Below are 56,482 nucleotides of genomic sequence, written 5' to 3'. Positions count from 1 at the left end.
CTTGGGCTCCGGCGTCGGCGAGTTGGAGATGACGGTCCAGCCCGAGGGCGCCTTCACGGTGAACTGGAAGGTGGCCTTCAGGTCGGGCTGCTCGAAGGAGGCGAACACGCGCCGCGCGTCCGGGACCTCGAACTGGGTGTACAGGTAGGCCTGCTCGTCGACCGGGTCGACGAACCGGTGCAGACCCTCGCCGGTGTTGGTGTACGCGCAGTCGGCGACCACGCGGAGCACGTTGCGGCCCTCCAGCAGGTTCGGCAGCGCGATCCGCGAGTCGGCGAAGACCTCGGCCGGGTCGAGCGCGTCCCCGTTCAGGGTGACCTCGTGGACGGTCGGGGCCACCAGGTCGATGAAGGACTCCGCGCCGGTGTCGGCGGAGTCGAAGCGCACCGTGGTCACGGACCTGTAGGTGCCGCCCTCCTGCGCGCCGGAGAGGTCGAGATCGACCTCGTACGAGTCAACGGTGAGCAGCTTCGCGCGCTGCTGCGCCTCTTCGCGGGTCAGGTTTGTGCCAGGCACGCGGTCATCTCCTCGTTATGTGTGGGTTGCGCCATCCTTCCACGGGACCTGCACCGAATGCGATGTCCGTTTCCCGCCGGTGCGGGCCCCCGGCGGGCGGGAGCCTGGACACATGACGACGTACACCGCACAAGCCGTTCCGCCGGCCGTCCTGAAGGAGCTCCGCGACACCGACGACGCGGGCCGCCGCCGTGTCCCCCTCGTGGACGACGAGGGGGGTGCCCCGCTGCGCTGCTGTCTGCGCCGCAGCGAGCCGGGGGAGCGGATCGTGCTCGTCTCCTACGCGCCGCTGCGTCGGTGGGCCGCCGCGGTGGGGGCCGATCCGGGGGCGTACGACGAGCTGGGGCCGGTCTTCGTGCACGCCGAGGAGTGCGCGGGGCCGGACGGCGGCCTGCCGTTCACGAACGCCCACCGCACGGTGCGCCGCTACTCCGCGGACGGCCGCATCCTCGGCGGGCGGCTCGTGACGTCCCCCGAGGAGTTCGAGGACGCCTTCGCCGAGGCCTTCGCCGACCCCGAGGTGGCCCTCGTCCATGTGCGGGCCGTGGAGTACGGCTGCTTCCTCTACGAGGTGCGCCGCCCCTGAAACCACGGGGTGCGCCGCCCCCGACGGCACACAGCCCCCGGGGCGGGACCGGTCAGGTCCCGCCCCGGGGGCCGTGGGCGGCGTCCCGGAAGGTCAGCCGCGCAGCTCGGCGGCGACCAGCTCCGCGATCTGGACCGCGTTCAGCGCGGCACCCTTGCGGAGGTTGTCGTTCGAGATGAAGAGGGCGATGCCGTGCTCGACGGTCTCGTCCGAGCGGATCCGGCCCACGTACGAGGCGTCCTTGCCGGCGGCCTGGAGCGGGGTCGGGATGTCGGAGAGGGTCACGCCGGGGGCGCCGGCGAGCAGCTCCGTGGCGCGCTCGGCGCTCAGCGGACGCGCGAAGCGGGCGTTCACCTGGAGGGAGTGGCCGGAGAAGACCGGGACCCGGACGCAGGTGCCGGAGACCTTCAGGGCCGGGATCTCCAGGATCTTGCGGGACTCGTTGCGGAGCTTCTGCTCCTCGTCGGTCTCGTTCAGCCCGTCGTCGACGACGGAACCGGCAAGCGGGAGCACGTTGAACGCGATGGGGCGCTTGTAGACCTGCGGCTCGGGGAAGTCGACCGCCTCGCCGTCGTGGGTCAGCCTGTCGGCGTCGGCGACGACCTTCATGGCCTGGCCGTGCAGCTCGGCGACGCCCGCGAGGCCGGAGCCGGAGACCGCCTGGTAGGTGGCGACGACCAGCGCCTCCAGGCCCGCCTCCTCGTGCAGCGGCTTCAGTACGGGCATGGCGGCCATCGTCGTGCAGTTCGGGTTGGCGATGATGCCCTTGGGGCGGTCCGCGATCGCGTGCGGGTTCACCTCGGACACCACCAGGGGCACCTCGGGGTCCTTGCGCCAGGCGGAGGAGTTGTCGATCACGACGGCACCCTGCGAGGCGACCTTCTCGGCCAGCGCGCGCGAGGTCGCGCCGCCCGCCGAGAACAGCACGATGTCCAGGCCCGAGTAGTCCGCCGTGGAAGCGTCCTCCACCGTCACACCGTCGATCTCCGTCCCGGCCGAGCGGGCCGAGGCGAACAGGCGCAGCTCGTCGACCGGGAACTCCCGCTCGACCAGGATCCTGCGCATGACCGTGCCGACCTGACCGGTGGCTCCGACGATTCCGACCTTCACGGCGACTCCCTTTGCGTGCGTTTCACGTGGTCCAGCCTTTCCATGATGCGTCTCACCAGTCCCCGCGTGTCCAATCCTTTCGTCGTGGTGACCGAGGAGTGGGACGCCCGGAACGGGTGGACCCGCCCCGATCGTCCGGTGCCGGCCGCCCCCGGTCCGAAGAAAACCGCCCGCCGCCCGCCCCGGACCGCAAGCCGTACGGCGCGGCCGCCGCCCCCCGGCGCCGGGCGGTGTGACGTACGACTCCGGGCCGGGGAGGGGTGCGCGCGGCGGTGTCAGCCGCGCGCCTCGATGGTCCACTTGCCGCCGCCGCTGGTCCTGACCTGGACGAGGCCCTGCGGTATGTGCTGGAGACCGGTGGCCATGCTGATCCGGCGGATCGGTTCGAGGCGTTCGTCGAGCTCCCACAGAGCGATGAGGTCGAGCAGACCGCGCACCTCGTAGCGGACCATCATCTCGGCCGCCGGGCCGGTGTGACGGACGACCGCGTAGCCCTGCCCCGACACCTTGTCGGTGAACGCGGGCACGGTGTCGAGGGAGGCCGGCTCGATCTGCCAGCCGGTCGTGTGACGGGCGGTGACCAGGAGGTAGCAGTACCCGGCCGCCGAGACCGACAGGGGGCCGACGACGGGCCGGCGCCGCCCCGCCGTGCTCGCGCTCATGCTCTTCCTGCCGTCCGCCTGGACGACGGAGGTCTCCAGCGGATCCTCGTCCCGGGTGAGGCGGCGCAGGGTCTGCACCGCGGGCGGACCGGTGTGGCGGAACACCGTGCTGCCCTTGCCCTCCGTCTTCCCGGTCAGCGGTGTCGCGGCCTCGACGGGCAGCAGGCGCAGACTCCACGCGCCCACGCGCTCCAGCCGCAGCCGGACCTCGCTCTCGCCCGAGCCGAACACGAGGGTGCGGCCCTCCACCCCGTGCGTGCTCGATTCCATGAACTTGTCGGCGTCGTCGTACTCGTCCAGCCGCTCGACCCGGTAGCCGCCGTACCCGTTCTCGTCCTTGATCGAGTATTCGAGGATCGCGGGCTTCCCCGGTTCCGGGTTGACCAGCGTGACCGTCTTCGCGCCGCGGCCCGAGTGCTCGTCCTTGGCGCGGCCGAAGCGCCCGAGGAGGCCCTTCGCGCGGGTCGCGTCCTTGGCCGCGCCGTCGCCCGCGTCCGGGTACGGCTGGGCGGGCGGTGCCGCGGGGACGGCGGCGGGAGGCGCCGGGGGGACGGCGGCGGGAGGCGCAGGCGGCACGGTGGCGGCCGGCGGATCGAACGTCGTGGCCGGGCCGGGGTCGAGGGCGGGCAGCGGCCGGGCGGTCAGCTGCCAGGGGCCGTCGGCCTCGACGAGCAGCAGCAGCGGGCCCGCCGGGACGGGCGCGGTCTGCCGGAGCCGCCCGACGTCGTTGAAGATCAGGTCCTGGGAGCCCTGGAGGTTGTGCGCGTCCACGCTCCACACGACGAACGAGCCGTCGCCGTCGCTGTCGCCGGCGAACTCCGCGTCGACGTCGGCCTCCGTGCCCGTGTAGGCGAGCACCTCGGGACCGATGCCCTGCACGGTGCCTTCGAGATGGCGCACCGCCGACAGCGGCTGGAGGGACACCGTCCAGTCGTTGTCACCGGTGACCCGCAGCCGCAGGCGCCGGTCGTCCCCCTGGAAGACGAGCGCCCGCCCGTGGAAGTCGGTGATGGTGTTGTTGAAGACGAGCTTGTCGTCCTTGTTCCGCTTGGTGAGCGTGTACGCGTAGATGTAGCCCTCGCCCTGGTGCCAGGCCTCGACGAGCACGGGGCCGGGAGGGACGGACCCGCCCACGCTGACGACTCCCTGGCCGCGGCCGCGCTGCACGACGGGCGCGAAGCCGGGCCCGAACGGGAACGGGGCGCCTCCCTGCGGGACCGGCGGCACGGCGCCCATCGGCGCCGGCCCCGGCGGCGGCGCGGGCACCGCGGCCGCCGGCATCGGTGTCGGTGTCGGTACCGGTCCCGGTCCCGTCGTCTTCGAGGGCACGGTGTCCAGCGGGACCGGCCCCGACGGCGGCGGGGGCACCGCGTCGGACGGCTCGGGCCCGGCCGGCTCCTCCGCCACCGCGATGCCGAAGTCCGTGGCCAGGCCCGCGAGCCCCGACGCATACCCCTGGCCGACCGCCCGGAACTTCCACTCCCCGTTGCGCCGGTAGAACTCGCCGAGCACGAAGGCCGTCTCGCTCGACGCGTCCGTGACCTCGTAGTGCGCCACGACCGCACCCTCACCGGTCAGTGCCTGCACGGCGAGGCCGGGCACCTCGCCGAAGACCCCGCCGTCGCAGGAACCGGCGATCAGCACCCGTTGCACCTGCGGCTCGACGCGCGGCAGGTCCAGCTCCAGCCATTCGGCGAGCTGCCCGTCGCCCTTCGCGTTGCCGGCGTGCCGCACGGCCCCCGAAGGATGCGCCGGCTGGTTGTAGAAGACGAGGTCGGCGTCCCCGCGCACCTTGCCGACCGCGTCGAGCAGCAGGGCCGAGGCGTCCACCGGCGGCGTCCCGGGGACGTCGCGACGACAGACGGCGACCCGCAACAGAGCTGCGGGGACAGGGGTGTTGGCTCCTTTGGTGATGTGCGTCATGAGCCACATGCTGACAGTGAGGATCATGTGAAGTCGAGGGGTGGGAGATGTGGAGGGTGGCGGTCCGGAAAACTGCGCCGAACAGGGCCGAACGTTTCGGCCCGCACCCGCGTCGTAGAGGAAACGCGGGAAGGGGAGGGGTGGCTGTGCTGCGCAGAAAGGCCCGCGCCGCCCAGGGGGTGGACGACCCCCTGGACGCGGCCCAGGAACGCCGGGTGCGCGCGGTGCTCGCGCTCGGCGGTGTACCGCAGGCGGACCTGCCGGACGGGGTGCAGCAGGTCCGCCTGCGGTTGCTGGAGCGCGCGGCGAAGGGGGACGAGGCACCGCGCGACGTGTCGGCGTGGGCGGCGGTCGTCGCCTCGAACCTGGCGATGGACTGGCACCGGGCCAAGCGCCGCCAGGAGCGGCTCGGTGAACGTCTCGCCTCGCTGAGGCAGCTGGAGCACCCCTCGGGCGAGGACTCCAGCGTGCTCTCGCTGGCGGTCGCCCAGGGCCTGGACGAACTGCCCGACGCCCAGCGTCAGGTCCTCGTCCTGCGCTTCTACGCCGACCTGTCCGTGCGCGGGATCGCCGAGGAGCTCGGCGTCCCGGAGGGCACGGTCAAGAGCCGGCTGCACGCCGCGGTGCGCGCCCTGCGCGCCCGCCTGCACGAGGACGAGGTGGTGTGACGTGGCCGAGTACGAAGGTGTGGACGCGCTGCTGGCCGCGATCACGGACGAGCCGTTGCCCGAAGGTGCACGTGACGACGCGGAGTTCATGGCCGAACACCGCTCGGCGGCGGCGGACCTGACGCTGCTGCGGGAGCAGCTGGGACTCATCGGGGACGCCCTGGCGGACGCCGGGAAGGTGTCGGAGACGGGCGGGGCGCGTGCCCCGGGGAAGGCGGCACGGGCCAGGAGGCCACGGCGGACCGGGAAGCGGGGGCCGGCGGGCGGACCGGGGAAGCGCTCCCGGCATCCGAGGGCGCTCGCCGTGTCGCTCGGCACGCTCGCCGTCGCCGCGGTGGCCACGGTGGTCGTCGGCATGAGCTGGCTGCTGGCGCAGGGCGGGGGATCCGGGCTCGGGGGAGGCTCGGCGGACTCCGCGAAGTCGGACCAGCGCGGGAGCGGCGAGGACACCTCGCTCAGCGCTCCGGGCTACCTCGCGTGCGCGCGTTTCGTCGTCGAGGGCACGGTCACAGCGGTCGAGCGGGTGCCGGGCGGCCGGCAGGACCGGGTGACCCTGGACGTGGAGCGCTCCTACAAGCCGGCGAAGGGCGACGACCGGGTGACGTTCCTGATGGCCGAGGACTCCGTTCCGCGGCTCCACGAGGGCGAGCACGCCCTCGTCGCCGTACGGCGCCACCAGGCGACCGCCGACCAGTGGACGACGGGCGAGAAGGCCATCGCCGAGCAACGGGCCTGGATCCTCGACGCGCTGCCCGCCTCCCGCGGCCTGACCTGCGAGGAGTGAGCCGACCGCATCCGCGGGCGCGTCCGGCGGGGGCGAAGGGCACGCCCGGTGCCCGGAGGTGCCCGGAGCGGAGGGCGCGCCTCACCGAAGGGGCCGGAACGCCATTGCTGGAGCAGGGGGATCACCGGCGCGGGCCGGGGACGTGCCCCGTACCCACCGCCGGAGCGCACGTCCCGCCGGGGCAGCAGGGGCGCGCGGCCGGGGTGGCGGGACACGCCCGGCGGGGCCGAAGGGCCCGGCGACCGGCCGGGAGGGTGCCGCGGCCGCGGGCCCGGGAACGCGGTGGCCGGGCCGGGTACGGCGAAGGGCGGGTGCCCGGTCCCGGACACCCGCCCCGTGCCGTCCGGACGGGCGCCCGTTTCCGGGCCCCCGCCCCACGGCGGGACGCGCGCGTCGGCGCACGCCCCGCACGCGCTACGGCGTGACCTTGTCGATCTTCACGCTGCCGATGCCCGCGACCGTGCCGCGCGCGTTCACCAGCTGGACCTGGCCGAAGAACTCGCGTCCCTCGGGCGCCGGGGCCGCCGCGGTGACCGAGCCGGACACCGCCGCCGAGTCGCCCGTGCCGAGCTTGACCGGCGCGGACTCGTCGACCGTGACCGTGCCGAGCGCGGACGAGAAGAACACGTCCTGGTAGTCGTAGGCGGTCGAGCCCGACGGGACCGAGTAGCCGACGACCTCGATGGTGTACGTCCCGGCGGCGGGGGAGGCGATGGACACCGCTTCCTCGGAGTCGCCGTCCGCGGACTGCGCGACCTGCGCGCCCTTGGAGTCGTAGACCGTCAGGTCGAGGTCGGCGGCGTTGTCCGAGACGTTGCCGATGGCGACGTCGAGGGACTTGGCGCCCGCGGGCACCTCCACGGTGGTGGTCTGCGTGGCGCCCTCACCGATGGTCGGCCGCGCGTTCTTCGAGGAACCGAGCGGGCCGCCCTTGAGGGTGCCGTCGAGCGCGGCGTACTTGTTCGTCACCTTCCAGGAGGCGGCGGCCGGGGTGCCGACCTTGGCCTCGGGGACGGTCACGACGGCGGGGTCGAAGTCCGCGCCGAGCACGGAGACGCCGAGCTTGTACGGGTTGTCGAGCAGCGGCGACGTGCGGCGCGACTCGACCTCGATCTCCCAGACGCCGGCCTGCGGGTCCGCGTACGAACGCACGTCGGGCTTGCAGCCGTTGCCGTCGAGGTAGTTGTTGTAGCAGAACGGCGTCGAGGTGTTGTCGACCGGAACGCCGTACGGGTGGATCGAGATGAACCGGGTCTGGCTCTTGTCCTTGAGCCCGCCGATCGCGACCTCCAGCGACCTGGCGCCCTCGGGCACGGTCACGAAGTACGACTGCGTGCTGTTGCGCTGCACCGAACCCGACGCAGAGTAGGTGTACTTGACGGGCGCGGAGACCACGACCGTCGTCATGACCTGCTTGTCGACGCCCTCGGTCCCCGGGTCGTCGACCTCCAGGATCGCGCTCTTGAGGCCCGCGGACCGCGGGTTCGCCTGCACCTTGACGGTGACCGGCTGGTTCAGTCCCAGCTTCACCTCGTCGGAGCCGACGATCCGGAAGGTGTCACCGGCGTTGTTCTCGAAGTGCAGCTCGTGGCGGATCGCCCGGTCGGCGCCCGACGTACGGGTCAGCGTGATGTCGTACGTCTTCTTGTCACCGGCCTTGAGGCCGCCCTCGCGGTCGTACAGGCCCGTGCCGAAGCCCGGCGTCTTCAGCGCGAAGTCGATCGCGGTGTCGACCGGAGCCTTCACGGTGTAGTCGTGCGCGGTGGCGCCGTCCTTGACGGAGTCCCAGGCGTCCTCGATGTTGATGAGGCCCGCGCCCTCCTCGTACGCCTGCACACCCTTGATGTGGTCGGCGGTCGAGGTCAGCGCCGTGCGCAGGGTGGCGGGCTTCAGCTCGATGCCCTTCTGCTTCGCGGCGCTCAGCAGCAGCGCGGACGCGCCCGCGGCCTGCGGCGACGCCATCGACGTGCCCTGGAGCATCGAGTAGCCGGCCGGCAGCGAGTAGCCCGCCTCGGCGACCGGGGAGCCCGGCAGCCAGGTCTGCGTGGAGTTGATGGAGGCGCCGGGCGCGCTGAGCGTCGGCGTGAAGCCGCCGTCCTCGCGCGGGCCCCGCGAGGAGAAGGGCATCATCGCGTACGACTTCTCCACCTGCGAGCCGTAGTTGGCCGCCCAGGTCTGCTTGGAGATGGTCGCGCCGACCGAGATGACCTTGTCGGCCAGGCCCGGGTCGCCGATGGTGTTCGCGCCGGGGCCGGAGTTGCCCGCGGAGATCACCAACTGCACGCCGTAGGTGTCGATGAGACGCGTGTAGAGCTCGGCGCGCGCGTTGTTGCCGTCGTTGAGCGCGGGCAGACCGCCGATGGACATGTTGACGATGTCCACGCCGCGGTCGGCCACGAGGTCGATCATGCCCTCGGTGAGCGCCACGTTGGTGCAGCCGCCGGTCCAGGTGCAGGCCCGGGAGGAGACGATCTTCGCGCCGGGCGCGGCGCCGTTCATCTTCCCGCCGAACAGGCCGTTGGCGGAGGTGATGCCGGCGACGTGGGTGCCGTGCTCGGACTCGATGACACCGATGTTGACGAAGTCGGCCTTCTTGCCGACCCAGTCGCCCCCGAAGGGGTCCATCGGGACGTCCTTGCGGATCTCGACGACGAACGGCTGCCGCTCGACGACGTCGGTCGTCGGGTTGTCGGTGCCGAAGTAGCCGATCTGGTAGCCGTCCTTGTACGGCTTCATCGGCTTGTCGTCGGTGAAGTCGCCGTTGTTGTTCAGGTCGACGGTGACCGTGCCCGCCGCCGGGTCGTACAGGACGCCCCACGCGTCGGTGGTGTCACCGTCGCGGTTCGCGTCGCCCTGTGCGTCGCCGCCCGCGGTCACCGACTCGCGGAAGGTGCTGATCTCGTACGAACCGGCCGGTGCGGTCCAGGTCCTGCCGCTGTAGGTGAAGGTGGGCCCGGTCACCGCGGTGACCATCGGGCGCCAGGTGGCGTCGCCGTCCACGATCGGGTCGGTCGCGGTGACCCAGTCGACGATCTTGCGCTCGCCGGTTGTCGTCTTCTGCAGCGCTGGGTGGCCGAGGTCGACACCGGAGTCGAGGATGCCGATGGTGATGCCCCGGCCGTCCGCCTTCGGGTGATCCTTCACGAAGTCGACGGCGCCCGTCTCGAAGGACGGGTTGTACGGGTTCTCGGCGGGGGTGTTCTTGGACGGGCCGGAGTACGTGGCCGTCGAAGTGGCCTGTTCCCGGGCGCCCTTGGCGGTGTCGGCGCTCGGCGTCGGGTCGTCCAGCGCGATCTCCTGGCGCAGGTCGATCCCGTGCACCGAGGACAGCTTCGCGGCGGCGGCGATGGCCGCGTCGGCCCGGCCAGTGGGGACGGTGGCCCGGACGTACCCGAGCTTGTCGTAGGTGCGGCCCACGGAGCCGCCCTTGACCGCGTCCAGCTCCTTTGCGACCTGCTCGGTCTGACCGGGAGCGGTGGCGATCATCATGGTGACGTTCTTGTCGCCGTCGGCCTTGGCCTCGGTGAGGAGTTCGGCGTCGGCGGAACCGAGCTTGGCGGCGGCCGACTTGGTGCCGGGGTCGGCTGCCGGTGCGCCGGAGTCGGCGGAGAAGGCCATGGGTATCGGCCCGGCCGTGGAGAGCGCGGCCACCAGGCCGGCCGCCACGGCGATGCGGGCCGCGCGTCTCGCGCCGGATATCGGAGCGCGCTGAGGGTCGGAGGTCATCTGCATCCCTTGTAGGTAAAGGAACGAGCGCGGAGCGACCGGCCCGAGGGTCCTTCGGGGTCCGATCGCATCAGTCCGGTATGTGGACCCGGATGACCGCTCAGCTTTGCCTAAGGGGCAGTTGTTTGGGGAGTGTTGACCGAGGCGGGATGGAGCCATGGCGTACTTCCGCCATGCGTCACGCCGGTTATGACGGTGTATCGCCGGACATGCAGGGCGTCTCAGCTCTCCTTCGTGCGCGCGTAGTGGCGGGACGCCTTCGCGCGGTTACCGCACGCGGCCATCGAACACCAGCGGCGGGTGCCGTTCCGTGAGGTGTCGAAGAAGTGCAGGATGCACGCCTCGTGGGCGCAGCCGCGGATGCGGTCGGGGGCGGTGTCCAGCAGTGCGAGGTAGTCGCGGGCCGCCAGCCAGGCCGGTCCCCAGGAGGGATCGTCGAACTCGGCGTTCTCGGCGGGCCCCTGCTCGGTCAGGGTCAGGCGGACCCGCCCGTGCGCGAGGACCGCGTCGATGCGCGCGACGGCCTGCGGGGAGATGCCGTCGACGGCCGAGCGGAGGGCGTCGCGCGCCTGGAGCGTGTGTCGCAGGACGGCATCCTCGGCCGGGAAGTCGAGTCCGTTCGCCGCCAGCCACACGGCCAGCCCCTCGGTGTCCGTCAGCAGGTCCTGTGTCTCGCCGTCGCGGTTCCAGCGGGTGTTGAGCAGATCGAGCGAGACCGGCTCCCCGGTGAGCGGGCGCGGGTCGGGGCGGGTGGGCATGGCGGGGCTCCCTTCGCCGCCGGTCGCCGCGGCGGCACTCACTGCTAACCAGTCAAGGGTAGGTCACCGGTTGCACCTCCTGGCTCTAACCTTTAAAGTTGATGACAGAGGTTAGCTCTGGACGGGCTGCCATCGACAGAGGGGACCGCCATGACCTTGCGCACCGGCCACATCGGCCTGAACGTCACCGACCTCGACCGCTCGCTCGCCTTCTACCGCGACGTCCTCGGCTTCGGGGTGCTCGGCGAGGGCAAGGAGGAGGAGCGGCGGTACGCCTTCCTCGGCTCGCTGAGCGGTGACGGCCGCCCGGTCGTCACGCTCTGGCAGCAGGCGGGCACGCCGTACGACACGGGCCGCGCGGGCCTGCACCACCTGGCCCTCGAAGTGGACACGATCGAGCAGGTCAGGGAGTACGAGGCCGCGCTGCGCGGCTACGGCGTCGACTTCGCCTACGACGGCGTCGTCGCCCACCGCGAGGGCTCGGCCTCCGGCGGCATCTTCTTCCACGACCCGGACGGCACACGGCTGGAGATCTACGCGCCCAGCGGGGCCGAGGAGGCCACGGCGCCGGTCACCGCCGCCCCCACCTGCGGATTCTTCTGACCGGCCGACGGCTTCCCGAGGAGACGCCATGACCTACCACTCCGGGTCGCGCGCCGTGCAGGACCGCGTCGGCGTCCGTGACCTCGCCGACCATGTGGGCCGGTCCATCGGGCAGGGCATCCGGCCGGTGGCCGCCGCCTTCCTGGAGCAGCAGCCGATGCTGGTCCTCGGCGCCGCCGACCCCGGCACCGGCGAGGTCTGGGCCTCGCTGCTCACCGGCAGGCCCGGCTTCGTCCGGGCCACGGGCGTCCGGCAGATCTCGGTCACCGGCGGGCTCCGGCCCGACGATCCGCTCGCGCCCGCGCTCCGCACCCCCGGGACACCCGTCGGCACCATCGCACTCGACCCGCGCACCCGCCGCCGCATGCGTGTCGACGGCCGTGCCAGACCTACCCCCCGCGGTCTCGCGGTCGAGGCCGACCAGGTCTTCTCCAACTGCCCCAAGTACCTGCAGAGAAGGGAGACGTACGAGACGACCGGGCGCGTCCCGGGCGCCCCCCGCCGCGGCAGCCGGCTCTCGTCCGCCCAGGCGCAGTCCGTGGCGGCGGCCGACACCTTCTTCCTCGCCACGGTGCACACGCACGGCGCCGACGCCAGTCATCGGGGCGGCAACCCCGGCTTCGTCCGCGTCACCGCGCCCGGCGAACTGCGGTGGCCCGACTACCCCGGGAACTCCATGTTCCTGTCCCTCGGGAACCTGGCGGCCGACCCGCGGGCCGGGCTGCTCTTCGTGGACTGGACCACGGGGACCACGCTCCAGCTCACCGGCACGGCCCGCACGGAGTTCGCGTCCGACGGGGAGCGGAGCGTGCGCTTCACCGTCACCGGCGTCGTCGAGACACCGGCGGCCAGCCCCCTGCGCTGGTCGGCGCCCGAGTACTCACCCGCCAACCCGTGAGCCGTCGCGCCGCCCCGTGAGACCCCGCCGCCGGCCCGCGAGACCCCTGACCCTCGCGGGCCGGCCGGCGGGGGCCGGGCCTCGGGTCCGGACCGCCGACGGGGCCCGGAACCAGGTTCCGTACCCGGAAAGATGAACACGGAGTGACCGTCCCCGGGCCGTTCGAAGAGGGCTCCATGGCCGCGCAGGGTGGTCCAAGATCCACGTACGGTGATCTGCGCCGGTCGTTGCGGCCCAGTTAACGCGCAGGTCACCCCCGGTGCCAACGATCCAGTGTGAGCGGGGAGTTCGCACGGCGGACGCCCCGCGACCACTGCCGACGCGTTCGCACTCGGGGAGACCGCGCCATGTCGCGCATACGCTCTGTCGCCGCCGTACCCGCCCTCAACCGCCGCAGCCTGCTGGCCGCCACCGGAGCCGTGTCTCTGTCCGCGGGGGTCGGATTCGCCCTGCGCCCGGACGCCCCGGCGCACGCCGCCACGACGAGCCAGGAGCCCGTCGCCGACTCCCTCGCGCACACCGGAGCGAGGTCCACCGCGGTGCGCCCGCCGGCCCCCGCCGCGCTGGTCCCGTACACGCGCGGCACCACCCTGCAGTCCGTCGCCGCCCCGCGCTCCGGCTCCAGCGGATACCGGCGGCTCGGCGACGGCCGCGGCTGGACGCGGGTCCTGCGCGACGAGCTGGCCGCCGCCAAGTCCGGCCGCGCCGAACGGCGCACCACGCTCGCCGCGTTCGTGCAGCTCACCGACCTGCACCTGATCGACGCGCAGCACCCGTTGCGCCTGGAGTACCTGCGCGCCCAGAACAAGAGCGCCTGGCGCCCCCAGGAGACCCTGACCGTCGCCGGTGCCGTCTCGCTCGTCGAACGGGTCAACTCGCTGCGCGGAGCCCCCGTCACCGGCTCCCCGCTGCACTTCGTGATGACCACCGGGGACAACACGGACAACAACTCCAAGACCGAACTGGACTGGTTCCTGAAGGTCATGAGCGGCGGCCGCATCACCCCCAACAGCGGCGACCCGCGCCACTACGAGGGGGTCCAGGCCAGCGGCCTCAAGACGTACTGGCAGCCCGACGCGGCGCTGCGCGACGCCGACAAGCAGCTCGGCTTCCCGCGTCTCCCGGGCTTCCTGGAGGCGGCGATCCGCGAGGTCCGCAGTCCCGGCCTCAAGCTGCCCTGGTACTCCACCGTCGGCAACCACGACGCGCTGCCGCTCGGCTGCTACGGCTCCCGCGGCGACTCCTACCTCACCGACTTCGCCGTCGGCGGGAAGAAGCTGATGTCGCTGCCCGACGCCGAGTGCACCGCCCTGGCCAAGAGCATCAAGGACGGCAGCAGCCCCAAGGGCACCGCGTTCCGGGACCTGCTCAAGTCGCACGCCCGGCAGATGCGCTCGGTCACGCCCGACGAGAACCGCGCCCCCTTCACGCCCGCCGAGTATCTGCGCGCGCACCTCGACCCGGCGCACACCGGCCCCGGCCCGATCGGGCACGGCTACTCCTCGGCGAACCTGGCCGCGGGCACCCAGTACTACACGTTCCGCATCGCCGAGGACGTCATCGGCGTCAGCCTCGACACCACCGACCCCGGCGGCCACTACGAGGGCTCCATCGGCACGGCGCAGCTGCGCTGGCTGGAGAAGACCCTGCGCGAGAACAAGGACTCCTACGTCGTCGTCTTCAGCCACCACACCAGCAAGACGATGCGCAACCGCCACGCCGACCCGGCCCACCCCGCCGAGAAGCGCCACGGCGGCGACGAGGTCGTCGCGCTCCTCGCGAGCTTCGCCAACGTCCTGGCCTGGGTGAACGGTCACACCCACAAGAACGAGATCATCCCGCACGCCGCGCCCGGCAACCGCTCCTTCTGGGAGATCTCCACCGCCTCCCACGTCGACTTCCCCCAACTCGCCCGCGTCATCGAGCTGGTGGACAACAAGGACGGCACGCTCTCGCTCTTCACCACGCTCGTCGAGTCCGCGGCCCCGCACGCCACGGACTTCTCCGACCTCAGCCAGACCGGGCTGGCGGCGCTCTACCGGGAGCTCTCCTTCAATGCGCCCGGAGCCCGCACCGACCTGTCCGGCGCCTCCCGCGACCGCAACACGGAGCTCGTCCTCAAGAAGGGCTGACCCGCGAGGCCGCGCCCGGATCCGAACCCGGATCCGGGCGCGGGCCGACCCGCCCGGCCGTACCCGGAGCGTCCGGACACGTGGCGCTCCGGTCGCACGGCGGTCAGGCGGTGCTCCGGTCACGCGGTGCTCCGGTCAGGCGGCGCCGGCCGGTGCGAAGCTCACCTCCGCCGTGACGACGGTGTCGCCCCGGCGGCCGGGCGCCTTCTGCTCCGCCCAGTAGAGGTTGGTGTGGGCGATCACCAGGGCGGGGCCCGGTGCGCCGTACGCGGTGAGGTCCTCCGTCGTGTGGGCGTCGGCGACCAGCGTCACGTCGTATCCCCGGACGAAGCCGCCGTGCAGGGTCGAGCGGATGCACACGTCGGTCTGGGCGCCCGTGACGACGAGACGGCCCACGCCCAGTCCGGCGAGCAGCTCCTCCAGCTCGGTGGCCTCGAAGGAGTCGGCGTAGAGCTTGTGGACGAGGGGCTCGGTGTCGTGGCGGACCAGCTCCGGCACGTACTGCCAGCTCTCGCCGCCCTTCTTGAGCTGGTCGTCGGAGTGCTGGACCCAGATCACCGGCGCGCCCTCGGCGCGGGCCCTGGCGGCCAGGGCGCCGATGTTGGCGATCACGCCGTCGCGGTCGTGGCAGCCTTCCACCACGCCGTTCTGGACGTCGATGACGAGCAGTGCGGTGTTCGGGCGGCCGGGAAGGGTCGTCACGGGCCTCTCCTGTCTCTTCCGTCTTTTCCGGGGTGTGCCTGTTCTCGCGTGAGCACCACCGTAGAGGCGGCCACTGACAACGCGGGCGGGTCCGGGCGGGCCGGTGGAACCGGCCATGTTCCGCGGGTGGAATTTCGCCAATTCCACTTCCGCTTCACCGCTTCCACGCAGCCGGATTTCTGTATTCCGGCCCGAATGCCTGCGGCGGGCCCATTCCGCTTACGCACCCGCCCGTCCGTCGCGGGTCGCGGGCGCCAACTGTGAGCCCTGTTTCGGATGTTCCCGGTGTGGTTAGAGTGGACAGGTGTTCGGCGGCCCTGACCAGGCCATGACCAGCCGGACTCCATGACGGGGGTGTGCCGTGCCTTCTCTCTCCCTTTTCTCTTCCGTACCCGTGCCTTCGGTACGTCCTTCTTCCGTGTCCCTTCGTTCCGTAGCTCCGCCTCTCCCCCTTCTCTCTTCCCGCGCAGGCCGGCACCCCCGCACCTGACGAAAAGAAAAGAGCTGAGAGGAACCCGTGAGAAATCCACGCCTGTTGATCCCGTCGCTCGCCGCCGCGCTGCTCGCGATCCCGGTGGCCTCGGCCTCCCCGGCCTCCGCCGACGTCACCCCGGCCGCGCCGACGCACCGCTGCTACGACCGCATGGCCTGCTTCTACTACAACAGCAACCAGCAGGGAGCCCTCGCGACGATCGGGAACGGCGGCTACAACCTGGACAGCCAGGTGTTCAAGCCTGGCACGGGCCCCGGAGCGGGCACGCAGCTGGAGGACCACGCCGCCTCCTGGGACAGCCGTACCCGCAACACCGCCTTCTGCGTCCACCGCGACCGCTGGTGGAAGGGCCCCTACAACTCGCTCAAGCCGCAGGGCCGCAAGAACCTCACCTCGGCGCTGAAGAACAAGAACTCCTCCACGAACTGGTACCCGCGCCACGAGGACGGCTCCGGCCACTGAGGCCACCGCAAGCCACTGACCAGGAAAGGAACCCCCCACCCATGCGTGCAAGAACAGCTTCCCTGGCGGCCGCGGCCTCGATGGCGGCACTCGCCCTGACCGCCTGCGCGGGACACGGCGCCGACGGTGCCGGCTCCGGCCCGGACGGCGCCGCGGACCGGCGGACGACGGTGCAGGCCTCGGCGGTCCGCGCCGTCGCCCGCATGACCCTGCCCCTGGACGCCTACCAGCTCTCGCCCGAGGAGTACGAACGGAGCCGGCAGGCCACCTGGGCGCTCGTGCGGCCGTGCATGGTCGACCTCGGCTTCAAGGACTTCACCTTCCGGCCCGCGCCCGTCGCCGACGGCCTCGAAGCGCACGAGGACCTCCGCTACGGCACCTACAACGTCACCGAGGCCGGCAAGTACGGCTACCGGCCCGCCTTCGCGCAGACCACGTCCCTCGCCCGCGGCGGCGAAGTGGGCGGCGAGGAACCCGAGTTCAGCCCCGAGGAGGAGGCCGCGCTCGACGGCTACCAGGCCGGTCGCAGCGCCGCCCCGAAGCGGGTGACCAGGACCGCGGCGGGGGAGACGATCCCCAAGGACGGCTGCTACGGACAGGCCCTCGCCGAGGTCACCGGCGGGCAGGCCGACACGTACCTCGACGACACCCTCGTGGAGGAGCTGGACGGCCAGTCCTACGAGAAGTCCCTCACCGACCCGAAGACCCGGGCGGCCTTCGCGTCCTGGTCGGCGTGCATGAAGGGCAAGGGCTTCGCGTACGCGTCGCCGATCGACGCGAACAACGACCCGCGGTGGACCGGCGACAAGCCGTCCCGGGCGGAGATCGAGACGGCCACCGCCGACACCCTGTGCAAGGAGGAGACCGGCCTGCTCGGTGTCTGGCACGGCGCCGAGACCGCCATCCAGAAGGACCTCATCTCCTCGCACACGCAGGAACTGGCGGCCGTGCGCGACATGAAGACCGCCACCGTCGCCAACAGCGAGAAGTCCCGCTAGGGGGTGTCGTTTGGATCAGCTCGGGTCCGCGACGCCTGGCACGGCACCTCGCCGCGTTGTCGCCTCACCCGAGTACGCCCAGTACGCGGGTGAGGCTCCGCCTTGCGATGCACCGCACCATGCGCCGCGGCCTGATCCGACCTGATCCAAACGAAACCCCCTACGGGGACACCCGCGCACGAGGAGGGGCCGCCGGCAGCCCGGCGGCCCCTCCACTCCCCTCCGGACACCGAATCCGGTCCCTCACTACCGGGGCAGCACCACGACATAGGCCGCCGGTTCGCGGTCGTTCGACGCCATCAGAGCGGTGCGCACCACCGTGGCCTGCTGCTCCGGCGAGTCGCGGAGCTTCCTCGGCGTGATGTGGACGACGGTGATGCCCAGGCGCTCCAGATGCTCGCGCTTGCGGGCGTACTCGGACCACAGCGCGTCCTCGTCCTGGCGGGGCGCGCGGGTGTCCAGCTCCAGCGCGACCGCCTGCTCCGGCCAGTAGGCGTCCAGACCGCCCAGATGGGGACCGCCCGGCAGCCGCAGATCCACGTTCCAGACCGGGTCGGGCAGACCGTGCTCGTGGACCATCCGGTACAGGCGCTGCTCGGCGATGGCACGGCCCTCGGCGAGCAGCGCGTCCACGGCGTCCACCACGTGCGGGCGGCTCAGCAGCCGTGCCTGCGTCAACTCCCGCACCACGGCGGCCGGATCGCAGTGGCCGCCGCGCACCGCCTCCGTCAGCAGGCGGCGCACGGCGCCCGCGTCGGGCAGTTCGGCGACCGCGTCGGCGAGGGCGCGGGGGACGGGAGCGACCGGGACACCGGTGATCCAGGATGCGCCGGGCAGGGACGGCGTGCGGACGATGCGGGCGCAGCCCGTGGAGCGCAGCCGGCGCAGGCGGGGGACGAGGACGTCGATCCGGTCGAGGGACGGCAGGGGCGGAGCCGACGAGAAGCCGTGCAGGGTGAGTGCCGCCAGTCCGGTGATCAGCGCGTCCGCGTAGGGCTGGGGGGCGTGCGGCTCCTCCGCGCCGGGCTGTGCGGGGATGGTCTGCGCCGTGCCGGGTGCGGGGGAGCGGGCGGCGTACAGCAGGACCGCGTGCAGGCACTCCTCGGAGGTGGGCGGGCCGGGGTGCAGCAGGAAGACGCCGGGGAGGATCTGCTGCCAGGGGCCGCCGGGGCGGCACTGTCCGTTGGCCTCGGCGGCGGTCACGCCGTGGCTGCGCAGCTGCGCGGAGGTCAGGACCCGCCGCTGTACGTCGGACAGGTGGTGCAGGGGGCGAGGGGAGAGCGGGGTGTTGTGGTTCATGCCCCGGGGTTTCCCGCCCCGGAGCCGCCCTCTAACCGCTGTTACACGCCCGTCGACAAATGCGGACAAGGCCGCCCTAAAGTACGGACGTTCGACTGCCGAAAGGCGCTGGTCCGGACGGGAAGTAATACGGGTTACGGCTCTGAATACCTGTATTTCGTAACCACCTGGTGTCGCCCATCGGACAAGCGGAAGGACCGACTCGCACGGCGTTGCGCGGAACGCCCGTGCGACGACCGGGGCACCGGTGCGATCGGAGGCACCGGTGCGGCCCGAGGCCGGCACGACCGAGGGCACCGGCCGGAGCCGGTGCCCTCACGATGCCGTGCCGTGCGGCGGGGGCAGGTGACGGGCCCGCCGGATCACCCCCGCCGGATCGCCCTCGTCGGAGCTGACCCGCCCGAGCCGATCCGCCCGAGCCGATCCGCCCGAGATGTCCGCCGGGCTCAGCCCGCCGCGGCGATGTCGCACGCCTGACCGCGCAGCGCCCGCGCCAGGTCGTCCCGCGCCTCCAGGACCAGCCGCCGCAGCGCCGGCGCCGCGTCCTCGTGCGCCGCCAGCCACGCGTCCGTCGCGTCCAGCGTGTCCTGCGAGTCCCGGAGCGCGGGGAACAGGCCCTTCACGACGTCCATGCCGATCTGGATGGACCGCTCGGCCCAGACACGCTCGATCGACGCGAAGTACTTCGCCGCGTACGGGGCGAGCGTCGAGCGCTGGGACGGCTGCATGAAGCCCGCGATCGTCGCCTCGACGAGCGCGTTGGACAGCGAGTCGGACTCGACCACCGCCGCCCAGGCCTGCGCCTTGACCGCCGCCGAGGGGCGGGCCGCCAGGCAGCGGACCTGGTGGCGCTTGCCGGACGCGGTGTCGTCACGGGCGAGTTCGGCGGCCAGCACCGACTCGTCCGCGGCGCCGTGCGCGGCCAGCGGCTCCAGGAACGCCCAGCGCAGCTCCTGGTCGACGTCCAGTCCGTCGATCTTCTCCGTACCCTCCAGCAGGCCCTGCAGCAGCTGGAGATCGGCCTCGCCGGACGCGACGCTCGCGAAGAAGCGGGCCCAGGTGAGCTGGTGCTGGCTGCCCGGCTCGGCGAGCCGCAGTTCCCTCAGCGCGCCCTCGGTGAGCAGCCGCCCGCCCTCCGCGCGCCAGTCCGGCGCCGCGTAGTGGGTGAGCGCGGAGTTCGCCCAGGCGTGCAGCATCTGCAGCACGCCGATGTCGGACTCGCGGCCCGCGAACCGCAGGACCAGGTCGATGAAGTCGCGGGCCGGCATCAGCGCGTCGCGCGTCAGGTTCCACAGCGCCGACCAGCACAGGGCGCGCGCCAACGGGTCCGTGATCTCGCCGAGCCCGTCCCGCAGGGTCGCCAGCGAACCCTCGTCGAACCGGATCTTGCAGTACGTGAGGTCCTCGTCGTTGACGAGGACGAGCTCGGGCGCCTCGGCGCCGGCCAGTTCGCCGACGACCGTGCGCGGCCCGTCGACGTCGACCTCGGCACGCGCGTACCGCACGAGCGGGCCGTCGCCGTCCTCGCGCCGGTACAGGCCCACCGCCACCCGGTGCGGGCGCAGTTCGGGGTGCGACTCGGGGGCCTCCTGGACGATCGCCAGCTCGGCGACGCGCCCCTCGGAGTCCAGGATCACCTGCGGGGTCAGGGAGTTGACGCCCGCGGTCTGCAGCCAGGAGCGCGCCCAGCCGGCCATGTCCCGTCCGCTCGTCTCCTCCAGGGCCGTCAGCAGGTCGCCCAGGCGGGTGTTGCCGTAGGCGTGGCGCTTGAAGTAGCGGCGGGCGCCGTCGAGGAAGGCGTCCTGGCCCACGTACGCCACCAGCTGCTTGAGCACGGAGGCGCCCTTGGCGTACGTGATGCCGTCGAAGTTGAGCTTGGCGTCCTGGAGGTCGCGGATGTCGGCCGTGATCGGGTGGGTGGACGGCAGCTGGTCCGCGCGGTACGCCCACGCCTTGCGGCGGTTGGCGAAGGTGATCCAGGCGTCCGTGAAGCGGGTCGCGCCGACGTTGGCGAACGTGCCCATGAAGTCGGCGAAGGACTCCTTCAGCCACAGGTCGTCCCACCACACCATGGTGACGAGGTCGCCGAACCACATGTGCGCCATCTCGTGCAGGACGACGTTCGCCCGGCCCTCGTAGGAGGCCTGTGTCACCTTGCCGCGGAAGATGTACTCCTCGCGGAAGGTGACGAGACCCGGGTTCTCCATGGCGCCGAGGTTGTACTCGGGCACGAACGCCTGGTCGTACTTGCCGAACGGGTACGGGTAGTCGAAGTGGTCGTGGAAGAAGTCCAGGCCCTGCTTCGTCACCAGGAACACGTCGTCGGCGTCGAAGTAGGGGGCGAGGCCCTTGCGGCACATGGCGCCGAGGGGGATCTCCAGCGTGGTGCCGTCGTCGAAGGTCCGCGTGTAGCGGTCGGTCACGTAGTGGTACGGACCGGCGACGACCGCGGTGATGTACGTCGAGATCGGCTTGGTCTCCGCGAACTTCCAGACACCGTCCGTGAGTTCACCGGCGCCGTTGCTCCAGACCGTCCACCCCTCGGGGGCCCGCACCTCGAAGCGGAACGGAGCCTTGAGGTCCGGCTGCTCGAAGTTCGCGAAGACTCGGCGCGAGTCCGCGGGCTCGTACTGCGTGTACAGGTACACCTCGCCGTCCTCGGGGTCGACGAAGCGGTGCATGCCCTCACCGGTGCGCGAGTACGCGCACTGGGCGTCGACCACCAGCTCGTTCTCCGCGGCCAGGTCCTCCAGCTGGATCCGGGAGCCGTCGAAGACCTCGCCCGGGTCGAGGTCCTTCCCGTTGAGTGAGACCGACGTCACACTCGGCGCGATCAGGTCGGCGAAGGAGGCGGCGCCCGGATCGGCGCACCGGAAACGGACGGTGGTGACCGAGCGGAACGTGCGCGGCACCCCCTCGGCCCCCGCCTCCCCGACGGCCGAGCGCAGGTCGAGGGAGACCTCGTAGCTGTCGACGGACAGCAGCGCCGCCCGCTCCTGGGCCTCGTCGCGGGACAGGTTCTCACCGGGCACGGGCTGCACTCCTTCGGACGTCTCGGTGCGCTTCGGACATGGCGCAACAGCACCGATCCTGCCATGTGCCCCTGACCGTCGACACCCGGGAATGAGGCGGCGCGGCTCCCTGTTGCAGGTTCGGAGAAACCCCTTCCTGAGGAGAACCATGTCCGAGACCGCGACCACGTCCGCGAAGACCCCCGTCGACTTCTGGTTCGACCCGCTCTGCCCCTGGGCCTGGATGACCTCGCGATGGGTGCTGGAAGTGGAGAAGGTCCGCGACATAGAGGTGCGCTGGCACATCATGAGCCTGGCGGTGCTCAACGAGAACCGGCTCGACGAGCTGCCCGAGGAGTACCGGGAGATGCTCGCGACCAAGGCGTGGAAGCCGATCCGCGTGGTCACCGCTGCCTGGCAGAAGCACGGCGACGACATCCTCGGCCCGCTGTACACCGCGCTCGGCACCCGCATCCACAACGACGGCGAGGGCCCGACCGTCGAGGCGATCGCCGGCGCCCTGGCGGAGGTGGGCCTGCCCGCCGACCTCATCGACTACGCCGACCAGGAGGACTTCGAGTTCGACTCCGAGCTGCGCGCCTCCCACAAGGAGGGCATCGAGAAGGTCGGCCAGGACGTCGGCACCCCGGTCATCGCCGTCCCCGGCGCCGACGGCGAGCAGATCGCCTTCTTCGGCCCGGTCGTCACGCCCGCCCCCAAGGGCGAGGAGGCCGCCAAGCTCTGGGACGGCACCCTCCTCGTCGCCTCGGTCCCGGGCTTCTACGAGATCAAGCGGACGCGCACGGCCGGTCCGGACTTCAGCAACCTCTGAGCCTCACTCGGGCGCGGCGGCCTCCTCCCGGAACTCCTCGGGCAGGAGGCCGCGGTCGCTCTTCTTGTCGTAGCGCTGGTAGGTCCGGCAGCCGGGGGCGGTGCAGCGCCAGTAGTCGTCGACGTACTGGATCCCCTTGTCCTTGCGCACCGCTTCCTTCTCGGCGTCGTCGAGACGACGGAAGTCCTGCATCGTGCCGCAGGTCGGACAGGACTTGCTCTTCGTCATGAGCCCCTCCTCGCGATCACCGCCAGGTCCGGGAAGTCGGTCACCACCGCGTCGACCCCCAGCCCGTAGTACAGCGCGTACTCCGCGAAGGCGTCCCCGAAATCATTGGCTCCGGTACCGCGCCGGAAGTCGGCCGGCAGGAACTGGTTCTCCGCCCGGTAGGTGTACGGACCGATCCGCAGGCCGGCCGCGTGGGCGTCCGCCACCAGCGAGGTGGGTGTGCCGAGACGGCCGTCCGGGCCCACCGGGACGAGCGACGTCTTGTCGGGACCGATCCAGTCGGCGTACTCCGCGATCCTCGCCAGACCGGCCGGCGTCATCATGTCCTTGTACGTCGTCGGGTCCCCGGCGGACACCAGGTCGTACGGTCCGCCCGTGGTTCCCAGCGCCTGCCAGAGCGGCACGCCGAGCCGCTGGTCCGCGACGCGCTTCAGGCTGGTCGGCTCGAAGGACTGCACGACGCACTCGCGCGGGCCCAGCCGGTTGCGGCGCACCAGCGCCGCCAGCTTCGGCTCCAGCTCCAGGCCGATGGAGCGGAAGTACGTCGGGTGCTTCGTCTCCGGGAAGACCGCGATGGTCCGGCCGTACCGCTTCGACAGGGCGCGGGCCAGGTCCACCACCTCCTGGAAGGTGAGGACCTCGTACCGGCCGTCCAGGACGGTGTTGCGGTTGCGGACCAGCGGGAGGCGCTCGACGGCCCGCAGCGTCTTCAGCTCCGCCAGGGTGAAGTCCTCCGTGAACCAGCCCGACACGGCCCTGCCGTCCACCGTCTTCGTGGTGCGGCGGGCCGCGAACTCCGGGTGCGAGGCGACGTCCGTGGTCTGCGAGATCTCGTTCTCGTGCCGGACCACCAGGACGTGGTCCCTGGTCGCCACCAGGTCCGGCTCGATCCAGTCGGCGCCCGTCTGCACGCCGTACGTGTACGCCGCCGCCGTGTGCTCGGGGCGCCAGCCGGCCGCGCCGCGGTGCCCTATGACGAGCGGGCCGCGGGGACGGTGGGGTGGTCCGGCCGCCGCGGCGGGTACGGCTGCGGCCGCCGGGGTGGCGGCGGCCGCGAGCAGCACGGAGCGGCGTCTCGGGTGCGAGGCCTTCATACACGTCCCCTTTTCTCTGTCGCTTGCCTGACGAACACCTCTCGCCCCGCCGCCCGGGGGCTCCGCCCCCAGACCCCCGATCGGCCTGGACGGCCTCGTCCTCAAGCGCCGGACGGGCTGAAATCAGCCCCTCCGGCGCTTGAGGAGCGGGGGTGCGGGGCGGAGCCCCGACGGGACGGGCAGGGGCGGCGGGGGCGAGAACGACCTCAACGGCGAGCCCGGGTGCGGGCGGAGTGCAGGTGGGCCAGATGGTCCTCGTACGCCTTGGCGTAGTGGGCCGCCCGCCCGGCGTCGGCCCGCACGATGCGCGCGGGCCGGGTCCACGCCGCCGCGTCGAGGGAAACCCCGTGCCGTCCGGCCGCGGCGAGCACCGCCCCCCGCGCCCCCACCTCCCCCTCGATCACCCGCAGTGGACGGCCCAGCACGTCGGCGAGCAGCTGCATCCACGCGGGGCTGCGGGTGCCGCCCCCGCAGACCGCCAGCGATCCCGTCAGGCCCGCGGCCTCCAGGCAGTGCCGGGCCGCGAACCCGATGCCCTCGCAGGTCGCGCGGACGAGGTCCGCCTTCGTCGACTCCAGGGAGACGCCGGTGAGTTCGGCGCGCAGCCGGGGCTCGACGAAGGGGGCGCGTTCGCCCGAGGGGGCGAAGTAGGGCAGGACGCGCACGCCGTGCGCGCCGGGCGGGGTCTCGGCCAGCAGGCCGTCCACCTCGTCGTGGTGGACGCCGGTCGTGGACAGCACCCAGTCCAGCGCCGCCGTGCCGACCATCGCGGGCATGGCGCGCAGCCAGTACCCGGCCCGGTCGGTGGAGATGTACAGGCCGGCCGGCTCGCCGGACAGGTCGAGGTCGGTCGTCCCGACCAGGCTGGCGAGGCAGGTCCCGACGATCAGGAGGCCGTCGCCCGGGGCGGTGACGCCCGCGCCGAGCGCGCAGGCGGGCAGGTCGTAGGGGCCGTTGGCGAGCGGGGTGCCCGACGGCAGGCCCTCGCCGCGGGCGCGCCCGACGGCCAGCGGGTCGCTGACCGGTGCGAGGAGTCCGCGCCGGTGGGTCAGGCCGAGGAGCTCGACCACCCGGTTGTCGTAGCGGCGGGTGCGCGGGTCGAGGAACGGCATCGAGGCGTCGGAGACATCGGTGGCGCGGATCCCGGTCAGCCGCTGGAAGACCATGTCCTTGCAGTACAGGGCGGTGGCCGCGGCGTCGAGCGCGGCCGGCTCGTACCGGTCGAGCCAGGCGAGCAGCGGTCCGGGGCAGCCGGGGAACATGGCGCTGCCGGTGCGCCGGAAGACCGTCTCGAACGTGCCGTCCGCGAGCCACTGGTCGACCAGCTCGTGCGCCCGGCCGTCCATCCAGGACGCGGCGGCGCGCACCGGGCGGCCCTCGTCGTCGACGAGCCATACGCCGTCGCCCTGCCCGGTGAGCCCCGCGAGCTCGACCGGTCCCGGTACGGCGGTGGTCAGCGCGGACAGCACGCCGACCACGGCCGTGTACACCTCCTCCATGTCCTGCTCGACGAAGCCGTCGTGCAGCGAGAGGCGTACGGGCCGGGTCTCCACGGCCAGTTCGCGGCCCGATTCGTCGAAGGCGGCGGCCTTCACCATGGACGTGCCCACATCGATACCGACGTACATGCCCCTCGGCCTCCCTCGGCCCCGCTCGCGCTGCAACCGTCAACTTCCGTGCCATGGGCCTCAGTCGAGGCAGTGTGCCAGCGGCTCCCCGCGTGTCCAGCGGCCCACCTCGGCAGCCGCGATCCGTGCGGCCTTTTCGGCCACGGCGCGGCTCGCGCCGCCCAGGTGCGGTGTCATCACCAGCCGTTCGGTCCCGGCGAGGTCGAGCAGCGGGGAGCCGGGCGGCACCGGCTCCTGCTCGAAGGTGTCCAGGGCCGCCGCCGACAGCCGGCCGTTCTTGAGGGCCTCGCACAGCGCCTGTTCGTCGACGAGCGGGCCGCGCGCCACGTTCACCAGCACGGCGCCCGGCGGCAGCAGCGCCAGTTCGCGGGCGCCGATCAGACCGCGCGTCTCGGGAGTGAGCCGGGCGTGCAGGCTGATCACCCGGGAACGGCCGAGGAGTTCGTCGAGCGAGCCGACCCTGAGCCCGTGCACCTCGCCGCGCACGTACGGGTCGTGCACCAGCACCCGCGCCCCGAACGCGCCGAGCACCCGGGCGACGCGGCTGCCGACCGCGCCGTAACCGACGAGCCCGACGGGCAGGTCCTCCAGCTCCAGCCCGCTGTTCTCGTACGTGTAGTAGGCCGCTCCGCCCCAGCTGCCCTGCCGGGCCAGCAGGTCGTGGGCCTGGGGGATGCGGCGCAGCGCGGCGAGCAGCAGACCGACGGTGAACTCCGCGGTCGCGGCGGCGTTGCGACCGGGCGCGAAGCACACCCGTACGCCGTGCGCGCGGGCCGCCCGCAGGTTCACGTTCACCGGGCCGCCCCGGCAGACCACCACGAGCCGCAGCCGGGGTGCGGCGGCCAGCACCCGCTCGGTCACCGGGCCCATCTGGGTGACCAGCACGTCGGCGTCGGCGAGTGCCTCGGCGAGCTCCTCCTCGGCGTCGCTGGCCTCCTCGACCTCGGCGACCCGGCCGAAGGGTTCGAGCGGCCAGCCGAGCGTCAGCTCACGGACGGAGAAGGGGCGGTCGCGGAGTTCTTCGCGGACGGCGGAGGTGATGAGGGCGGGGAGGACGAAGTGGTCCCCGGCGGCCACCACCCGCACGGGCGCCGGCGCGGCGGAGGCCGGCTCGGGGGCCGTCGCGGGCGTCGTGGTGGAGGGCGCCTTCGACGCCGTCCCGGGTGTCGTCGTGGTGGAGGCCGTGCCGGGTGTCGTCGCGGGGGTCGCGGGCGTCATCGCAGGGAGTCTCCCGTCTCGGCGTCGAAGACATGGGTGAGGGCGGGATCGGCGGTCACCCGGACCTGTTCGTCCCGGGCGAGCCGCGCCTCGGGTCCGGTGAGGACGACGAGCGGCCGTGCGACGCCCTCCAGGGAGAGGGTGGCGATGCCCGACTCCAGAAGCGGCTCGTGGGCGGTCACCCGGGCGGGGACCCCGCTCTCGCCGGACAGGTCCAGGTCCTCGGGCCGGATGCCGATCACCACCTCGCGTCCTTCCGCCACCTTCAGCGGCAGCGCGAAGGCGACCGTGCCGGAGAGCCGCACGTGGCCGTCGCCCGTGGCGGTCCCGTGCAGCAGATTGACCGCGGGCTCCCCGACGAAGTCGGCGACGAACACGTTGGCCGGGCTGTCGTAGATCTCGTACGGCGTGCCCAGCTGCTGGATCACGCCGTCCTTCATCACGGCGATCCGGTCGGCGAGGGAGAGGGCCTCCTCCTGGTCGTGCGTGACCAGGATCGTGGTGTGCCCCAGGTCCCGCTGGATGCGCTTGAGTTCGCGGCGGGTGGTGTCGCGCTGGGCCGCGTCGAGGTGCGACAGCGGTTCGTCGAGGAGCAGGACGTCGGGTTCGCGGATGAGGGCGCGGGCGAGGGCCACGCGCTGCTTCTGGCCGCTGGACAGTCCGGCCGGACGGGCCTGGAGGATGTCCGCGAGGTCGACGCGTTCGGCGATCTCGGTGACTCTGCGGGCGATGTCGTCGCGGGAGCCGCGTGTTCTCCGTCCGCGTGCCCGCAGCCCGAACGACAGGTTCTCGGCGACGCTCAGCGGCGGGTACAGCGCGTAGTTCTCGAAGGCGACGCCGATGTTGCGGTCCTGCGCGGGCCGCCCCACCACCGAGGCACCGCCCACCAGGATGTCACCGCCGGTGACCGTCTCCAGGCCGGCGATCATGCGCAGCGTGGTGGACTTGCCGCACCCGGACGGGCCGAGCAGGCCGAGCAGTTCGCCCGGGCGCAGCTCCAGGTCGATGCCGCGCACCGCGTCCACGGCGGGGCGGCCCCGCGACCGGTACGTCTTGCGCAGCTCCCGAAGCTCCAGTGCCGTCATCGCTGCCCTCCGTGGCCATGGGGTCAGGTGCCGCCGCCGACGGCGCACACTTCGTAGGGGACCTTGTGCTCGTCCAGGTCGCGCAGCGCCTCCGCCGACGCCCCGTCGTCGACGAGGACCAGGTCGAAGCGGGACAGCGGGGCGACCCGGTGCAGGGCGACCCTGCCGAGCTTGGTGTGGTCGAGCAGCAGGATGTTGCGGGCGGCCGAGTCGAGCATGGCGCGCTTCACGGACACGATGTGCTGCTCCTGGTGGTACGCGTACCCGCCGAAGACCGCGGACGTCGACGCGAAGCACACGTCGACGCGCAGCGACTGCACCGCCTCCACGCACGACACGCCGAGGAAGGAGGAGTGCAGCGGGTCGTAGTCGCCGCCCAGCGCCATCAGATGGATGCCGCGCCGGTCGGAGAGCAGGTTGATCGCCTCCAGGAAGTTGGTGACGACCGTGAGGGGGGTGATGTCACCGGCCCTGAGCCCGCGGGCTATCTCCAGCGCGGACGTCGAGTCGTCCAGGAGGACGGCCATGCCGGGCTCGACGAGGCTCAGCGCGTGCTCCGCGACGGCCGCCTTCTGCGGGCGCATCGACTTCAGCCGGTACTGCACGTTCGACTCGAACACCCCCGACGGCTGCGCGGTCACCCCGCCCCTGAACTTCCGTACGATTCCCTGCCGTTCGAGCTCGTCGAGGTCCCTGTGTATCGTCATCAGGCTCACCCCGAAGCGTTCGGCCAGCTCGGCGGCGGTCGCCGATCCGTCGGCCAGTACCTGCTCGGCCATGGCGGCCTGGCGGACCGCGGGGCCCTGGGGTGCGCCACCGGTGTTGCTGCTGCTCATTGCCCGATCCTTCGTCCTGGACGCTCCGGCCGGTCGGCCTCGAACAGCAGCAGGTTCTCAGGCCGGACGGTCAGCCGTACCGGATCGTCGGGACGCAGGTGTGTCGCGTCGGCCCGGGGCACGACCAGCGACACGTGCTGCGCGCCGAGCCGCACGGTGACCTCGACGGCCCGGCCGAGCACCTCGGTGACGTAGACGGTGCCGGTGAGTTCGTGGCCCTCGCCGCCGAGCGCCAGGTCGCGCGGGCGCACCCCGGCCAGTACCTCGGTCCCCGCGGCGGTCCGTGCGGCGACGGGCAGGTCGAAGGCTCCGTCCGCGGCGCGGAAGCGGCCGTCGTCGGTGATCGTCCCCGGCAGCAGATTGATCCGCGGCCGGCCGAAGGCCCGCGCGACCTCGGTGTCGCGGGGCCGGTACCAGATCTCCTCGCGCGTCCCGGTCTGCACGATGCGGCCGTCCCGGATGACGCCGATCCGGTCGCCGAGCGCCAGTGCCTCCACGGAGTCGTGGGTGACGTACAGCGTGGTGGTGCGGCGCACGGCGCCGATCGCCTTGAGTTCGGCGCGCATCGACTGGCGGAGCTTGGCGTCCAGGTGGGAGAGCGGCTCGTCGAGGAGGAAGGCGCGGGCGGGCCGCACCAGCACCCGGCCGAGCGCGATCCGCTGCCGCTGCCCGTTCGACAGCGCGCCCACCGGCCGGTCCAGCAGTGCGCTGATGCCGAGGAGTTCGGCGATCGCACCGACGCGTTCGCGGGCCTCGTTCGCGGGCAGCCGGTGCCGGGGCGAGCGCAGCGGGGAGGCGAGGTTGTCGTACGCCGAGCGGTGCGGGTAGAGCGCGTAGCTCTCGAAGCACATGGCGACGCCGCGGTCGTAGGGTTCGACGCCGGCCATGTCCGTGCCGTCGAGTTCGACCGTGCCGGAGTCGGGCTGTTCGAGTCCGGCCACCGTCTTCAGCGTCGTCGTCTTGCCCGCTCCCGAGGGTCCGAGCAGACAGAAGAACTCGCCTTCCGCCACGTCCAGTTCGAGCCCGTCGAGGGCCGTCCTGCGCCCGTACGCCTTGTGGACCCCGCGCAGCGCGATCGCCGCGGGCCGCGCGGACGCGTTCAGCACGTCGGAGACGCTCACGACTTCACCGCCCCGAAGGACAGTCCTCGTACCAGATAGCGCTGGATGGTCAGTGCGAGCAGCAGCGGCGGCACGACGGACACGAGCGCGGCGGCGGCCGTCAGGTTGTACTTGGGCCGGTCCCCGCCGAGGAAGGAGAGCGCGCCCACGGTCACGGTCTGCGCCTGCGACGAGGTGAGGATGAGGGGGAAGACGAAGTTGTTCCAGGCGAAGATGAACGCCAGCAGCGACACGGCCGCGATCCCGGGCTTGACCAGGGGCAGGGCGACCCTGAAGAACGCCTGCTTGCGGGTGTAGCCGTCGAGGAGCGCGGCCTGCTCCAGCTCCGGGGTCAGATCGGCGAAGTACGACCGCATGATCCACACGATCAGCGGGAGGGTGATCAGCTGCAGCACCCACACCATGCCGACGTAGGTGTCGAACAGGCCGAGCTTCTGGTAGAGCACGAACAGCGGGATGATCACGGTGAGTTCGGGGGCGAAGCGGAACGACAGCAGCGTGAACATCAGGTTCTCGGAGCCCTTGAAGCGCCACCGTGCCGACGCGTACGCCGCCGGGAGGCCGACGACGAGGGAGAGCGCCACCGCGCCGACCGACACGACCAGGCTGTTGACGAAGAACCGCACGAACGGGATGCCCTCGCTGTCCCCGAGCACGGTCCGGTACGCGTCGAGGGTCGGAGTGAACGAGAAGTAGGTGCTGAAGAGCTGGTCGGCGGGCTTGAGCGAGAGGATCGCCATCCAGGCGATCGGGAAGAGCGCGAAGACGAAGTAGAGGATCAGCGCGGCGTCCGCGAGCCACCCCCACAGCCTTTTCCTGCCGGTCATTCGGTCACCTCCGCGGCCCGGCGCTGGATCTTGCCCAGACGGCGGACCAGTACGGTCGCCGCCAGATAGACCACGGCCCACAGCACGACGGTGTAGCTGATCCCGAAGGAGTACCGCTGGAAGCGGATCGCCTCCAGGTAGGCCCGGATCTGGAGGACGACAGTGGAGTCGCCGGGCCCGCCCTCGGTGAGGGCGTAGATGATGTCGAACACCTTGAGCGAGTCCATGAACCGGAAGATCACCGCGACCAGCACGTACGGCCACAGCATCGGCAGCGTGAGCCGCCGGAAGGTGTACCACCAGCCGGCGCCGTCCACCGCCGCCGCCTCGAAGGGGGAGACGGGCAGCGAGCGCAGTCCGGCCAGGGCGAGGACCGCGACGAACGGCGTGTACACCCACACGTCCACGGCGATCGACGACAGCAGCGCGCCGGTGGGGGTGTTGGTCCACTGCACCCCGCCGAGACCGAACGGCTCCAGCAGGTGGTTGACCACGCCCACCGACGGCTGGAGCATCAGCTTCCACATGATCGCGGCGATCACGGGGGCGATCATCAGCGGCAGGATGAGGATCTTCTCCAGGACCCGGCCGACGCGCGTGGAGCGGTGCAGCAGCAGCGCGACGCCGACCCCGAGCACGGTCTCGGCCGCCGCCGCCCCCACCGCGTACAGGGTCGTCACCCATGCGGAGTTCCAGAAGGCCTCCTGGGTGAAGACCGTGCGGTAGTTCTCGAAGCCCACCATGTCCGGCTGCGGCTTGCTCGCCGAGAAGTCGAACAGCGTGTAGTAGAGGCCGAGTCCGAAGGGGTACAGGATCCCGCCGGTCAGCAGCAGCGCGGGCACGATCAGCAGGTACGGGCGCAGACCGCGCCGCCAGCGCGGTACGGCCCGTACCTGCCGGGTGCCCTCCTCGCGGGAGGCCGCCCCGTGGTCGGTCTCCTTCAACGAGGTCGTCGGGGGCATCGGGCTCAGCCCACCTTGGCGGCGAGGTCGCTCGCCAGTCCGCCGAGGACGGACTTGGCGTTCTTGCCGCCGTAGATCTCCTGGAGCGCCGCCGCCCAGCTCGTCGTCGCGTCGAAGAACTGTTCCTGCGGAGTGAACTGGATCTTCGTCTGGTCGACGACCGTCTCGAAGGTGTCGATGAAGCCCTCCAGATGCTTCATCTTGTCCTTGTACGCGCCGTCCTGACTGATCGACCTGCGGACCGGGTCGATGTGGTTGTGGGTGATCGCGCCCTTGCGCAGGTGCTCCTTGCCGGTGGCCCACTGGAGGAACAGCCAGGCCGCGGACTTCTTGCCGCTCTTGGCGTTCATGCCGAGCGACCAGATCCACATGTTGGTGGCGAGGGAGCCGCCGGGGCCCTTCGGACCCGGGTGGAAGGCGATCTTCCCGGACGCGGGGCTCGCCCCGGCCACGGCCTGGAAGTACGCGGCCGTGTCCGCGTCGAAGAGCATCCCGGCCTTCTTCGCCCCCAGGTCGCTGGAGCACTGGTACCAGGTGTACGACGTCCAGGACGGCGGGCCGCCCTTCTTGACCATGTCCGCCCAGTCCTGGGTGAAGGCGACGGCCTCCGGGCTGTTCATGGCGGGCCTGAGCCGGCCGTCGGTGACGGTGAAGTCCTTCAGGCCGTTGCGCGCGTACATGGTCATGAACCCGGGGTGGATGGTCGCCCAGCTGCGCGAACCGCGCACAGCGATCCCGTACATCCCGTCGAACCCGGCGCCGGGCGCCTTGCGCTTGATGACGGAGGCCAGTTCACGCAGTTCGTCGAAGCTCTCCGCGGGCTTCAGCCCGAGCTTCCTGAACACGTCCGTGTTGTACGCGACCACGTTCGTCTCCCAGCCCCACGGCAGCGCGTACTGCCCGCCCCGCCCGAGCGGCGCCCCCGCCTTCAGCGACCACTGGTCGGCCTGCAGGAGGTTGGGGAAGAAGTCGTCCTGGTCCCATTCGTCGCCGGTGGCCGAGGAGTTGCGCATCCACGGCCCGAGGTCCTCCAGCCATCCCGGAGGCCCGTACTGCCACACCATGTAGGCGCCGAGCATGAACACGTCGTACGAGGCGCGCCCGCTGGACAGGTCGACGGTGAGCTTGTCGAAGTAGTTGTCCTCGGGGAAGACGTCGTACTCGACCTTGATGCCGGTCTTCTCGGTGAACGTCTTGAGGTCGGCGATCAGGGCGTCCGTGTACGGGTGCTTGTTCAGCAGGGCCTTGACCGTCCTGCCCTTCTCCCGCTTCCAGTCGAAGGAACCGGTGACGTCGGCGGCGGCCGACCCGTCGCTCTTCTTGTCGTCCCCGCCGAACCCGGCGCCGCAGGCCGTCAGCAGCGGTGCCGAGGCGGCCGCGGCGGCCAGGGTGAGGAAGCGCCGGCGGTCGTGCACGTGCATGTCCATCCGTGACCTCCACGTCGGTACGGTCCGGTCCGGTTAACACGTCGAGTCGACTCGTTAACAGAGGGTGTAACGGCGGGGGTTGACCGTCAATCCCTCGCGCACGGGAAAATATCGGGGCAGAGTGTGAACTTCACAGTGCCGGTCGCGATGTGGGAGGTCCTCATGGAGGAAGCCGGGACGGCATGGCTCGGCGTCGACCTCGGCACGCAGAGCGTCCGCGTCCTTCTCGTCACGGGCGACGGCACGGTCCTCGGCAGCGCCGCCGCCCCGCTGCGCGGGACACGCGCGGGAGTGCGGCACGAGCAGGATCCGGGGGACTGGTGGGACGCGGTGTGCACGGCGTCCCGGGCCGCGCTCCGGGGCCGCCCGCGGGTGCGGATCGGCGGGCTCGCGGTGTGCGGCACGTCCGGGACGGTACTGCTCGCGGACGCCGCGGGACGTCCGGTCGGCCCGGCCCTGATGTACGACGACGGGCGCGCCGCCCAGGACGCGGACCGGGCCCGCGCGAGAGGCCTCGTGGTCCAGAACGCCTGGGGTCTGCCGAAGGCGCTCTGGCTGGCCCGCGAGCACGGGGCGGGCGCCGGGCGGGCGGTCCGGCTGATGCACCAGCCCGACGTGATCGTCGCGCGGCTCACCGGCACGCTCCCGCCCACGGACTCCAGCCACGCCCTCAAGACCGCCTACGACGTGGAGCACGACACCTGGCCGCTCGCCGCCTTCGCCGAACTGGGCCTCAAAGCCGGGCTGTTGCCCGATGTCGTCCGTCCCGGGACCCGCATCGGCGAGGTCTGCGCGAGCGCCGCCGAGCGGACCGGCATCCCCGCCGGCACCCCCGTCGTCGCCGGGATGACCGACGGATGCGCGGCCCAGATCGCCTCCGGCGCCCTGCACGAGGGCTCCTGGAACTCGGTCCTCGGGACGACGCTCGTCCTCAAGGGAGCGGCCCCGCGGCCCGTGCGGGACGCCACCGGCGTGGTCTACAACCACCGTGCGCCGGACGGGGGATGGCTGCCGGGCGGCGCGTCGAGCGTCGGCGCCGGTGCGCTCGCCGTGTACTTCCCCGATGCCGAGCCCGCCGCCTTGGACCGGGCCGCCGCCGCCCACGAACCCGCGTCCGTCATCGCCTATCCGCTGGCCTCACCCGGCGAACGTTTTCCCTTCCTCGCCCCCGAGGCCACCGCCTTCGTCCTCGGCAGCCCCGCCTCGGACGCGGACCTGTGGGCCGCCCTGCTCCAGGGCGTCGGCTTCGCCGAGCGTCTCTGCCTGGACACCCTGCACTCCCTCGGAGCCCCCATGGACGGCACGCTCACCTTCACGGGCGGCGCCGCCCGCAGCCCGTACTGGAACCAGCTCCGCGCCGACATCCTCGGCCGCCCCGCCCGGATCCCCGAGGAGACCGAACCCGCCCTGGGCATGGCCGCGCTGGCCGCCCACGGCACCGGCGCGTCGTCCACCCTCGCCGGGGCGGCCGACCGGATGGTCCGCGTCCGTACGGTCGTCACCCCCCGGCCCGCCCGCACCGCGCTGTTCGCCCCGTCCTACGTACGGCTGGTCGACGAGCTGGAGCGGCGCGGCTGGCTGGCCGCCTCCGTCGCCGCGCACGCGCGCTCGCGTCTCGACCTCGGCGGTACGGGCTCGTGAACGCGTCCTGGCCTGGATACTGCGGGCTCATGAGGACCACGAGCACGACCTTGCTGCTGGCCCGGCACGGGCAGACCGTCTGGCACGCCGAGAACCGCTACGCCGGAGTGAGCGACGTCGCCCTCACCGACGAGGGGCGTGCCCAGGCGGAGGCCCTCGGGCGCTGGGCGGCCGCCCACCCCGTCGACGCGATCTGGACCTCGACCGTGTCCCGTGCCATCACCACCGCCGGCCCCGCCTGCCGGGTCCTCGGCCTCACCCCGCACCGCGAACCGGCCCTACGCGAATGCGACTTCGGTGTGGTGGAGGGCCGTACGCTCGCGGAGTTCGAGGCCGAGAACCCGCAGCGCGCGAAGGCCTTCCGGGCGGATCCGGTGTCGTACCCCTTCCCGGAGGCGGAGGACCCGCGCACGGCCGCGGCGCGCGGCACGGACGCCCTGCGCCGCATCGCCGCCGCCCACCCCGGCGGGCGTGTCCTGGTCGTCGCCCACAACACCCTGCTCCGCCTGGTGCTGTGCTCCCTGCTGTCCGTCCCGCTGAGCGAGTACCGCCGCGTCTTCCCGCAGCTGCGCAACGCGGCGGTCAGCGAACTCCGCTTCGAGGACGGACGAGCAGCCCTGCTGTCGCTCAACGTCCCCTGCGAATGACCGGCCCGCCCGCGTCGGTGGCGGCCGGCCGGTGCCCCGGGACGGGGGAAGCCCCCGCGAGTCAGGTCCTCGCGGGGGCTTCCCGTCCATCCGCCTGCCACGTGAAGGGTGAGAAGACGATCACGAGCAGGACGCTTCATACCCGGCTCAGTGAGCCGGCAGCAACAGATCGGTGCGAGACGTGGCCGCTTCGTGACGCCGGGCCACGTCCTGCCAGTTCACGACCTGCCACATGGCCTCGATGAAGTCGACCTTCTGGTTCTTGTACTGGAGGTAGAAGGCGTGCTCCCAGGCGTCGAACACGAGGAGCGGCACCGACCCCTGGCCGACGTTGCCCTGGTGGTCGTAGATCTGCTCGACGATCAGACGCCCGCTGAGCGGCTCATGGGCGAGGACGCCCCAGCCCGAGCCCTGCGTGGTCGCGGCGGCCTTGGTCAGCTGGGCCTTGAAGGCGGCGAAGGAGCCGAACGACTCGGTGATGGCGTCGGCCAGGCGGCCCACGCCGTCCGCGGCGAGCGGTTCGCCGCCGCCCTCGCCCGTCATGTTGTGCCAGTAGATCGAGTGCAGGACGTGGCCGGACAGATGGAAGGCCAGATTCTTCTCCAGGCCGTTGATCGAGCCCCACGCCTCCTTGTCGCGCGCTTCCGCGAGCTGCTCCAGCGTGTCGTTGGCGCCCTTCACATAGGCCGCGTGGTGCTTGTCGTGGTGCAGCTCGATGATCTCGGGGCTGATCACGGGGGCGAGCGCGGAGTAGTCGTACGGAAGTTCAGGGAGCGTGTAGACGGGCATGGCGGGTCCCCTCCGACCTCTTATTGCAAAACACTTGCAAGTGCACGCTAGCAGCAAGAAGGTGGAGGCGTGTGCGTGGGCACGCCAAAGGGCCCTCGCACGGAATCCGTCCTCCGTGCGAGGGCCCCTCGGTGATGCGTGTCAGGCGCGGGTGCGCGCCTTCGCCCGCTGCCAGGCGTAGCCGACGGCCGCCAGGAACACGGTCATGCCGCCGGTCGAGTACAGCTGCACCCGTGTGTCGGGCTCCCGCGCCATCAGCACGAAGATCGCCGCCATGCCCGCCAGCGCCACCCAGGTCAGCACCGGGAACGCCCACATGCGCACGACCAGCTTCTCCGGCGCCTCGCGCTCCACGCGGCGGCGCAGCAGCAGCTGGGAGACCGCGATGAAGATCCAGACCACCAGGATGACCGCGCCGATCATGTTCAGCAGCCAGGGGAACACGTCGTCCGGCCGCCAGTAGCTGAGCAGCACGCACACGAAGCCGAACACGCTGGAGGCGAGCACCGCGATCCGCGGCACTCCGCCGGACGCCCGGCCCAGCACCTTCGGGCCCTGCCCGCGCTGCACGAGCGAGTACGCGATGCGCGAGGAGCCGTAGATGTTGGCGTTCATCGCCGACAGCAGGGCGGCGAGGATGACCACGTTCATGACCTGGCCGGCGCCGTCGATGCCGATGTGCTGGAGCGCGGCGACGTACGGGCCGGCCTGGACGACCGCCGGGGAGTCCCACGGCACGAGCGTGACGACGACGGCCATCGAGCCGATGTAGAACAGCGCGATGCGCCACATGGCGGTGCGGACGGCGCTCGCCACACCCCGGACCGGGTTCTCCGACTCGGCCGCCGCGATGGTCACCGTCTCCATGCCGCCGTACGCGAAGACCGAGGCGAGCAGCCCGATGACCAGTCCCTCACCGCCGTTGGGCAGGAAGTCGGTCAGGTTCGAGGTGCCGGGCGCGTCCGTGCCCGGCAGGACGCCGGTGATGGCCAGCACGCCGAGCACCAGGAACAGCGTGATCGCGCCGACCTTCAGGGCGGCGAACCAGAACTCGAACTCGCCGAAGTTCTTCACCGCGGCGAGATTGACCCCGCAGAAGACGACCATGAACAGCGCCACCCACGCCCAGGCGGGTGTGCCGGGCAGCCAGCCCGTGACGATCTTCGCGGCGCCGATGCCCTCCAGGCCCACGGCCGTGCACAGGAGCACCCAGAAGGACCAGCCCGCGGTGAAGCCGGCCCAGGGGCCGATCGCCCGCTCCGCGTGCGCCGAGAAGGAGCCGGACGACGGATACGCGGCCGACATCTCGCCGAGCATCCGCATCACCAGCATGACGAGCAGGCCGGACACGGCGTACGCGATGACGATCGAGGGCCCGGCGGCGGCGATGCCCGCCCCGGAGCCGACGAACAGGCCCGCTCCGATGACACCGCCGAGGGCGATCATCGAGAGGTGGCGCTGCTTGAGCCCGTGGGAGAGGGCGGCGTCGGCTTCGGGCGCGGCGGACGGCGCGCCGGGCGGTGAGTCGAGGGTGGTGCGGGACATGAGAGCGGGTGGTCCCTTACGTTGCGAGTGCAAAAACTCCCACAGTCTGGGCGGCCTCTCCGCTCAGCGGGAGAGACCGCCCATTATCCGGACACTCGTCTCACGTCGTGTAGTCGCGCGCTCACCGCCCACACGGTCCGGTCAGGGGCCCGCAGGCACCCCCACCAGGTGCGTTCCCACGCTCACGCGGCGACCGGCGTGTAGTGCGAGGCGTCCCCGGTGACCGAGTAGCTCTCCTTGCCCTCGATGCCGACCGGCACGTCACCGGCGACGGTCACACGGTGCAGCCGGCGCGGCAGGCCGTCGTAGTTGTCGATCGCGTAGTGCTGGGTGATCCGGTTGTCGAACAGCACCAGCCGGCCGGGGGACCAGCGCAGGCGCAGGACGTTCTCCGGGCGGGTGACGTACGCCTGGAGCAGGTCGAGGATCTTGCGGGACTCGCCCACCGACAGCCCCACGATCCGCTGCGCGAACCCGCCGATGAACAGGCCGCGCTCGCCGGTCAACGGGTGGACGCGGACCACCGGATGGACGGTGCGGTACTTGATCGACGTGAACTGGGCGCGCTGCGCGGCCTGCTCCTCGTCGACCTGCTCCTCGGGCACCGCGTAGTCGTAGTCGTTGGTGTGCTCGGCCCACAGGGTGTCGGCCAGCGCGCGCAGCGGCTGCGGCAGGTCGCGGTAGGCGGCCGCCGCGTCGGCGATGAGGGTCTCGCCCCCGTACGGCGGGACGGTGATGCTGCGCAGCGTGCTGGCCTGCGGCGGGTTGAGGACGAAGGTGACGTCGGTGTGCCAGTGGTTGGCGGCCCGGCCGCGTTCGCTGTCCACCGGCAGCACGTTCGGGGCGCCGTCGACCGCGGGCACCGTCGGGTGCGCGGTGGTGATGTCCCCGAAGTGCCGGGCGAAGGCCTGCTGGCCCTCGTCGTCCAGGTCCACCGCGTCGAAGACGAGCGCCTTGTGGATGTTGAGGGCCTCACGCAGCGCGGCGACGGTCGTCTCGTCGAGCGACGCGGCGATGTCGATCCCGGACACCTCGGCGCCGATGTGCGCGGTGACCTTGCGGATCTCGATGTCGGGCATGACGGGTCCTTTCAGACGAGGGCGGACGAGGGCTGCGGGAGCGCAGCCGGGAGCTCGGTGACGTGCTGGTTGGCGGGGCGGGGGAGGCCGTAGCGCTCCCGGAGCGTCTGGCGCGGGCCGTACTCCGTGCGGAGCAGCCCGCGGGCGCGCAGCAGGGGCACGACGTGGTCGACGAAGGCGTCCAGGCCGGACGGCAGGACCGGCGGCATGATGTTGAAGCCGTCGGCGGCGCCCTGGGTGAACCATGTCTCGACGGCGTCGGCGACCTGCTCGGGCGTGCCGGTGAAGGTGAGGTGCCCGCGACCGCCGCCGAGCCTGCCGATGAGCTGCCGGACGGTGAGCCCTTCGCGCCGGGCCAGCCGCACGATCAGCGTGTACCGGCTCTTGGCCCCCTCGATCGCGCTCTCCGGCGGCAGATCGTCGGGCAGCGGCCCGTCGAGGTCGAGGGCACCGGGCTCCAGATGGAGCAGCCGCTCCAGGTGCGCCACCCCGTGCGTGTGCACGATGTGGTCCTCCAGCTCCTGCTCGTGGGCCCGTGCCTCGGCCTCGGTGGAGCCGATGACCGGGACGATGCCGGGCAGCACCTTGATGTGGTCGGGGTTCCTGCCCTCCCGCGCGGTGCGGGACTTCAGGTCGGCGTAGAAGGCCCGGGCGTCCTCGACGGTCTGCTGGGCGGTGAACACCGCCTCCGCGTGACGGGCGGCGAACCGCTTGCCGTCCTCGGAGGAGCCCGCCTGCACGAGCAGCGGGTAACCCTGCGGGGAGCGCGGCACGTTGAGGGCGCCCTCGACACTGAAGTACGTCCCCCTGTGCCGGGGCGGGTGGATCTTCGCGTCGTCGCCCCAGACGCCGGCCGCCTTGTCGGCGACGATCGCGTCGTCCTCCCAGCTGTCCCAGAGCTTGAGCGCCACGTCGAGGAACTCGGCGGCGCGGGCGTAGCGGTCGGCGTGGGCGGGCTCGGCGTCCAGACCGAAGTTGCGGGCGGCCTCCGCGCCCGCGGTGGTGACGATGTTCCAGCCCGCCCGGCCGCCGCTGATGATGTCCAGCGAGGCGAACTTGCGGGCCAGGTTGTACGGCGAGTTGTACGAGGTGGAGGCGGTGGCGATCAGCCCGATGTGTTCGGTGGCCGTCGCCAGCGCGGTGAGCAGGGTGAGCGGTTCCAGCGCGCCCGCGGGACGCTGGCCCACGCTGCTCCACAACTGGGGCCCGTCGGCGAGGAACAGGGAGTCGAAGGTGCCGCGTTCGGCGGTACGGGCGAGGCGGACGTAGTGGGAGAGGTCGACGTGCGCGTACGGGTCGCTCTCGGGGAGCCGCCAGGACGCCTCGTGGTGACCGGTGCTCATCAGGAACGCGTTCAGGTGCAGGTGCCGGGTCATGCGTGGTCCTCCGTCACGCCCAGGGCGGCGAGCAGCCGCTCCCGGTACTCGCCGAGCAGCGGGTCCCGGTAGGAGCGCGGGTGTGGTCGGTCGATGGTCAGGTCGAGGCCGATACGGCCCTGGTCGAGGACGAGTACGCGGTCGGCGAGCACGATCGCCTCGTCCACGTCGTGGGTGACGAGCAGGACGGAGGGCCGGTGGCGCTCCCACAGCTCGCGCAGCAGGTTGTGCATCTTGATCCGGGTGAGGGCGTCCAGCGCGCCGAACGGCTCGTCGGCCAGCAGGAGTTCGGGCTCACGGACCAGGGAGCGGGCCAGGGCGGCCCGCTGGGCCTCGCCGCCGGACAGCTCGTTGGGCCAGGCCCGTTCGCGGCCCGCGAGCCCCACCTCGGCGAGGGCCGAGCGGCCCTTCGCGGCGGCGTCCTTGCCGTCCGTGCCGAGCAGCACGTTGTCGAGAACGCGCCGCCAGGGCAGCAGCCGTGAGTCCTGGAAGACGACGGACACCCTCCCCGGCGCGGTGAGCCGGCCGCTTCCGGTGACGTCGTGGTCGAGGCCGGCGATGGCCCGCAGCAGGGTGCTCTTGCCGGACCCGCTGTGCCCGAGGAGGGCCGTGAACTGTCCGGCCGGGAGGTCCAGGTCGATGGCGTCGAGAACCGTGCGGCCCGCGAACGACCGGGTCAGGCCGCTCAGTCGGACGGCGGGCCGGGTCAGCTGCTCAGTGTCCGGCGCCATGACAGCACCCTCCGTTCGATGAGACGGACCGTGCTGTCGGAGACCAGGCCGAAGACGCCGTAGACCAGCAGGCCGACGAGGATGACGTCGGACTGGCCGTAGTTCTGGGCCTGGAACATCATGTAGCCGAGCCCGCTGGTGGCATTGATCTGCTCCAGCACCACCAGGCCCAGCCAGGAGCCCGTCACGCCGAGCCGGAGCCCCACGAAGAATCCCGGCAGGGCGCCCGGGACGACGATCTGGCGGATGAAGGCCCACCTCGACAGGCCCTGCACCTCGGCGAGTTCGACGAAACGGCTGTCGATGCCGGACAGTGCCGCATGCGTGTTGAGGTAGATCGGGATGTAGACGACGATCGCGATGATCGCGATCTTGAAGCTCTCGCCGATGCCCAGCCACAGGATGAACAGCGGGATGAGGCCGAGGGTCGGGATCGCCCGGTTCAGGTTCACCGTCCCGTCGATCAGCGCCTCGCCGATCCGGCTGAGTCCGGAGGCCAGCGCCAGCACGACGCCGGCGGTGAGGCCGATGGCGAAGCCGTACGCGGCGCGCTCCAGCGAGGTCAGGATGTCGGTGGGCAGGGTCCCGGCGGTCCACAGATGACCGGCGGTCCTCAGCACGGTCCAGGGAGCCGGGATCGCACCGGGGTCGAGCCGTCCGGCGGCGGAGGCCCCGGCCCACAGGGCGAGGAGCACGGCGGGCCCGATGAGCCGGGAGGCGGGCAGACTCCTGCCGGGGGACAGACCGCGGCGCCGCCGCCGTGCCCCGTGGCTCTCCACCCGGTCCTTCTCCGGTGCGGTGCCGGCCGCGCTCGTACTGGTAGCCGTACTCGCGGTCGTGGTCGTGGTCACGGCGCTCACCTCCGGTACTCGGCGGCCACGGACTCGGCGGCGATGCCCTCGAAGCGGTGGTCGAAGAGCGAGGAGACGTCGAACTTCTTCACGAAGCCGCCCTCCGCCAGCAGGTCGGCCGTCTCCTGCTCCCACTTGACGGCCTCGTCCCAGCTCGGCGGGAACAGAGGCTTGTTGGCGAGTGCGGTGATCCCCCGGGCCTGCGCGAGGCTCAGGTTCTGCGTCTTGACGTAGAACTCCTCGTTCCAGACGTCGGGGTGCTCGTACGTCCAGACCTGGCCCTTGGCCCAGTACGGGATGTACGCGGCGACCGCCGCCGCCTTCGCGGAGTCGTTCAGCACGGAGGTCGGCGCCCACAGCAGGTTGAGCAGGTCGACGACGTCCGTGGGGATGGTGCGGGCGCCCTTGGACTTGTACTGCTGCAGATAGCCGGGCGCCTGGCTGTTCGCGAGCGGGGCGACGTCCACCTGCCCCGACTGGAGGGCCGTCAGGAACTGGTTGCTGGTCAGCGGGACGAGCCTCACGTCGTCGTACTTCAGCCCGGCCTTCTTGAGCGCCCGCAGGAGGACGACACCCTGCGCCTGGCCCTGCGAGAAGGCCAGCTTGCGCCCCTTGAAGTCGGCGACCGTCCGGATGTCGCTGCCGGGCTTCGTGGCGAAGAGGTAGTTGGGCTTGCGGGTGACGTTGATCGCGACGATCTTCGCGTCGAAGCCCTGGTAGTGCGCCTGGATCGGCGGAATGCCCGCGTTGTTGGCGACCTCCAGGGATTTGGCGCGGAAGGCGTTGATGACATCGGGGCCGGCGCCGGTGTTCACCCAGCTCGACACCGTGAAGGGCAACTCGCCCAGCTCGGCCAGCTTGAACTGGAGTTGCTGCACGTTCTGATAGGAGGCGATCTTCAGGCTCGTCCCGGCCGGGACCTTGTCGGCGAGCGGGGCCGTGGAGGCGCCCTTGCCCGCGGCGGCCGCGCTGTCCTGGGCGCAGCCGCTGAGCCCGGCGACACCGGCCGCGGCACCGAGCAGGGACGTGAGGAAGAGCCGTCGGTCGACACCCGACACGGGGGAAGAAGGCATGGAAGGACTCCGCGAGTTCATAGGGCAGGGCAAAGGGTGGATCAGGGGAGGATGCGCATGCGGAATTCCGGGCCGCAGAAGGCCGTGCAAAAAGAATTCACGCAGGAGGAAATGAGCGCTTCACACGCGGCAACGTGTCAGCAACAAAGGGTGCGACAGCTCACGAACAGGCTCATGAGCAGGATGTTCCTGGTCATCGACGGTCCCTGTCAACATTCGGAGTTTCTGAATTAAATAGCCTCAGGTGACGCGGCCAGCGGATCCCGGTACAGCACGTCCAGAGCCACCGAACCGCCCGCCACGGCAAGGACGGAATCCGCGAAACTCGTCGGCACGACGGACGCCGCGCGTTCGTCGCCGACCGCCTCGCGCAGTGCGTCGAGGCAGTCCTCCCGGTGGATGACCCCGATCTCCGTCACGACCACCGTCTCGGGATTGAGCACGTCGAGCAGCAGTCGCACCGCCCTTCCGACGGCACCGGCCCGCTCCACCAGCAGCCGCACGGCCGCACGGTCGCCAGCGGCCGCCGCCGTGACCACGTGCAGGGGGTTCGCCCCTTCGACGACCCCCGCCTCCCGCGCCCGCCGGCACAGCGTGCGCTCGCTCAACTCGGCCTGGAGGCAGCCGGACCGCCCGCAGTCGCACGGCTCCGTGCCGCCCGGCACCGGCAGATGGGAGATGGCGCCCGCCTGCGAGCGCGGCCCGTGGTGCACCTCGTCGTTGGTGGCGAACGCCGCGTCGACCACGTTGCCGACGAACAGGTGCAGCACGCTCCCGCTGCCCCGCGCCAGCCCGAACAGCCGCTCCCCGTTGACCAGCGCCCGCGCGTGCCCGTCCACATGGACCGGCAGACCGGTGCGCTCGCCGAGCACCTCCCGCACCGGCACGTCACGCCAGCCCAGCAACGGGTGCTCCACGACGGTCCCGGACTCCCGGTCCACCCAGCCGCCGACGGCCACGCCGACGCCGAGGGGCCGGCAGCCGGAGGCACCCGCCAGCAGTGCTCCGAGCGCGTCGGCGGCCCGCGCCAGCACGGCCCCCGGATCGGTGCGCTCGTGCTTCAACTCGCGCCGGGCGAGCACCCGGCCGCGCAGATCGAGCAGTGCCACCGTGGTGTACGGCACGGCGACGTGCACCCCGCCGACCACGAGCCGTGAGTCGTCCAGGTCGACGGGGACGTGCGGGCGGCCCACCCCGTTCGACCTCCGGGGCGCCGCCGCCTCACGGATCAGGCCGCGCTCGGTGAACCGGGCGCAGTAGTCCGTCACCGACGCCGGTGACAGCCCGGTCAGCCGGGCGATGGTGCTGCGCGCCACCGGTCCGTGCTCCAGCACGGACCGCAGGACGACACTCGCGCTGGTCCGGCGCCGGTCCGGGTCGGCCGCGCGGGGTGTGCGGGGGGAGGAGTAGGAGGGGGAAGGGAGAGTGGGTGCCGCGGCACGGGGCATGGCGATCATCCTCGGGAACGGGTCCGACACTGCGCCGTCTCGTGAAGCGAGGCGCACCGGATCCGCTCCGTCCGCCTCGCTAGCGCGGACGACAGGCGGACGTGCCGACTCGTCGCAGGTCGACATGGCGACGCGACGAGAAGTTCCGGGCCTGGGCAACCATGTGCTCGAAGCTAGCAAAGCGGGCCACGGCTGCACAGACGGCGACCGACGGGCGAGACGGCGCGTGGAGGAGCGGCCGGCCCGTTTGGCGGGACCCTACAGACGCCGGCCGCAGCGTCCTCGTAGGCCAGGCCACTTCACCTCAGTGACCCGTATCACGTCGTACTCGGTGTAACCCCCACTCTTTGTCCGGAGCCCACCAAGTCCCCGTTCCAGCCTTTGTCGAGCGCTGACGGTGATCGGCTCGAGGGCGCTGGGATAGCGTCACCGTGTCCCGAATCTGCCCGCACCCGCCGGAGTCCCCATGAGCACCGCTGCCGTCACGACCTCCCGCCCCGGCGAGGTCCTCGCCGATCTGCTGCCCTCCTCCCGTGTCCGGGATGCCGCCCTGGTGATCGGCGGTGCCGCGCTCACCGGGCTCGCCGCCCAGATCTCGGTGCCCGTGCCGGGCTCCCCGGTGCCGGTGACCGGCCAGACCTTCGCGGCGCTCCTCGTGGGCACGGCGCTCGGCGCCGGCCGCGGCTTCCTGTCCCTCGCGGTGTACGCGCTCGTCGGCATGGCCGGTGTGCCCTGGTTCGCCGGCGGCAGCTCCGGTGCGGGTGCCCCGTCCTTCGGCTACATCCTCGGCATGCTGCTGGCCTCCACCGTCGTGGGTGCCCTGGCCCGACGCGGCGCCGACCGTTCCGTGCTGCGCATGGCGGGCACGATGCTCCTCGGCGAGGCGATCATCTACGCGATCGGCGTGCCCTACCTGGCCCTCGCCACCGGCATGTCGGCGAGCGCGGCCGTCGCGGCGGGCCTCACCCCGTTCCTGATCGGTGACGCCCTCAAGGCCGCCCTGGCGATGGGCGTGCTGCCCACCGCCTGGAAGCTCGTCAAGCGGTGACGTCCGGCCGGCTCCGGCCGGTGACGTCGTAGTTCCTGCAGAAGAGGTTCGCCGGGTCGTACTGAGACTTCAGCCCGGCGAGCCTCTCGTGCGTCGTGGGGTCGTACAGCCCTCGGGTGCGGTCGCCCGCTCCGAACGCGAAGTTGAGCGCCCGCCCGGTCGTCCACGGTGCGAGGCGCTCGAACGCGGGGTCCAGCAGACCGCGGGCCTGCTCCCGCTGAGCCATCGCCAGCAGCCGTACGAGGAAACGCCCGTCGCGGTGCGGCACGGAGTTCGGCGCGGTCCGGGCGAGCGCTCCGCCGAGGTGGTTGATCTGCACCACGCACATGGCCGACGCGCCCGGCCCGGTGCGGGTGAGGACGTCCGCGACGGCGTCGACGTCGAGTTCCCGCAGCACCGCGCTGTCGCCGTAGTACGTGTGCGGGAAGTCCGGGTCGCTGTGGATGGTGTGGCTCTCGCCGTACGGCATCTCCCGCAGCGTGTCCGCCAGGACCGGACCGGTCTCCCGCAGCGGGGCCGCCAGGCGCTCCCCCTGTACGGCCGTGCCCGTGTACGCGACGCGCACCGAGACGACGTGACGGTCCCGCAGATGCGGTGGCAGCCCCGCCGCGTCCGGGTACGGGACCGCCGCGAACGACGAGGTCAGCCCGTCCGGCACGGTCCGTGTCCAGCGCTCGTAAGCGCGTAGCACCGTCACCGGGTCGACCACGGCCGCGTCGAAGGCGACCGACCCGCCGTACAGCCGGGCCACCGGCACCAGGCCGGTCTCCAGCTCGGTGACCGCGCCGAAGTTGTGGCCACCGCCGAGCAGCGCCCAGTACAGATCGGGGTCCGACTCCCGGGTCACCCGGCGCAGCCGGCCGTCGGCCGTGACCACCTCCAGCGACCGCACGTGATCGGCCGCGTACCCGAACTCCCGTGCCAGGATGCCGAGTCCGCCGCTCAAGGTGTACGAGACGGCGCCCACGCCCGGTGCCGACCCGTTCAGCGGGGCCAGCCCGTGCGGCTCCGCGGCCCGGACGACCTGGCCCCAGCGGACGCCCGCCTGGAGCCGGGCGGTGCGCGCCTGTGGATCGATGCGCAGCCCGTCCATCCTCCGTGTGGTGATCAGGACACCGCCCTCGGCCGCGGCCGGCAGTCCGTGCCCGGTGGCCTGCACACCGACCGGCAGTCCCCGGGACGCCGCGTACGTCACCGCGGCGGCCACGTCGTCGGCCGACGCGGCGGCGAAGACGACGGCGGGGCGCTGCGCGAAACCGGTCTGGAAGCCCGCGAGTTCGTCCTCGTAGCCCGGGTCACCGGGGCGGAGGACGAGCCGGGCACGGTCTGCGGTGGTACCGACGGTGTCCATGCGGCCCACCCTGGCGGCATTACCTGACACCTGCCGTCAGGCTTTCCTGGAGACGTGCGAGACGTGCGAGACGTGCGAGACGTGCGAGACGTGCGAGACGGGCCGGGGCGGCCGGTTCCGGGGAGCACGGACGCGGACCGGGTGCCGCGTGGGTCGCGGGCCGGTGCCGCCTTTTGCGGGGCGCGAAAGCGGGCCGAGTGCCGCCATGTCGCGGGAGCACGACCCGGGCCGAGTGCCGCCATGTCGAGGGAGCGCGACGCGGGCCGGGCGCCGTGCCCGGCACCCGGCCCGCGTCGTCTCCGCCGCGTGACGTCAGGACTGCTGCTGCCGCCCGCGCGGACGGTGGGCCCACCACAGTCCCGCCGCTCCCGCGGAGATCAGCGCGGCACCCGCCATGCCCAACGGCACGACCTCACCGCCGGGTCCCGTCTTCGGCAGTCGGTCGCCGCCGGGCGCCACCGGCTGGTTGTCGGTGCCGAGCAGCAGCGGGGTGGCGGGGGCGTTCGGCGACGGGTTCGTCGTCCCGAACGGCACGGGACCCTGCTGCCAGTACGTCTTCTTCCCGTCGCTCGTCTGGACCGGAAGGCAGATCTTCCCGGTCTTGCTCGTGTCGAACGTCGCGTCCACGGCGTACGACTTCGACTTCCCGGCCGCGAGACTGCCGACCGAACAGACGAAACCGCTGTTCGAACCGTCGGGCAGATCCTTGTCGGCCATGGCGTCGCAGCCTTTGACGCCCTTGACCTCCAGGCCGTCGAATCCGACCACCAAAAGCCTGATCTCGCCGCTCTCCTTGGTCCCCTCATTCTTTACCGTGGCCGTGATCGCCGTCTTCTGCGTGCTGTTGTCGACCGAGATCTTCTCCGGCAGAAGCGTCGTCATCTTGACACCGGCCGGCGCCTTGTCGATTTCCTTTCCCCCCTTGCTGCTCCCCGGTCCCTGGTCGTCCGCGACGGCGGTGAAGGAAAGGATCATCACGGCCGAGAAAGATGCCGTGAGCAGCGATCCCGCGATGGTCGTCGTGCGACGAGAACTCATGTTCGTCCCCCTTGGCTGCGCCTGAATTCGCAGTACTTGAAGAGGTACCACAAGATTTCTCCGCACTATGCTGGTACGGCCTGAAGTGTGACCATTGTGTTTCCGTTGTGGCGGGCGGGTGTGACTGATGTTGAGGGGGTGCGGGGATTGTCGGCGAACGTTCAGGGCGGTGTTCCGGGATTACTGGTGACGGGGCGTTATCGCCTGGTCGAAAGCATCGGACAGGGGGGAATGGGGCGGGTGTGGCGAGCCGCCGACGAAATGCTCGACCGGCAGGTCGCGGTCAAGGAAATGCGCATCGACGGACTCGACGCCGAGGACACCCGCACGCGCCGCGAACGCACACTGCGCGAAGCCAGGGCTACCGCCCGGATCGACCACCCCAACGTGGTGCGCATCTACGACGTGGTGGACGAGGGCGAGCGGCTGTGGATCGTCATGGAACTCGTCGCCGGGCGCTCCCTCGAACAGATCGTGGTGCGGGACGGGCCGCTCGACGAGCGTGAGGCGGCCCGGATCGGGCTCGAACTCGTGGCGGCCCTTCGCCAGGTGCACGCCGGGGGAGTGCTGCACCGCGACATCAAACCGGGCAACGTGCTCGTCGAACACCAGGGGCACCGCCGCGTCGTCCTCACCGACTTCGGCATCGCCGCCCTTCAGGACGCGGAGGCGCTCACCATGGTCGGGATGCTGGTCGGTTCCCCCGACTACATGGCGCCCGAGCGCATCTCCGGCCGGCCCCAGGGACCGCCGTCCGACCTCTGGTCGCTGGGCGCGACACTGTGCGCGGCCCTCGGCGGACGCTCCCCCTTCTCCCGGTCCACCACCTTGGCCACCCTGCACGCCGTGTTGTACGAGGAGCCCGAACTCCCGTCGGCCGCGGACGACTTGAGGGACGTGCTGGCCGCCCTCCTGGACAAGGAACCGGATGCCCGGCCCGGCCTGGAGGAACTGGAGGCGGCGCTCGGACGCATCGTGCGGCCCGCGTACGACGTCGGCCACGACGCCGACCACGACGCCGAGTTCGCGTCCCGCGAGGAACCCGTGCCCGGCACGACGCCCGTGCCGGAGGCCGGATCCGGGCCCGACCGGGCGTCGGCACCGGGGAGCGGACAGCGGCCCGGGGCGGGGCCCGTGTCCACGACCGCGCGAGGACCCGAGTTCGAGACGGTGCCCGAGTACGACTTCGAGCCCGGGGCCGTGTCCGGGCCCGACCCGACGCTCGTGGCCGGACCCGACACCTTCGGGCCCGGACCCGACGCGGCTTCCGGGCCTGAACCCGGCACGGCTTCCGTGTCCGGGTCCGACGCGGCTTTCGAGCCCGGGGCAGACACGGACCCGGTGCCCGAACCGAACGCGGCCCTGGTGGCCGGGCCCGATGTCGATCCCGTGCCCGCGCCCGACGCGGTCTCCGTACCGGACACGGTCTCCGTACCGGACGCGGACACGGACGCTGAGCCCGAAGCCGATCCGGCGCCCGAGTCCGGGCCGTCGGCAGGGCAGGCCCAGCAGCCGCCCGCCGGCCCGGTCCAGGCGCATGGTGCCGAGCCTCCCGCCCGCCGGGTCCCGGCGCCCGCTGCCGAGCCGTCCGCCGGCCCCGCCCCGGCACCGGCCGCCGAGGTGCCCGCCGAGACGTCCGCCGAGTCCGGTCCGGACCCCGTGTCCGAGCCGTCCGTCCCGCCGGTCCCGGGGCCGCCGAAAGGCGAGTCGTCCTCCCCGCCCGAGCCTGGCCGTGACGCACCGGAAGCCGTGCCCCCGACGCCCGGGCCGGTCCCGCCGCCGGGTGAGGAACCGACGCAGGACACCCATGACATCCGAGGGACACGGTGGATCCCCCGGGAGAGGCCCACTCCCGCGCTGCTCGACGCCCAGTTGATACGTGCGGCACGACAGCACCCCTCGGACCTGCCCGAGGCCACTCCGCCCCCCGTGCACGACGCGGTCCCGGTGCGGCGCACCCCGACGCGCAAGAGCTCTCTCGACTTCACGAAGCCCCCCTCGGCGCGTCCGCCCGCCGAGGCCCCCGTTCCCGGCCCGACGCCCGCCCCGGAGCCGTCGTCCCACGCCGCGGCCCGGAACGCGTCGACCGAAGTGCCTTCGGAACTGCGTGCGGAGCCCGGCTCGGAGATCCCTTCCGTCGGCGTCCACGAGGCGTCGGCGCGGGCGGTGACGGAGGCCGCGCTGCCGACGGCGCTTTCACCCGGCGGCATGCCGCCGGGCGAACTCCCCGGCCCTCCGGTGCCGTCCGGCTCCGGCGCGGCCGGCGCTGCGCGCCGCGGCGGGCGCCGCGTCGGACTGCTCGCCGCCGGCGGGGTGGCCGCCGCGGGACTCGTCGTCTGGATCGTCGTCGCCGCGTCGGGCGGACCCTCGGGCGACCGCACCGGGGCGTCCGGTTCCTCCGGCCCGGCCGTCACCGCCGGTGGCAGCGGCGGACCGTCGCCCCGTACGTCGTCCTCGCCCACCGTCGAGGGCACGTCCCGTCCGCCCAGCCTCCCTCCGGGAGCGCACCGGGAGGCGGGCGGCTACGCGTGGGCGACGCCCAAGGGCTGGCGGCGCGATGTGAAGACGGGTTCGGAGGTGCACTACACCTCGCCCGACGGAACCCAGGAACTGGCGGCCAAGTCGTCGCTGGCGAAGGGGGACCTGATGGACACCTGGCAGACCTCGGAGCGCAACGCCCGCGAGGGGCGGGACTACCGGAAGATCCGCCTGGAGGAGACGGTGTTCCAGGGCCGTCCCGCGGTCGTCTGGGAGTACACGTTCACGCTCAAGGGCGAGCACTGGCACGCGCGGCTGCTCGGCTTCGACGAGAGCGGGAAGTCGTACCAGATCAACACCTGGTACCAGCCGGGGATCGAGGCGCAGGCCCTCGGGACGTACGAGAAGGTCAAGGACAGCTTCACCGTGCTGTGAGGGCGAGATGCCGCGAACGCGCGGTGCGAGGGACGCCGGGTGCTGCGCCCGCGAGACGGCCGCGACCACGAGATGCCTCGGGTGCCGGGCGGCGGGAACACGAGAGGGGAGGGAGTCCCGCAGGACTCCCTCCCCTCGCCGCGGGGGACGGGGACGGGGCTAGCCGACGGACACCTTGTCCGCCTCGGCCTCGACGGCCGGCGCCGGGCGGTTGCCGCGGACCTTCTCCTTGACCACGGCGATCACGATCACGACCGCCGCGACCAGCAGGGACAGCAGGACGGTCGTCCGTCCGCTGCTCTCGCCCTCGGTGTCGGTCAGCATGTAGCCGAGGACGAAGACGATCAGCGCGGCCGTCGCCCAGGTCAGGTACGGGTACAGCCACATCTTCACGACGAGCTTCTCGGGTGCTTCGCGCTGGATGATCTTCCGCATGCGCAACTGCGAGAAGCAGATGACGAGCCACACGAACAGCGCCACGGCGCCCGAGGAGTTCACCAGGAAGAGGAAGACCGAGTCCGGGAACTTGTAGTTGAAGAAGACGGCGACGAAGCCGAAGACGACGGAGACGACGATCGCGGCCGTCGGCACACCGCGCGAGGTGGTCTTCGCGAAGGCCTTGGGCGCGTCCCCGCGCTGGCCGAGCGAGAAGGCCATGCGGGAGGCCGTGTAGAGCCCGGAGTTGAGACAGGACAGCACCGAGGTCAGCACGATGAAGTTCATGATCTGACCGGCGTGCGCGATGCCGAGGGAGTCCAGGGCCGCGACGTAGGAGCCCTTCTCCTTGATGGCCGGGTCGTTCCAGGGCAGCAGGGAGACGACGATGAGGATCGAGCCGAGGTAGAAGACGCCGATACGCCAGATGATGCTGTTGGTCGACTTGGTGACCGCGCGCTGCGGGTCCTCGGACTCACCGGCGGCCAGCGTCGCGATCTCGCTGCCCATGAAGGAGAAGACGACGAGCAGCACACCGGTCAGGATCGTGCCCGGACCGTTGGGCAGGAAGCCGCCGTGGTTGGTCAGGTTGCCGAATGAGGCCTTGTCGCTGTCGGCGCCCGGAAGGATGCCGAGGACGGCGAGCGCGCCGACGACGATGAAGCCGCCGATCGCCACGACCTTGATCCCGGCGAACCAGAACTCGAACTCGCCGTAGGACCCCACGGACACCAGGTTGGTGGCGGTGAGGACGACCATCACGATGAGGGCCCAGCCCCACTGGGGCACCGCCGGGATCCAGCCTTCGAGGATCTTGGCGCCGGCGGTGGCCTCGACGGCCAGCACCACCACCCAGAAGAACCAGTACAGCCAGCCGATCGAGAAGCCGGCCCAGCGCCCGAGGGCGCGGTCGGCGTGTGCCGAGAAGGAGCCCGAGGTCGGGTTCGCGGCGGACATCTCTCCGAGCATCCGCATCACGAGCACGACGAGCGTGCCGACGAGGGCGTAGGACAGGAGGATGCCGGGTCCTGCGGTGGCGATGCCGGTGCTGGAGCCGACGAAGAGTCCGGCTCCGATGACACCGCCGATGGCGATCATCGAGAGGTGACGGTTCTTGAGACCGGCCTGGAGGCCGCCACCGGGTTCTCCGGGGCCTCCGGGGCCGTGTGCGGCCTTTGTGGGGGTCGGCTGCGAGGTCATGGAGGGGATTTCCTTTGCGCCGGGTGAGCGTTGCTCCGTACGAGCGGCGTACGGATCGGCCCAGTGAATCGGAGGCAAAGGAATTCGTGAACCTTTGAATCCAAATCGTTACTTGAGGTTTACTTGAGGATCTGTGGTCTTCCTCATATTTTTGGAGATCGACGGTGAGCGTCGCGAGTGCAAAATGACGGCCGGGTCAAGGGTGACACCCGGCTCTGCTGCCCCGGTGCGGCCGTGTCACACTCGGACCATGCGCGTGTATCTCGGCTCGGACCATGCCGGCTTCGAACTCAAGAACCACCTCGTCGAGTGGCTCAAGGCCGCCGGCCACGAGCCCGTGGACTGCGGGCCCCACATCTATGACGCCCAGGACGACTACCCGCCCTTCTGCCTCCGTGCCGCGGAGCGCACGGCCGCGGACTCCGAGGCCCTCGGCATCGTGATCGGCGGCTCCGGCAACGGCGAGCAGATCGCGGCGAACAAGGTGAAGGGCGTCCGTGCCGCCCTCGCGTGGAGCGAGGAGACCGCGTCCCTCGGCCGCCAGCACAACAACGCCAACGTCGTGGCCGTCGGCGCCCGCATGCACACGCAGGAGGAGGCGACGAAGTTCGTCGAGACCTTCCTCGGCACCCCCTTCTCCGGTGACGAGCGTCACATCCGTCGCATCGACATGCTGTCGGTCTACGAGACGACGGGCGACCTGCCCCCGATCCCGGCCCACCACCCGCAGCAGGACTGACGCGTGACGGGGGGGCCCGCGCCCCCCGTCCGAGGTGACCTCACCGCCGACCGGACAGGCGGCAGGGCGGGAGACGGGCTCCGGGGCGGAGCCCGGGTCGGCAGGAAAGGACGCGGCCACCGTGCCAGAGGGGCACACCATCCACCGGCTGGCGCAGGACTACGCCGACCGTTTCGCCGGCACGCCCACCCGGGTGAGCAGCCCGCAGGGCAAGTTCTCCGACGCCGCCGAACTTCTGACCGGAGCGGAACTCACCCGTACCGAGGCCCACGGCAAGCACCTGTTCCTCGGCTTCCGCGACACCGACTGGGTCCACATCCACCTCGGCCTCTTCGGCAAGGTCGGCTTCGGTGACGCCCCCGCGCCCCCGCCCACCGACACGGTCCGCCTCCGCCTGGCCAACGAGACCGCGTACGTCGACCTGCGCGGCCCCACCACCTGCGCGCTGATCACCGACGCCGAGAAGCGGGCGATACACGACCGGCTGGGCCCGGACCCGCTGCGCCCGGACGCCGACCCTGCGGCCGCGTACCGCCGGATCTCCCGCAGCCGTACGACGGTCGCCGCGCTGCTCATGGACCAGAAGGTCGTCGCGGGCGTGGGCAACGTCTATCGCGCGGAGGTCCTCTTCCGGCACGGCATCGACCCCTACCGCGCGGGCAAGGACCTCACCGGCGCGGAGTGGGGCGCGATCTGGGCCGACCTCGTGGGCCTCATGCGCGAGGGCGTCCGCAACAACCGCATCGACACCGTCCGCCCGGAGCACACCCCCGAGGCGATGGGCCGCCCGCCGCGCGTCGACGACCACGGCGGCGAGGTCTACGTGTACCGCAGGGCCGACCTGCCCTGCCACATCTGCGGCGGCGAGATCCGCACCGCCGGTCTGGCCGCCCGCAATCTGTTCTGGTGCCCCACCTGCCAGACCCGCTGACGGCGGGGCCGGGCGCCGGACCGGGCGGGCACGGCGCCCGCCGGGAGCGCGCCTAGAACCCGTGCGGCAGCCAGGGCGCGACCGCCGAGGAGAACGCGACGGACGCCTCCGTCAGGGCGCCCTGGCGCAGCTCCCGCACCCGGCCCGCCGCCCCGAGCGAGACCAGGGACACCCCGCCGAGATAGGCCGCCCCCAACTCCCGTACGGACAGGGCGAGATCGGCGGAGTCCTCGGTGGGTACGCAGGACGCGCCCTTCGCGTCGCCCGTGAGCCGCCAACGCCCCTCGTTCCAGGGGCAGAACGCGTCCTCGACCTCGAACACCACGTCCACCGGCGCCTGATAGGTCCGAACCTCCAGCGCGGCGCCGACGTCGACGAGCCGCACGTGCAGCGAGTCCTTCACCCGCAGGCCGCAGCGGCGGATGTCCGACACCATGTGCTGCCACTCCTCGTCGACGGGACGGCCCCGGGTGTGCAGCCCGGTCGTCAGGTCGATGCCGAAGAGGAACCGCCACAGCGCGGCACGGGCCGCCGGGTCGAGCCCCTCGACGTCCTGCACCAGCACCGTGCCGTCGTGGCCGGACGGTCCCCAGGCGGGCTTGACCCGGAAGCGCGTGTAGCCGACGACCTCGCCGTCCCGCTCGGCGACCACGCACTGCAGGGGCGAGGCCCCGTCACGGTCGCTCTCCGGGTCGAGCAGTCCGAGCCGCTCCCAGCCGGGCTGCCGGGCCAGCATGCCCGGACGGGCCGGCACGAGCCGCGCGTACACCGCCTCGCACGCGTCCAGGACGTCGGCGGGCGCCTCGTAGCGCAGCCGTACGTCATCGGTGCCGGGCGGCACGGACAGCCGTACCCGGCCGGTGTCGATCTCGGCCCTGATCTGGAAGGTGCCGATGCCGTAGCCGAACCGGCCGTAGATGTCCGGCTCCGACGCGGTCAGGACGGCGAGCGGTTCGCCCCCGGCGTGGAGGTCGTCGAGCTGGCGCCGCATCATCGCCGTCAGCACCCCGCGCCGCCGGTGCGTGGCCGCGACGCTGACCATCGTGACGCCCGCCGCCGGCACGGAGGCGCCGCCGGGGACCGTCATCCGGAAGGAGAAGGCGCCCGCGGTGCCCACGCACCGCTCTTCTTCCCACACCCCCAGCGAGCGGTCGCACTCGGTGAGCGCGTCCCACAGCTCGCGCTCCTCCGTGGCCTCCTGCACGCCGCTGAACGCGCGGATCAGGGTCTCGTACCACGTGTTCCACTCGCTCCGCCGCAGCACCCGCACGTCAGTCGTCATGGCCCATGATTACCAGGGCATTGCGGTACGAGCGAGGGAATTTCGGCCGAAGCGGGAGCCGCTCGCGGTGATGTTCTCTGTGAAGTTCAGCGCTCGGACGGGGGACAAGTGGGACCTCCCGTGCCAAGCACCTGGTCCGATGGATAGGGTCCCGAACTAATGGCAGCAGGACGAGAGCGGCGCGCGGAAGCCGATACGTTCACGGCCCGGTTGAAGAAGCAGTGGCACCGGGCCCGCACAGGGCTGCGCAGATCCGCGGTCGACTACTTCCGCGGGGACGGCTCCGACTGGATCGCGCTGGCCGGCCTGCTGCTCACGGTCCCGGTGATCGCCTCCACGACGCTGGTGAACTCGGTGTGGTGCTCACCGGCCGCGCTGGTCCTGCCGATCGTGGCCGGCGGACTGCTGCTGCGCCCGGCCAGCCTCCTCGGCCTGTACGCGGCCGCCGCCACCGCGCTGATAGTGGAGTCCGTGCAACTGGGCCCGTACACCGAGGGTCCGTCCCGGGTGACGCCGGGCGTGGTCCTCGTCGTCGCCGCCTGCGGCTTCTTCGGTCTGCTGATCGCCCAGTTCCGCAGCCGGGTGGGCGTCCCCTGGCGGCGCGGCGGCACGATGCTCTTCGACCTGCGCGAACGCATCCGGGTGCAGAGCAAGCTGCCGAAACTCCCGCTGGGCTGGCACCGCGAGATGGCGCTGCGTCCGGCCGGCGGCCAGTCGTTCTCCGGGGACTTCGTGGTCGCGGCCCGGACGAACGGGGGCCGCACCCTGGAGGTCGTCCTCACCGACGTCTCCGGCAAGGGCATGGACGCGGGCTCCCGCGCGCTGCTGCTGTCGGGAGCCTTCGGCGGCCTCCTCGGGTCGCTCCCGCCGCACTCCTTCCTCCCCGCGGCCAACGGCTATCTGCTGCGCCAGGACTGGGACGAGGGCTTCGCGACCTCGATCCACCTGGTCCTCGACCTCGACTCCGGCGACTACGAACTCTTCTCCGCCGGACATCCGCCGGGCCTGCAACTCAGCGCGGGCAGCGGCCGCTGGGAGGAGAAGGCCGCCGAGGGGCCCCTGCTGGGCGTCTACGACGGCGCCCAGTTCGACCCGGTGAAGGGATCGCTGCGCCCCGGCGACGTGCTGATGCTGTTCACCGACGGCCTGGTGGAGACCTCCGACCGGGACATCGTCGAGGGCATCGACCGGCTGACCGGTGAGGCCGACCGCTATGTGGCGGGCGGCTTCCACGGCGCGGCCTGGCACCTCATCGAGGCGGTGGCCAGGGACGTCAACGACGACCGCGCCCTCCTCCTGATCTGCCGCGAGGGCCCGGCACCGGCGCGGGCCTGATCCACCGCGCGAGCCCCACTGCGCCGCGGGGTCCGATCCACTGTGCCGCGGGGTCCGATCCACCGGGAGGGCCCACGCGCCCGTGCCCGACCCGCGGCGGGGCCCACGCGCCCGTGCCCGAACCACGGCGAGGGCCCCGCGCCCGTGCCCGAACCACGGCGAGGGCCCCGCGCCCGTGCGGCCCCGGCCTCCCGTCCCCGCGGGTTCTTCGTCCGCACGGGTCCCGAGCGGACCGGTGCGGGGCGACACTGGTGCGGTGACCCACACTCTCCTGACCCTGGCCGAAGTCGAGGCCCTCGCCCGTGAGGCGCACGCCGGCCAGACCGACAAGGCCGGCCGGCCCTACAGCGAGCACCTGCGGGCCGTGGCGGAGGGCGTCCGTGAACGCGGCGGCGACGACGAGCAGGTGGCCGCGGCCTGGCTGCACGACGCGGTCGAGGA

General features: G+C 72.0%; 47 protein-coding genes (2 of these 47 only partly in view). 17 read left to right on the top strand and 30 right to left on the bottom strand.

Translation table 11 applies throughout. From position 1 onward, the window contains the following. On the bottom strand, nt 1-516 hold the 5' end (the start) of the coding sequence (gene pepN, locus ACSYGO_RS18455; RefSeq protein ID WP_426681201.1) for an aminopeptidase N. 2,064 nt of this gene lie to the left of the window's left edge; the window shows 516 of its 2,580 coding nt (coding positions 1-516); the start codon lies at nt 514-516; the stop codon falls past the left edge of the window. Between the two features lie 112 nt (nt 517-628). On the opposite strand from pepN (ACSYGO_RS18455), the gene ACSYGO_RS18450 reads away from it, so the two are divergent. Next, nucleotides 629-1,102 (top strand): DUF1203 domain-containing protein, encoded by a 474-nt coding sequence (locus ACSYGO_RS18450; RefSeq protein WP_426681202.1) that lies wholly within the window; start codon nt 629-631, stop codon nt 1,100-1,102. A 93-nt stretch (nt 1,103-1,195) separates the two neighbouring features. Here ACSYGO_RS18450 and ACSYGO_RS18445 read toward each other — a convergent pair whose 3' ends face one another. Both ACSYGO_RS18445 and ACSYGO_RS18440 read right to left on the bottom strand, forming a co-directional pair. Beyond that, nucleotides 1,196-2,212 (bottom strand): aspartate-semialdehyde dehydrogenase, encoded by a 1,017-nt coding sequence (locus ACSYGO_RS18445; protein ID WP_426681203.1) that lies wholly within the window; start codon nt 2,210-2,212, stop codon nt 1,196-1,198. Nucleotides 2,213-2,487: 275 nt separating this feature from the next. Further along, on the bottom strand, nt 2,488-4,797 hold the full coding sequence (locus ACSYGO_RS18440; RefSeq protein WP_460387081.1) for a TerD family protein: 2,310 nt from the start codon (nt 4,795-4,797) through the stop codon (nt 2,488-2,490). 146 nt (nt 4,798-4,943) lie between these two features. Here ACSYGO_RS18440 and ACSYGO_RS18435 point away from each other — a divergent pair, with 146 nt between their 5' ends. Next, complete coding sequence (locus tag ACSYGO_RS18435) at nt 4,944-5,465, top strand: RNA polymerase sigma factor (RefSeq protein WP_426681205.1); 522 nt, start codon at nt 4,944-4,946, stop codon at nt 5,463-5,465. Nucleotide 5,466: 1 nt separating this feature from the next. Then, nucleotides 5,467-6,249 (top strand): hypothetical protein, encoded by a 783-nt coding sequence (locus ACSYGO_RS18430; RefSeq protein WP_432186097.1) that lies wholly within the window; start codon nt 5,467-5,469, stop codon nt 6,247-6,249. Nucleotides 6,250-6,663: 414 nt separating this feature from the next. Here ACSYGO_RS18430 and ACSYGO_RS18425 read toward each other — a convergent pair whose 3' ends face one another. After that, nucleotides 6,664-9,975 carry a S8 family serine peptidase gene (locus ACSYGO_RS18425; protein ID WP_426681207.1) on the bottom strand — a complete coding sequence of 1,104 codons (3,312 nt, stop codon included), beginning with the start codon at nt 9,973-9,975 and terminating at the stop codon, nt 6,664-6,666. A gap of 221 nt (nt 9,976-10,196) precedes the next feature. Continuing rightward, on the bottom strand, nt 10,197-10,733 hold the full coding sequence (locus tag ACSYGO_RS18420; protein ID WP_426681208.1) for a CGNR zinc finger domain-containing protein: 537 nt from the start codon (nt 10,731-10,733) through the stop codon (nt 10,197-10,199). 150 nt (nt 10,734-10,883) lie between these two features. On the opposite strand from ACSYGO_RS18420, the gene ACSYGO_RS18415 reads away from it, so the two are divergent. The 3 genes from ACSYGO_RS18415 (at nt 10,884) to ACSYGO_RS18405 (ending at nt 14,366) form a co-directional block, all read left to right on the top strand. Continuing rightward, a complete protein-coding gene (locus tag ACSYGO_RS18415) occupies nt 10,884-11,336 on the top strand; it encodes a VOC family protein (RefSeq protein WP_426681209.1) in 453 nt (150 codons plus the stop codon). A 28-nt stretch (nt 11,337-11,364) separates the two neighbouring features. Then, nucleotides 11,365-12,234 (top strand): pyridoxamine 5'-phosphate oxidase family protein, encoded by an 870-nt coding sequence (locus ACSYGO_RS18410; protein WP_460387080.1) that lies wholly within the window; start codon nt 11,365-11,367, stop codon nt 12,232-12,234. 347 nt (nt 12,235-12,581) lie between these two features. Further along, a complete protein-coding gene (locus tag ACSYGO_RS18405; RefSeq protein ID WP_460387079.1) occupies nt 12,582-14,366 on the top strand; it encodes a TIGR03767 family metallophosphoesterase in 1,785 nt (594 codons plus the stop codon). Between the two features lie 135 nt (nt 14,367-14,501). Here the strand turns inward: ACSYGO_RS18405 and ACSYGO_RS18400 are convergent, their stop codons facing one another. Continuing rightward, on the bottom strand, nt 14,502-15,068 hold the full coding sequence (locus ACSYGO_RS18400; RefSeq protein WP_460387078.1) for a cysteine hydrolase family protein: 567 nt from the start codon (nt 15,066-15,068) through the stop codon (nt 14,502-14,504). Between the two features lie 517 nt (nt 15,069-15,585). Here ACSYGO_RS18400 and ACSYGO_RS18395 point away from each other — a divergent pair. After that, on the top strand, nt 15,586-16,023 hold the full coding sequence (locus tag ACSYGO_RS18395; RefSeq protein WP_426681213.1) for a hypothetical protein: 438 nt from the start codon (nt 15,586-15,588) through the stop codon (nt 16,021-16,023). A gap of 41 nt (nt 16,024-16,064) precedes the next feature. Continuing rightward, entirely contained in the window at nt 16,065-17,021 is a 957-nt protein-coding gene (locus ACSYGO_RS18390) for a hypothetical protein (protein WP_460387077.1), read from the top strand. Nucleotides 17,022-17,267: 246 nt separating this feature from the next. Here the strand turns inward: ACSYGO_RS18390 and ACSYGO_RS18385 are convergent, their stop codons facing one another. Together ACSYGO_RS18385 and pepN (ACSYGO_RS18380) are read right to left on the bottom strand one after the other, a co-directional pair. Next, nucleotides 17,268-18,320 (bottom strand): hypothetical protein, encoded by a 1,053-nt coding sequence (locus ACSYGO_RS18385; RefSeq protein WP_426682442.1) that lies wholly within the window; start codon nt 18,318-18,320, stop codon nt 17,268-17,270. 446 nt (nt 18,321-18,766) lie between these two features. Further along, the gene (gene pepN / locus ACSYGO_RS18380; protein ID WP_426682441.1) at nt 18,767-21,352 is read right to left on the bottom strand and encodes an aminopeptidase N; all 2,586 of its coding nucleotides are present in this window, start codon (nt 21,350-21,352) and stop codon (nt 18,767-18,769) included. Nucleotides 21,353-21,500: 148 nt separating this feature from the next. Between pepN (ACSYGO_RS18380) and ACSYGO_RS18375 the strand changes: the two genes are divergently transcribed. Then, nucleotides 21,501-22,163, top strand: a complete 663-nt coding sequence (locus tag ACSYGO_RS18375) for a mycothiol-dependent nitroreductase Rv2466c family protein (protein ID WP_426682440.1) — start codon at nt 21,501-21,503, stop codon at nt 22,161-22,163. Between the two features lie 3 nt (nt 22,164-22,166). On the opposite strand, the gene ACSYGO_RS18370 is transcribed toward ACSYGO_RS18375, so the two are convergent. The 10 genes from ACSYGO_RS18370 to ACSYGO_RS18325 all read right to left on the bottom strand — a co-directional run bounded on the left by ACSYGO_RS18370 (nt 22,167) and on the right by ACSYGO_RS18325 (nt 32,589). Continuing rightward, nucleotides 22,167-22,391 (bottom strand): hypothetical protein, encoded by a 225-nt coding sequence (locus tag ACSYGO_RS18370; protein WP_345641622.1) that lies wholly within the window; start codon nt 22,389-22,391, stop codon nt 22,167-22,169. After that, nucleotides 22,388-23,485 (bottom strand): glycerophosphodiester phosphodiesterase, encoded by a 1,098-nt coding sequence (locus ACSYGO_RS18365; RefSeq protein ID WP_432174931.1) that lies wholly within the window; start codon nt 23,483-23,485, stop codon nt 22,388-22,390. The genes ACSYGO_RS18370 and ACSYGO_RS18365 overlap by 4 nt, the downstream gene beginning before the upstream one ends. 206 nt (nt 23,486-23,691) lie before the next feature. After that, nucleotides 23,692-25,113, bottom strand: a complete 1,422-nt coding sequence (locus ACSYGO_RS18360; RefSeq protein WP_460387076.1) for an FGGY family carbohydrate kinase — start codon at nt 25,111-25,113, stop codon at nt 23,692-23,694. Between the two features lie 60 nt (nt 25,114-25,173). Beyond that, complete coding sequence (locus ACSYGO_RS18355) at nt 25,174-26,331, bottom strand: 2-hydroxyacid dehydrogenase (protein ID WP_460387075.1); 1,158 nt, start codon at nt 26,329-26,331, stop codon at nt 25,174-25,176. Then, complete coding sequence (locus ACSYGO_RS18350; protein ID WP_435227837.1) at nt 26,328-27,416, bottom strand: ABC transporter ATP-binding protein; 1,089 nt, start codon at nt 27,414-27,416, stop codon at nt 26,328-26,330. The genes ACSYGO_RS18355 and ACSYGO_RS18350 overlap by 4 nt, the downstream gene beginning before the upstream one ends. A 23-nt stretch (nt 27,417-27,439) precedes the next feature. Continuing rightward, nucleotides 27,440-28,252, bottom strand: a complete 813-nt coding sequence (locus tag ACSYGO_RS18345; protein WP_095934350.1) for a DeoR/GlpR family DNA-binding transcription regulator — start codon at nt 28,250-28,252, stop codon at nt 27,440-27,442. Beyond that, nucleotides 28,249-29,373 carry an ABC transporter ATP-binding protein gene (locus ACSYGO_RS18340; protein WP_426682435.1) on the bottom strand — a complete coding sequence of 375 codons (1,125 nt, stop codon included), beginning with the start codon at nt 29,371-29,373 and terminating at the stop codon, nt 28,249-28,251. Before ACSYGO_RS18340 ends, ACSYGO_RS18345 begins: the two co-directional genes overlap by 4 nt. Further along, the gene (locus ACSYGO_RS18335) at nt 29,370-30,200 is read right to left on the bottom strand and encodes a carbohydrate ABC transporter permease (protein ID WP_095934349.1); all 831 of its coding nucleotides are present in this window, start codon (nt 30,198-30,200) and stop codon (nt 29,370-29,372) included. Before ACSYGO_RS18335 ends, ACSYGO_RS18340 begins: the two co-directional genes overlap by 4 nt. Continuing rightward, entirely contained in the window at nt 30,197-31,162 is a 966-nt protein-coding gene (locus ACSYGO_RS18330) for a carbohydrate ABC transporter permease (protein ID WP_426682433.1), read from the bottom strand. Before ACSYGO_RS18330 ends, ACSYGO_RS18335 begins: the two co-directional genes overlap by 4 nt. Before the next feature lie 5 nt (nt 31,163-31,167). Further along, nucleotides 31,168-32,589, bottom strand: coding sequence for an ABC transporter substrate-binding protein (locus ACSYGO_RS18325; protein WP_460387074.1), 1,422 nt, complete (start codon nt 32,587-32,589; stop codon nt 31,168-31,170). 147 nt (nt 32,590-32,736) lie between these two features. On the opposite strand from ACSYGO_RS18325, the gene ACSYGO_RS18320 reads away from it, so the two are divergent. After that, nucleotides 32,737-34,230: an FGGY-family carbohydrate kinase gene (locus ACSYGO_RS18320; protein WP_460389732.1), complete on the top strand. Its 1,494-nt coding sequence runs from the start codon at nt 32,737-32,739 to the stop codon at nt 34,228-34,230. A 29-nt stretch (nt 34,231-34,259) separates the two neighbouring features. Beyond that, nucleotides 34,260-34,877 carry a histidine phosphatase family protein gene (locus ACSYGO_RS18315; RefSeq protein WP_426682431.1) on the top strand — a complete coding sequence of 206 codons (618 nt, stop codon included), beginning with the start codon at nt 34,260-34,262 and terminating at the stop codon, nt 34,875-34,877. A gap of 147 nt (nt 34,878-35,024) precedes the next feature. On the opposite strand, the gene ACSYGO_RS18310 is transcribed toward ACSYGO_RS18315, so the two are convergent. From ACSYGO_RS18310 to ACSYGO_RS18275, 8 genes are all read right to left on the bottom strand, one after another. Beyond that, entirely contained in the window at nt 35,025-35,666 is a 642-nt protein-coding gene (locus ACSYGO_RS18310; RefSeq protein ID WP_426682430.1) for a superoxide dismutase, read from the bottom strand. A 141-nt stretch (nt 35,667-35,807) separates the two neighbouring features. After that, entirely contained in the window at nt 35,808-37,211 is a 1,404-nt protein-coding gene (locus ACSYGO_RS18305; RefSeq protein ID WP_432174926.1) for an amino acid permease, read from the bottom strand. A 182-nt stretch (nt 37,212-37,393) separates the two neighbouring features. Continuing rightward, entirely contained in the window at nt 37,394-38,290 is an 897-nt protein-coding gene (locus tag ACSYGO_RS18300; protein WP_432174925.1) for a TauD/TfdA dioxygenase family protein, read from the bottom strand. 11 nt (nt 38,291-38,301) lie between these two features. Next, nucleotides 38,302-39,666, bottom strand: coding sequence for an LLM class flavin-dependent oxidoreductase (locus ACSYGO_RS18295; protein WP_426682427.1), 1,365 nt, complete (start codon nt 39,664-39,666; stop codon nt 38,302-38,304). Continuing rightward, on the bottom strand, nt 39,663-40,397 hold the full coding sequence (locus tag ACSYGO_RS18290) for an ABC transporter ATP-binding protein (protein ID WP_426682426.1): 735 nt from the start codon (nt 40,395-40,397) through the stop codon (nt 39,663-39,665). Before ACSYGO_RS18290 ends, ACSYGO_RS18295 begins: the two co-directional genes overlap by 4 nt. Beyond that, entirely contained in the window at nt 40,373-41,248 is an 876-nt protein-coding gene (locus ACSYGO_RS18285; RefSeq protein WP_460387073.1) for an ABC transporter permease, read from the bottom strand. The genes ACSYGO_RS18290 and ACSYGO_RS18285 overlap by 25 nt, the downstream gene beginning before the upstream one ends. A 5-nt stretch (nt 41,249-41,253) precedes the next feature. Beyond that, on the bottom strand, nt 41,254-42,321 hold the full coding sequence (locus ACSYGO_RS18280) for an ABC transporter substrate-binding protein (RefSeq protein WP_460387072.1): 1,068 nt from the start codon (nt 42,319-42,321) through the stop codon (nt 41,254-41,256). A gap of 230 nt (nt 42,322-42,551) precedes the next feature. After that, nucleotides 42,552-43,769, bottom strand: a complete 1,218-nt coding sequence (locus ACSYGO_RS18275) for an ROK family protein (protein ID WP_432186115.1) — start codon at nt 43,767-43,769, stop codon at nt 42,552-42,554. A gap of 466 nt (nt 43,770-44,235) precedes the next feature. Between ACSYGO_RS18275 and ACSYGO_RS18270 the strand changes: the two genes are divergently transcribed. Beyond that, the gene (locus ACSYGO_RS18270; protein ID WP_426682422.1) at nt 44,236-44,817 is read left to right on the top strand and encodes a biotin transporter BioY; all 582 of its coding nucleotides are present in this window, start codon (nt 44,236-44,238) and stop codon (nt 44,815-44,817) included. Here ACSYGO_RS18270 and ACSYGO_RS18265 read toward each other — a convergent pair. Both ACSYGO_RS18265 and ACSYGO_RS18260 read right to left on the bottom strand, forming a co-directional pair. Continuing rightward, nucleotides 44,807-46,168, bottom strand: a complete 1,362-nt coding sequence (locus ACSYGO_RS18265; protein WP_460387071.1) for an FAD-binding oxidoreductase — start codon at nt 46,166-46,168, stop codon at nt 44,807-44,809. The genes ACSYGO_RS18270 and ACSYGO_RS18265 overlap by 11 nt on opposite strands. Nucleotides 46,169-46,480: 312 nt before the next feature. Further along, complete coding sequence (locus tag ACSYGO_RS18260; protein WP_432174919.1) at nt 46,481-47,206, bottom strand: hypothetical protein; 726 nt, start codon at nt 47,204-47,206, stop codon at nt 46,481-46,483. A gap of 231 nt (nt 47,207-47,437) precedes the next feature. Here ACSYGO_RS18260 and ACSYGO_RS18255 point away from each other — a divergent pair, with 231 nt between their 5' ends. Next, nucleotides 47,438-50,119 (top strand): serine/threonine-protein kinase, encoded by a 2,682-nt coding sequence (locus ACSYGO_RS18255; RefSeq protein WP_460389731.1) that lies wholly within the window; start codon nt 47,438-47,440, stop codon nt 50,117-50,119. 159 nt (nt 50,120-50,278) lie between these two features. Here the strand turns inward: ACSYGO_RS18255 and ACSYGO_RS18250 are convergent, their stop codons facing one another. Beyond that, complete coding sequence (locus tag ACSYGO_RS18250; protein ID WP_426682418.1) at nt 50,279-51,754, bottom strand: amino acid permease; 1,476 nt, start codon at nt 51,752-51,754, stop codon at nt 50,279-50,281. Between the two features lie 250 nt (nt 51,755-52,004). Between ACSYGO_RS18250 and ACSYGO_RS18245 the strand changes: the two genes are divergently transcribed. Both ACSYGO_RS18245 and ACSYGO_RS18240 read left to right on the top strand, forming a co-directional pair. Then, nucleotides 52,005-52,493, top strand: coding sequence for a ribose-5-phosphate isomerase (locus ACSYGO_RS18245; RefSeq protein ID WP_028802645.1), 489 nt, complete (start codon nt 52,005-52,007; stop codon nt 52,491-52,493). Between the two features lie 121 nt (nt 52,494-52,614). Continuing rightward, complete coding sequence (locus ACSYGO_RS18240; protein ID WP_460387070.1) at nt 52,615-53,424, top strand: Fpg/Nei family DNA glycosylase; 810 nt, start codon at nt 52,615-52,617, stop codon at nt 53,422-53,424. Between the two features lie 52 nt (nt 53,425-53,476). On the opposite strand, the gene ACSYGO_RS18235 is transcribed toward ACSYGO_RS18240, so the two are convergent. After that, entirely contained in the window at nt 53,477-54,706 is a 1,230-nt protein-coding gene (locus ACSYGO_RS18235; RefSeq protein WP_460387069.1) for a GNAT family N-acetyltransferase, read from the bottom strand. 159 nt (nt 54,707-54,865) lie between these two features. On the opposite strand from ACSYGO_RS18235, the gene ACSYGO_RS18230 reads away from it, so the two are divergent. Continuing rightward, on the top strand, nt 54,866-56,041 hold the full coding sequence (locus ACSYGO_RS18230) for a PP2C family protein-serine/threonine phosphatase (RefSeq protein ID WP_426682415.1): 1,176 nt from the start codon (nt 54,866-54,868) through the stop codon (nt 56,039-56,041). A 256-nt stretch (nt 56,042-56,297) separates the two neighbouring features. Next, nucleotides 56,298-56,482: the start of an HD domain-containing protein gene (locus ACSYGO_RS18225; RefSeq protein ID WP_257004744.1), read on the top strand. Its footprint extends 271 nt past the window's final position; only the first 185 of its 456 coding nucleotides appear in the window; its start codon is at nt 56,298-56,300; its stop codon lies beyond the right edge, outside the window.

Source organism: Streptomyces krungchingensis (genome assembly GCF_054729265.1).
The sequence above is the reverse complement of the archived record's forward strand: the minus strand, read 5'-3'. Positions and strand labels throughout refer to the sequence as shown.

What these genes read in the sequence shown, in the direction of transcription:
- ACSYGO_RS18275 (WP_432186115.1), bottom strand. Translation starts at nt 43,769, where the DNA reads ATGCCCCGTGCCGCGGCACCCACTCTCCCTTCCCCCTCCTACTCCTCC.
- ACSYGO_RS18295 (WP_426682427.1), bottom strand. Translation starts at nt 39,666, where the DNA reads ATGACCCGGCACCTGCACCTGAACGCGTTCCTGATGAGCACCGGTCAC.
- ACSYGO_RS18265 (WP_460387071.1), bottom strand. Translation starts at nt 46,168, where the DNA reads ATGGACACCGTCGGTACCACCGCAGACCGTGCCCGGCTCGTCCTCCGC.
- ACSYGO_RS18300 (WP_432174925.1), bottom strand. Translation starts at nt 38,290, where the DNA reads ATGCCCGACATCGAGATCCGCAAGGTCACCGCGCACATCGGCGCCGAG.
- ACSYGO_RS18280 (WP_460387072.1), bottom strand. Translation starts at nt 42,321, where the DNA reads ATGCCTTCTTCCCCCGTGTCGGGTGTCGACCGACGGCTCTTCCTCACG.
- ACSYGO_RS18365 (WP_432174931.1), bottom strand. Translation starts at nt 23,485, where the DNA reads ATGAAGGCCTCGCACCCGAGACGCCGCTCCGTGCTGCTCGCGGCCGCC.
- ACSYGO_RS18415 (WP_426681209.1), top strand. Translation starts at nt 10,884, where the DNA reads ATGACCTTGCGCACCGGCCACATCGGCCTGAACGTCACCGACCTCGAC.
- ACSYGO_RS18405 (WP_460387079.1), top strand. Translation starts at nt 12,582, where the DNA reads ATGTCGCGCATACGCTCTGTCGCCGCCGTACCCGCCCTCAACCGCCGC.
- ACSYGO_RS18235 (WP_460387069.1), bottom strand. Translation starts at nt 54,706, where the DNA reads ATGACGACTGACGTGCGGGTGCTGCGGCGGAGCGAGTGGAACACGTGG.
- ACSYGO_RS18310 (WP_426682430.1), bottom strand. Translation starts at nt 35,666, where the DNA reads ATGCCCGTCTACACGCTCCCTGAACTTCCGTACGACTACTCCGCGCTC.
- ACSYGO_RS18450 (WP_426681202.1), top strand. Translation starts at nt 629, where the DNA reads ATGACGACGTACACCGCACAAGCCGTTCCGCCGGCCGTCCTGAAGGAG.
- ACSYGO_RS18325 (WP_460387074.1), bottom strand. Translation starts at nt 32,589, where the DNA reads ATGGACATGCACGTGCACGACCGCCGGCGCTTCCTCACCCTGGCCGCC.
- ACSYGO_RS18305 (WP_432174926.1), bottom strand. Translation starts at nt 37,211, where the DNA reads ATGTCCCGCACCACCCTCGACTCACCGCCCGGCGCGCCGTCCGCCGCG.
- ACSYGO_RS18245 (WP_028802645.1), top strand. Translation starts at nt 52,005, where the DNA reads ATGCGCGTGTATCTCGGCTCGGACCATGCCGGCTTCGAACTCAAGAAC.
- ACSYGO_RS18375 (WP_426682440.1), top strand. Translation starts at nt 21,501, where the DNA reads ATGTCCGAGACCGCGACCACGTCCGCGAAGACCCCCGTCGACTTCTGG.
- ACSYGO_RS18410 (WP_460387080.1), top strand. Translation starts at nt 11,365, where the DNA reads ATGACCTACCACTCCGGGTCGCGCGCCGTGCAGGACCGCGTCGGCGTC.
- ACSYGO_RS18330 (WP_426682433.1), bottom strand. Translation starts at nt 31,162, where the DNA reads ATGCCCCCGACGACCTCGTTGAAGGAGACCGACCACGGGGCGGCCTCC.
- ACSYGO_RS18230 (WP_426682415.1), top strand. Translation starts at nt 54,866, where the DNA reads ATGGCAGCAGGACGAGAGCGGCGCGCGGAAGCCGATACGTTCACGGCC.
- ACSYGO_RS18345 (WP_095934350.1), bottom strand. Translation starts at nt 28,252, where the DNA reads ATGAGCAGCAGCAACACCGGTGGCGCACCCCAGGGCCCCGCGGTCCGC.
- ACSYGO_RS18440 (WP_460387081.1), bottom strand. Translation starts at nt 4,797, where the DNA reads ATGACGCACATCACCAAAGGAGCCAACACCCCTGTCCCCGCAGCTCTG.
- ACSYGO_RS18255 (WP_460389731.1), top strand. Translation starts at nt 47,438, where the DNA reads ATGGGGCGGGTGTGGCGAGCCGCCGACGAAATGCTCGACCGGCAGGTC.
- ACSYGO_RS18385 (WP_426682442.1), bottom strand. Translation starts at nt 18,320, where the DNA reads ATGAACCACAACACCCCGCTCTCCCCTCGCCCCCTGCACCACCTGTCC.
- ACSYGO_RS18270 (WP_426682422.1), top strand. Translation starts at nt 44,236, where the DNA reads ATGAGCACCGCTGCCGTCACGACCTCCCGCCCCGGCGAGGTCCTCGCC.
- ACSYGO_RS18425 (WP_426681207.1), bottom strand. Translation starts at nt 9,975, where the DNA reads ATGACCTCCGACCCTCAGCGCGCTCCGATATCCGGCGCGAGACGCGCG.
- ACSYGO_RS18320 (WP_460389732.1), top strand. Translation starts at nt 32,737, where the DNA reads ATGTGGGAGGTCCTCATGGAGGAAGCCGGGACGGCATGGCTCGGCGTC.
- ACSYGO_RS18390 (WP_460387077.1), top strand. Translation starts at nt 16,065, where the DNA reads ATGCGTGCAAGAACAGCTTCCCTGGCGGCCGCGGCCTCGATGGCGGCA.
- ACSYGO_RS18250 (WP_426682418.1), bottom strand. Translation starts at nt 51,754, where the DNA reads ATGACCTCGCAGCCGACCCCCACAAAGGCCGCACACGGCCCCGGAGGC.
- ACSYGO_RS18335 (WP_095934349.1), bottom strand. Translation starts at nt 30,200, where the DNA reads ATGACCGGCAGGAAAAGGCTGTGGGGGTGGCTCGCGGACGCCGCGCTG.
- ACSYGO_RS18420 (WP_426681208.1), bottom strand. Translation starts at nt 10,733, where the DNA reads ATGCCCACCCGCCCCGACCCGCGCCCGCTCACCGGGGAGCCGGTCTCG.
- ACSYGO_RS18315 (WP_426682431.1), top strand. Translation starts at nt 34,260, where the DNA reads ATGAGGACCACGAGCACGACCTTGCTGCTGGCCCGGCACGGGCAGACC.
- ACSYGO_RS18355 (WP_460387075.1), bottom strand. Translation starts at nt 26,331, where the DNA reads ATGACGCCCGCGACCCCCGCGACGACACCCGGCACGGCCTCCACCACG.
- ACSYGO_RS18290 (WP_426682426.1), bottom strand. Translation starts at nt 40,397, where the DNA reads ATGGCGCCGGACACTGAGCAGCTGACCCGGCCCGCCGTCCGACTGAGC.
- ACSYGO_RS18350 (WP_435227837.1), bottom strand. Translation starts at nt 27,416, where the DNA reads ATGACGGCACTGGAGCTTCGGGAGCTGCGCAAGACGTACCGGTCGCGG.
- ACSYGO_RS18360 (WP_460387076.1), bottom strand. Translation starts at nt 25,113, where the DNA reads ATGTACGTCGGTATCGATGTGGGCACGTCCATGGTGAAGGCCGCCGCC.
- ACSYGO_RS18260 (WP_432174919.1), bottom strand. Translation starts at nt 47,206, where the DNA reads ATGAGTTCTCGTCGCACGACGACCATCGCGGGATCGCTGCTCACGGCA.
- ACSYGO_RS18370 (WP_345641622.1), bottom strand. Translation starts at nt 22,391, where the DNA reads ATGACGAAGAGCAAGTCCTGTCCGACCTGCGGCACGATGCAGGACTTC.